This window comes from Gordonia cholesterolivorans (assembly GCF_039531975.1).
Classification (GTDB): Bacteria; Actinomycetota; Actinomycetes; order Mycobacteriales; family Mycobacteriaceae; genus Gordonia; species Gordonia sihwensis.
The window spans coordinates 1-57,671 of record NZ_BAAARB010000022.1 but is presented as its reverse complement, the minus strand read 5'-3'; the positions used below and the strand labels follow the sequence as shown (position 1 = coordinate 57,671).

General features: G+C 68.4%; 42 protein-coding genes and 1 pseudogene (1 of these 43 running past the window's edge). 17 read left to right on the top strand and 26 right to left on the bottom strand.

Translation table 11 applies throughout. The annotated features are described in order from the left end of the window. The 4 genes from dprE1 to ABFX36_RS16435 all read left to right on the top strand — a co-directional run. A protein-coding gene (dprE1, locus tag ABFX36_RS16450) for a decaprenylphosphoryl-beta-D-ribose oxidase (RefSeq protein ID WP_006897102.1) crosses the window boundary here: on the top strand, positions 1-551 show its 3' portion. Its footprint begins 868 nt before the window's first position; 551 of the gene's 1,419 nt are visible here — the last part of the coding sequence; its start codon lies off the left edge, out of view; the stop codon is at positions 549-551. Positions 552-620: 69 nt separating this feature from the next. Continuing rightward, positions 621-1,382 carry a decaprenylphospho-beta-D-erythro-pentofuranosid-2-ulose 2-reductase gene (gene dprE2, locus ABFX36_RS16445; RefSeq protein ID WP_006897103.1) on the top strand — a complete coding sequence of 254 codons (762 nt, stop codon included), beginning with the start codon at positions 621-623 and terminating at the stop codon, positions 1,380-1,382. A 6-nt stretch (positions 1,383-1,388) separates the two neighbouring features. Further along, a complete protein-coding gene (locus tag ABFX36_RS16440; protein WP_346077411.1) occupies positions 1,389-3,341 on the top strand; it encodes an arabinofuranosyltransferase in 1,953 nt (650 codons plus the stop codon). Positions 3,342-3,345: 4 nt separating this feature from the next. Next, on the top strand, positions 3,346-4,092 hold the full coding sequence (locus ABFX36_RS16435; RefSeq protein WP_346077409.1) for an MBL fold metallo-hydrolase: 747 nt from the start codon (positions 3,346-3,348) through the stop codon (positions 4,090-4,092). A 25-nt stretch (positions 4,093-4,117) separates the two neighbouring features. On the opposite strand, the gene ABFX36_RS16430 is transcribed toward ABFX36_RS16435, so the two are convergent. The 3 genes from ABFX36_RS16430 to ABFX36_RS16420 all read right to left on the bottom strand — a co-directional run bounded on the left by ABFX36_RS16430 (position 4,118) and on the right by ABFX36_RS16420 (position 6,828). Continuing rightward, positions 4,118-5,614, bottom strand: coding sequence for a DEAD/DEAH box helicase (locus tag ABFX36_RS16430; RefSeq protein ID WP_006897106.1), 1,497 nt, complete (start codon positions 5,612-5,614; stop codon positions 4,118-4,120). 259 nt (positions 5,615-5,873) lie between these two features. Then, on the bottom strand, positions 5,874-6,329 hold the full coding sequence (gene aroQ, locus ABFX36_RS16425; protein WP_346077407.1) for a type II 3-dehydroquinate dehydratase: 456 nt from the start codon (positions 6,327-6,329) through the stop codon (positions 5,874-5,876). Positions 6,330-6,339: 10 nt separating this feature from the next. Continuing rightward, positions 6,340-6,828, bottom strand: coding sequence for an acyl-CoA thioesterase (locus tag ABFX36_RS16420; RefSeq protein WP_346077405.1), 489 nt, complete (start codon positions 6,826-6,828; stop codon positions 6,340-6,342). Between the two features lie 82 nt (positions 6,829-6,910). On the opposite strand from ABFX36_RS16420, the gene thpD reads away from it, so the two are divergent. The 4 genes from thpD to ABFX36_RS16400 all read left to right on the top strand — a co-directional run bounded on the left by thpD (position 6,911) and on the right by ABFX36_RS16400 (position 18,156). Further along, complete coding sequence (thpD, locus tag ABFX36_RS16415; RefSeq protein ID WP_006897109.1) at positions 6,911-7,852, top strand: ectoine hydroxylase; 942 nt, start codon at positions 6,911-6,913, stop codon at positions 7,850-7,852. A gap of 88 nt (positions 7,853-7,940) precedes the next feature. Beyond that, complete coding sequence (locus tag ABFX36_RS16410; protein ID WP_346077403.1) at positions 7,941-11,261, top strand: arabinosyltransferase domain-containing protein; 3,321 nt, start codon at positions 7,941-7,943, stop codon at positions 11,259-11,261. Positions 11,262-11,443: 182 nt separating this feature from the next. Continuing rightward, positions 11,444-14,779, top strand: coding sequence for an arabinosyltransferase domain-containing protein (locus ABFX36_RS16405; RefSeq protein WP_346077401.1), 3,336 nt, complete (start codon positions 11,444-11,446; stop codon positions 14,777-14,779). Continuing rightward, a complete protein-coding gene (locus ABFX36_RS16400; RefSeq protein ID WP_346077399.1) occupies positions 14,776-18,156 on the top strand; it encodes an arabinosyltransferase domain-containing protein in 3,381 nt (1,126 codons plus the stop codon). Before ABFX36_RS16405 ends, ABFX36_RS16400 begins: the two co-directional genes overlap by 4 nt. A gap of 61 nt (positions 18,157-18,217) precedes the next feature. On the opposite strand, the gene ABFX36_RS16395 is transcribed toward ABFX36_RS16400, so the two are convergent. Together ABFX36_RS16395 and ABFX36_RS16390 are read right to left on the bottom strand one after the other, a co-directional pair. Beyond that, positions 18,218-18,538, bottom strand: coding sequence for a putative quinol monooxygenase (locus tag ABFX36_RS16395; protein ID WP_346077398.1), 321 nt, complete (start codon positions 18,536-18,538; stop codon positions 18,218-18,220). 148 nt (positions 18,539-18,686) lie between these two features. Next, on the bottom strand, positions 18,687-20,183 hold the full coding sequence (locus ABFX36_RS16390; RefSeq protein WP_346077396.1) for an MFS transporter: 1,497 nt from the start codon (positions 20,181-20,183) through the stop codon (positions 18,687-18,689). A 56-nt stretch (positions 20,184-20,239) separates the two neighbouring features. On the opposite strand from ABFX36_RS16390, the gene ABFX36_RS16385 reads away from it, so the two are divergent. Next, positions 20,240-20,920 carry a TetR/AcrR family transcriptional regulator gene (locus ABFX36_RS16385; RefSeq protein WP_062367966.1) on the top strand — a complete coding sequence of 227 codons (681 nt, stop codon included), beginning with the start codon at positions 20,240-20,242 and terminating at the stop codon, positions 20,918-20,920. A gap of 9 nt (positions 20,921-20,929) precedes the next feature. Here ABFX36_RS16385 and ABFX36_RS16380 read toward each other — a convergent pair whose 3' ends face one another. Next, on the bottom strand, positions 20,930-21,664 hold the full coding sequence (locus ABFX36_RS16380; RefSeq protein ID WP_346077394.1) for a VIT1/CCC1 transporter family protein: 735 nt from the start codon (positions 21,662-21,664) through the stop codon (positions 20,930-20,932). 144 nt (positions 21,665-21,808) lie between these two features. Between ABFX36_RS16380 and ABFX36_RS16375 the strand changes: the two genes are divergently transcribed. From ABFX36_RS16375 to ABFX36_RS16360, 4 genes are all read left to right on the top strand, one after another. Beyond that, positions 21,809-22,276: a DUF2231 domain-containing protein gene (locus ABFX36_RS16375; protein WP_006897117.1), complete on the top strand. Its 468-nt coding sequence runs from the start codon at positions 21,809-21,811 to the stop codon at positions 22,274-22,276. Positions 22,277-22,382: 106 nt separating this feature from the next. Then, on the top strand, positions 22,383-22,793 hold the full coding sequence (locus ABFX36_RS16370) for a helix-turn-helix domain-containing protein (RefSeq protein ID WP_006897118.1): 411 nt from the start codon (positions 22,383-22,385) through the stop codon (positions 22,791-22,793). 74 nt (positions 22,794-22,867) lie between these two features. Next, entirely contained in the window at positions 22,868-23,470 is a 603-nt protein-coding gene (locus ABFX36_RS16365) for a PIN domain-containing protein (protein ID WP_006897119.1), read from the top strand. A 165-nt stretch (positions 23,471-23,635) separates the two neighbouring features. Then, complete coding sequence (locus ABFX36_RS16360; protein ID WP_346077391.1) at positions 23,636-25,108, top strand: HNH endonuclease signature motif containing protein; 1,473 nt, start codon at positions 23,636-23,638, stop codon at positions 25,106-25,108. Between the two features lie 41 nt (positions 25,109-25,149). Here ABFX36_RS16360 and ABFX36_RS16355 read toward each other — a convergent pair whose 3' ends face one another. The 18 genes from ABFX36_RS16355 to ABFX36_RS16270 all read right to left on the bottom strand — a co-directional run bounded on the left by ABFX36_RS16355 (position 25,150) and on the right by ABFX36_RS16270 (position 52,177). Next, positions 25,150-26,700, bottom strand: a complete 1,551-nt coding sequence (locus ABFX36_RS16355) for an acyl-CoA carboxylase subunit beta (protein WP_006897121.1) — start codon at positions 26,698-26,700, stop codon at positions 25,150-25,152. Positions 26,701-26,717: 17 nt separating this feature from the next. Then, positions 26,718-32,087 (bottom strand): polyketide synthase Pks13, encoded by a 5,370-nt coding sequence (gene pks13, locus ABFX36_RS16350; protein ID WP_062367839.1) that lies wholly within the window; start codon positions 32,085-32,087, stop codon positions 26,718-26,720. A gap of 90 nt (positions 32,088-32,177) precedes the next feature. Beyond that, positions 32,178-34,076: a long-chain-fatty-acid--AMP ligase FadD32 gene (gene fadD32 / locus ABFX36_RS16345; RefSeq protein WP_006897123.1), complete on the bottom strand. Its 1,899-nt coding sequence runs from the start codon at positions 34,074-34,076 to the stop codon at positions 32,178-32,180. Positions 34,077-34,190: 114 nt separating this feature from the next. Next, entirely contained in the window at positions 34,191-35,201 is a 1,011-nt protein-coding gene (locus ABFX36_RS16340) for an LLM class F420-dependent oxidoreductase (RefSeq protein WP_006897124.1), read from the bottom strand. Between the two features lie 143 nt (positions 35,202-35,344). Further along, complete coding sequence (locus ABFX36_RS16335) at positions 35,345-36,328, bottom strand: cutinase family protein (RefSeq protein WP_045539322.1); 984 nt, start codon at positions 36,326-36,328, stop codon at positions 35,345-35,347. After that, positions 36,322-36,870 (bottom strand): DUF732 domain-containing protein, encoded by a 549-nt coding sequence (locus tag ABFX36_RS16330; RefSeq protein WP_039867708.1) that lies wholly within the window; start codon positions 36,868-36,870, stop codon positions 36,322-36,324. The genes ABFX36_RS16335 and ABFX36_RS16330 overlap by 7 nt, the downstream gene beginning before the upstream one ends. A gap of 106 nt (positions 36,871-36,976) precedes the next feature. Further along, positions 36,977-38,437, bottom strand: coding sequence for an alpha/beta hydrolase-fold protein (locus ABFX36_RS16325; protein WP_346077387.1), 1,461 nt, complete (start codon positions 38,435-38,437; stop codon positions 36,977-36,979). Between the two features lie 284 nt (positions 38,438-38,721). Next, positions 38,722-39,720 carry an alpha/beta hydrolase gene (locus ABFX36_RS16320; RefSeq protein WP_062367836.1) on the bottom strand — a complete coding sequence of 333 codons (999 nt, stop codon included), beginning with the start codon at positions 39,718-39,720 and terminating at the stop codon, positions 38,722-38,724. A 346-nt stretch (positions 39,721-40,066) separates the two neighbouring features. Continuing rightward, positions 40,067-42,160: an arabinofuranosyltransferase AftB family protein gene (locus ABFX36_RS16315; RefSeq protein ID WP_346077385.1), complete on the bottom strand. Its 2,094-nt coding sequence runs from the start codon at positions 42,158-42,160 to the stop codon at positions 40,067-40,069. Beyond that, positions 42,147-43,064 (bottom strand): decaprenyl-phosphate phosphoribosyltransferase, encoded by a 918-nt coding sequence (locus tag ABFX36_RS16310; protein ID WP_006897130.1) that lies wholly within the window; start codon positions 43,062-43,064, stop codon positions 42,147-42,149. The genes ABFX36_RS16315 and ABFX36_RS16310 overlap by 14 nt, the downstream gene beginning before the upstream one ends. A gap of 10 nt (positions 43,065-43,074) precedes the next feature. Next, positions 43,075-43,668 (bottom strand): phosphatase PAP2 family protein, encoded by a 594-nt coding sequence (locus ABFX36_RS16305; protein ID WP_006897131.1) that lies wholly within the window; start codon positions 43,666-43,668, stop codon positions 43,075-43,077. Further along, positions 43,649-45,550 carry a glycosyltransferase gene (locus tag ABFX36_RS16300; RefSeq protein ID WP_346077382.1) on the bottom strand — a complete coding sequence of 634 codons (1,902 nt, stop codon included), beginning with the start codon at positions 45,548-45,550 and terminating at the stop codon, positions 43,649-43,651. Before ABFX36_RS16300 ends, ABFX36_RS16305 begins: the two co-directional genes overlap by 20 nt. Then, positions 45,547-46,749 carry a UDP-galactopyranose mutase gene (glf, locus tag ABFX36_RS16295; protein ID WP_346077381.1) on the bottom strand — a complete coding sequence of 401 codons (1,203 nt, stop codon included), beginning with the start codon at positions 46,747-46,749 and terminating at the stop codon, positions 45,547-45,549. Before glf ends, ABFX36_RS16300 begins: the two co-directional genes overlap by 4 nt. Positions 46,750-46,854: 105 nt before the next feature. Continuing rightward, positions 46,855-48,474 carry a SpoIID/LytB domain-containing protein gene (locus tag ABFX36_RS16290; protein ID WP_006897134.1) on the bottom strand — a complete coding sequence of 540 codons (1,620 nt, stop codon included), beginning with the start codon at positions 48,472-48,474 and terminating at the stop codon, positions 46,855-46,857. A gap of 124 nt (positions 48,475-48,598) precedes the next feature. Next, positions 48,599-49,435, bottom strand: a complete 837-nt coding sequence (locus tag ABFX36_RS16285; protein WP_045538148.1) for an HAD family hydrolase — start codon at positions 49,433-49,435, stop codon at positions 48,599-48,601. Continuing rightward, positions 49,432-50,202: a lysophospholipid acyltransferase family protein gene (locus ABFX36_RS16280; RefSeq protein WP_045538147.1), complete on the bottom strand. Its 771-nt coding sequence runs from the start codon at positions 50,200-50,202 to the stop codon at positions 49,432-49,434. Before ABFX36_RS16280 ends, ABFX36_RS16285 begins: the two co-directional genes overlap by 4 nt. A 2-nt stretch (positions 50,203-50,204) precedes the next feature. Beyond that, positions 50,205-50,978: a lysophospholipid acyltransferase family protein gene (locus tag ABFX36_RS16275; RefSeq protein ID WP_006897137.1), complete on the bottom strand. Its 774-nt coding sequence runs from the start codon at positions 50,976-50,978 to the stop codon at positions 50,205-50,207. A 62-nt stretch (positions 50,979-51,040) separates the two neighbouring features. After that, entirely contained in the window at positions 51,041-52,177 is a 1,137-nt protein-coding gene (locus tag ABFX36_RS16270; RefSeq protein ID WP_006897138.1) for an acyl-CoA dehydrogenase family protein, read from the bottom strand. 114 nt (positions 52,178-52,291) lie between these two features. Here ABFX36_RS16270 and ABFX36_RS16265 point away from each other — a divergent pair, with 114 nt between their 5' ends. After that, a complete protein-coding gene (locus tag ABFX36_RS16265) occupies positions 52,292-52,876 on the top strand; it encodes a TetR/AcrR family transcriptional regulator (protein WP_006897139.1) in 585 nt (194 codons plus the stop codon). Positions 52,877-52,897: 21 nt separating this feature from the next. Here ABFX36_RS16265 and ABFX36_RS16260 read toward each other — a convergent pair whose 3' ends face one another. Beyond that, positions 52,898-53,758 (bottom strand): SDR family oxidoreductase, encoded by an 861-nt coding sequence (locus tag ABFX36_RS16260; RefSeq protein WP_346077377.1) that lies wholly within the window; start codon positions 53,756-53,758, stop codon positions 52,898-52,900. Positions 53,759-53,949: 191 nt separating this feature from the next. Between ABFX36_RS16260 and ABFX36_RS16255 the strand changes: the two genes are divergently transcribed. From ABFX36_RS16255 to ABFX36_RS16245, 3 genes are all read left to right on the top strand, one after another. Continuing rightward, complete coding sequence (locus ABFX36_RS16255; RefSeq protein ID WP_006897141.1) at positions 53,950-54,831, top strand: TetR-type transcription factor C-terminal domain-containing protein; 882 nt, start codon at positions 53,950-53,952, stop codon at positions 54,829-54,831. 98 nt (positions 54,832-54,929) lie between these two features. Next, the gene (locus ABFX36_RS16250) at positions 54,930-56,507 is read left to right on the top strand and encodes an MBL fold metallo-hydrolase (protein ID WP_006897142.1); all 1,578 of its coding nucleotides are present in this window, start codon (positions 54,930-54,932) and stop codon (positions 56,505-56,507) included. Next, on the top strand, positions 56,494-57,132 hold the full coding sequence (locus tag ABFX36_RS16245; RefSeq protein ID WP_346077374.1) for a TetR/AcrR family transcriptional regulator: 639 nt from the start codon (positions 56,494-56,496) through the stop codon (positions 57,130-57,132). The genes ABFX36_RS16250 and ABFX36_RS16245 overlap by 14 nt, the downstream gene beginning before the upstream one ends. Before the next feature lie 182 nt (positions 57,133-57,314). Here the strand turns inward: ABFX36_RS16245 and ABFX36_RS16240 are convergent. Then, positions 57,315-57,545 (bottom strand): annotated as a pseudogene (locus ABFX36_RS16240) (CPBP family intramembrane glutamic endopeptidase); the annotation flags it as partial. Between the last annotated feature and the right edge of the window lie 126 nt (positions 57,546-57,671).

Here is a 57,671-nt window from a genome sequence, read left to right as displayed (position 1 = left end):
TCCCGAACGGGCTGGCCAACAAGCTGAACTTCTCACTGGTCGGCGAGGCCTACTACCGGATGGGCGGCAACTACCAGGGCAAGATCCAGAATCTGACGCAGTTCTACCACCCGCTCGACCTGTTCGGGAACTGGAACCGCGCGTACGGATCGAAGGGTTTCCTGCAGTACCAGTTCATCGTTCCGCCCGAGGCCGTCGAGGAGTTCAAGGGCATCATCTACGACATCCAGGCGTCTGGCCATGTCAGCTTCCTCAACGTCTTCAAGCTGTTCGGCGAGGGCAACCAAGCGCCGCTGAGCTTCCCGATGCCGGGCTGGAACATCTGCGTCGACTTCCCGATCAAGCGCGGCCTGCACGAGTTCGTCACCGAACTCGACCGTCGCGTGATGTCCATCGGCGGACGCCTCTACACCGCGAAGGACTCGCGGACGAGCGCGGAGACCTTCCACGCCATGTACCCCGAGATCGACAAGTGGATCGCCACCCGGCGCCGCGTCGACCCGAACCACGTCTTCATGTCCGACATGGGCCGCAGACTGGAACTGGTCTGACCCGAGCCGGCTGAGTCCGAACCGGCTCGACGAGCCCTACACCGACCGCACGTGAGAAAGCAGACACCCATGTTCAACGCCGTCGGCGTTCCGCAGTCCATCCTGATCCTCGGCGGCAGCTCCGAGATCGGTCTGGCCATCGCTTCGGAGTTCCTCACCCGGGGTCCGATGCGCGTGGTGCTCGCCACCGTCCCGAACGACCCGGCGGCCGCCGCGGCGGCCGAGCAGATGACCGCCGCCGGCGCGTCGTCGGTGGAGCAGATCGACTTCGACGCGCTCGCCACCGACACCCACCGCGAGGTGATCGACAAGGCCTTCGAGGGCGGCGACATCGACGTCGCCATCGTCGCGTTCGGAATCCAGGGCGACGACGAGCAGGCCTGGCAGGACCAGAAGCTCGCGGTCCTCGAGGCCGAGATCAACTACACGGCCGCCGTCTCGGTGGGCGTCCTGCTGGGCGAGAAGATGCGCGAGCAGGGCCACGGTCAGATCATCGCGATGAGTTCGGTGGCCGGCGAGCGCGTCCGCCGCTCCAACTTCGTCTACGGCTCCACCAAGGCCGGCCTCGACGGCTTCTACCTCGGGCTGGGCGACGCGCTGCGTCCCGAGGGCATCCGGGTGCTGGTCATCCGCCCAGGCCAGGTCCGTACCCGCCTGTCCGCGCACGTCGCCGAGGCCCCGCTGACGGTGAACAAGGAAGACGTGGCACGGATGGCCGTCGCCGCGGTCGACAAGGGCAAGGACGTCATCTGGGTGCCCGGCCCGTTCCGCTTCATCATGATGGTGTTGCGGCACATCCCGCGCCCGGTGTTCCGCAAGCTCCCCATCTGACGGCCGGTGGAGACCTCCGCTGCCGACCGGCCCCGGCTCTCCGGTCGTACCCGTGACGTCGTCGAACTCGGCGGCGCGGTCCTCGGTGCGGCGGTCATCGCCTTCGCCGGGCTCAAGATCATCGGCGCAGTCGGCTGGCCTGCGTTCAACACCTCCAATGTCACGCGGGCGCTGACCACGCTCGGGCAGACGGCCTGTCTGCTGCTCGCCGTGGTCGCCGTGGTGTGGTCGCGCTACGGCTCGCGGATCCTGGCCTCGCTGTTGTCGGCGTTCGCGTCCGCCGGGCTGGTGACGGTGACGCTGGGCATGCCGCTCGGCGCCACCAAGCTGTATCTCTTCGGCCTGTCCGTCGATCAGCAGTTCCGCACCGAGTATCTGACGCGCCTGACGTCGAGCCCGCATCTGGCGGACATGACCTACGCGGATCTGCCGCCGTACTATCCGGCGACCTGGTTCTGGCTCGGCGGCCGGTACGCGAACACCCTGGGGTTGGCCGGCTGGGAGGCCTACAAGCCGTGGGCCATCCTGTCGGTCGCGGTGGCCGCCGCACTCGGCGCGGCCTTGTGGAACCGGATGGTCGGCGTGACGGCCGGAACCGCCGTCTCGATCGCCGTGACCCTGGTGACCCTGCAGTTCGCGTCGCCCGAACCCTATTCCGCCACCCTCATCCTGGTCGGCATCCCGATGCTCGTGGTCTGCGCGTACGCGCTTCGAGGCCGGTCGAGACTGGCCGGCGGTCCCACGCCGCTGTCGCAGACGAGTTGGCTCGCGGTGATCGCGGGCGGCGTCTTCATCGGCCTCTCCGCCACTGTGTACACCCTGTTCACCGCGCTCTTCGCCGGCACCGCGGTGCTGATGGCGCTGGTCTATCTGGTGCAGGCCTGGCTGCTGCCGCGCAACAAGACGGTGCCGCGCGAGACGATCTCCGCGGAGCGACGGCCCCGCATAGTCGCGGTTGTCATCCGGCTCGTCGTGATGGGGGTGCTCGCCGGCGCCATCGCGCTCATCGTGTGGGGGCCGTACCTCGTCGAGCGGTTCAGGACCGACGTCGCGGTGAGCGGCAGCGCCGAGCACTACCTGCCGGAGTCCGGTTCGATTCTCGCGCTGCCCATGTTCCATGTGAGCCTGCTCGGCCTGCTGTGCCTGATCGGCTTCGTCTGGATCCTGATGCAGTGCCGCCGGCGCACCATCGCGATGAGCATGGCGTGCACTCTCGTCGGCGTCGTCGGACTGACGCTGCTGTCGCTGGCCCTCACGGCCAAGGGAACCACCCTGCTGTCGTTCCGCCTCGAGCCGGTCAGCACGGCCGTCCTCGCCGCGGCCGGCGCGTTCGGCGTGGTGTGGCTCAGCCGGGCGGCGATCGCCCGATTCGGCGACATCCGGACCGTGATCGGAGTGGTGGCAGCGGCCGCCGCGCTGGCCGTCGCCCAGCAGATCCCGTCGGTGCTGTCGGTGGAGATCACCACCGCGTACACCGACACCGACGGCCGCGGCGTACGCGCCGATCAGCACGCTCCCGGCGCCGAGTCGTACTACCCGAAGATCGACGAGACCATCCGTGCCCAGACGGGCCGGCCGGCCACCGACAACGTGGTGCTGACGGCCGACTTCGGTTTCCTCTCGCTCTACCCGTACTGGGGATTCCAGGGGTTGACCTCGCATTACGCGAACCCGCTGGCGGAGTTCACCGAGCGTGCGGCGACGATCGAGAAGTGGTCACAGGCGTCGACGCCGCAGGAGATGAAGGACAACCTCCGCACCAGCCCGTGGCGGGCGCCGAACGTCTTCCTGTTCCGCTACAGACCGGACGGATACACGCTGCGACTCGCAGAGGACGTCTATCCCAACGATCCGAACGTCAAGCGGTATACCGTCACCTTCAACCCCGCGGCCTTCGACGATCCGGCGTTCACCGTGACGGAGATCGGGCCGTTCGTTCTCGTCGTGAAGAAGAGCTGATCGCATGGCAGACCTCGACATCACCACCATCGACCACGGTTCGGCCAAGACGCACCTGGTGCACACGAAGTACGTGAACTGGGTGATCCTCCAGTCCGATGAGGGCATCACGCTGGTGGACGGCGGGTATCCCGGTCACGCCGACGCGGTGGCCGAGTCGCTGCGCCGGGTGGGCAGCGACCTGTCGGAGGTTCACGCGGCCCTGCTGACCCACGCGCACATCGATCATCTGGGCGGGCTGGCGCGGATCGGCCGGACGCGGTCGTTCCCGGTCTACGCCGACCCTGCGGAGGTGCCGCATGCGCGTCGTGAGTTCCTCGAGCAGGCGGACGCGTCGACCATCGCTCCGATCGCCTATCGTCCGCGGGTCCTCGGCTGGCTGCAGGGCGTGGTGCGCCTGGGCGCCCTCGACAAGTCCGGCATCGGCGACGCTCAGCCGCTCGGCGACCTCTCGCTGCTGCCGGGCTCGCCGACCGCGGTGCCGACCCACGGGCACACCCGCGGGCACAGCGCCTTCCTCGCGGGCGACGGCGAGGTGCTGATCTCGGGCGACGCGCTGATCAGCGCTCACCCCACCACCAAACGCCGCGGACCGCAGTGCCTCGACCACGTCTTCACCCACGACGTCCCCGCGAACGAGGAATCCGTCGCGGCGCTGCGCGACCTCGACGCGGTGATCGTGATGCCCGGCCACGGCCCGATGCTGTGCGGCCGGGTCGCGACCTTCGTCGATCAGGCCCTGAGCCGATAGCCTCGGCCGGGCCCGAAGCGAACCGTCAGCCGCGCGGGGCACCCGCCGGGCGACTGGCGCGGCGACGACGGCGCGGGGCCGCCGAACCCGCATCGGACTTGGGCGTCGAGGACGTGTGGACCGCCTTGGCGGCCGGACGCGACGGCTGCGTCTCGCCGTGGCCCGCGCTGCCGGAACGCGGACGTCCCGAACCGCCGCGAGCCGAAGCACCCCGCCCCGAAGCACCCCGTCCCGAACCGCCGCGACGAGCACCGCCGCCGGATGCGGAACCGGAGCCCTGACCCGACCGGCGACGCCCCTGGCCGCCGCCCTGCCGCTGCGACTGCTGCGGCGCCACCGGCGGCGCCTCGCGGTACGGCGCACGCTCACCCACGAGTTCGTCGACGACATCCGACTTCGCCGTCACCTGCTGGCCGGGAACCTTGATCGCGGCCTTCTGCAGCAGCTTGCGGAGATCGCCCCACTGCTCGGGCAGGCAGATGGTGACCACGTCGCCCGCCGAGCCCGCACGCGCGGTGCGGCCCGAACGGTGCAGGTACGCCTTGTGCTCGGCCGGCGGATCCACGTGGACGACGAGTTCCACACCGTCGACGTGAACGCCGCGCGCCGCGACATCGGTCGCGACGAGGACCTTGGAGCCGTCCGGTGCGGCGAACGAGGCGAGGTTGCGGTCGCGCTGCGCCTGCGACAGGTTGCCGTGCAGATCGACGGCGGGCACGCCTTCGGCGGTCAGCTTCTTGGCCAGCTTCTTGGCCTGGTGCTTGGTGCGGGTGAACAGGATGCGCCGTCCGGTACCGGAGGCGAGCTCGCGAACCAACTCGGTCTTGTCGGCGGCCGAGCCGACGCGGAACACGTGATGGGTCATCTGCGCCACCGGCGAGGTCGCGTCCTCCAGCGAATGCGTCACCGGCGTGGAGAGGAATCGCTTCACCAGCTTGTCGACGCCGTTGTCGAGCGTCGCGGAGAACAGCATCCGCTGGCCGCCCGCGGGGGTGGCGGCCAGGATGCGGGTCACCACCGGAAGGAAGCCGAGGTCGGCCATGTGATCGGCCTCGTCGAGCACCGTGATCTGGACGTCGTCGAGACTGACGATGCGCTGTCGCATCAGGTCCTCGAGACGTCCGGGGCAGGCGACGACGATGTCGGCGCCCGCGCGCATCGCCGACTCCTGGCGGGTCTGCTTCACACCGCCGAACACGGTGGTGACGCGCAGGCCCACGGCCGAGGCCAGCGGCTCCATCGCGGTGGCGATCTGTGTGGCGAGTTCGCGGGTCGGCGACAGCACCAGTCCGGTCGGGCGGCCGGGCTTGCGGCGCACGCCGGCTCCGGCCAGGCGGGTCACCAGCGGCACGGAGAAGGCGAGAGTCTTACCGGAGCCGGTCTTGCCGCGGCCGAGGACGTCGCGGCCGGCGAGAGTGTCGGGGAGCGTGCGCTCCTGGATGGGGAACGCCTCGGCCTTGCCTTCGGCGGCGAGCGCGTCGGCGATGGGGGCGGGCACACCGAGATCGGCGAATGTGGTCATGGAGGTGGGAGCCTTTGCATGCGGGCATCCGCGTACGGCACATAGGCGCCGCAGAGCGGATTCAGGTGGCGAACACGCGCGGCGGGCGCGTGTCGGTTCGCCGTATGAAAGTTCGACGCACCCGCGTTGGATCCGGGGTCTGCGTGGAGGCGTTCTACGACGCACGGCGCATTTGCGCCGAATGAACGAGCGTGCGCAGTAGCACGCTCCGACTCGTCCATCCTACGGCATCGGAACCGATAAGCGGTGAACGAGCAGGTCAGCGCCCCATGAGGGCGGCGATTCGGCGCACCGCGAACTCGTATCCGGCGGTTCCGCAGCCGACGATCACCCCCGCGGCGATCGGCGAGATGTACGAGTGATGGCGGAACGGTTCGCGGGCGTGCACGTTGCTGATGTGCACTTCCACCACCGGCACCTCGGGCACCACGAGGGCGTCGGCCAGCGCGACTGAGGTGTGCGTCCATCCGCCCGGGTTGATGACGATGCCCCCGATCTCGCCGCGGGCGGCGTGGACGGCGTCGATCATCTCGCCCTCGTGGTTGGTCTGCAGCGCCCGGACCGTCAGGCCGAACTCGGCCGCGGTCCGGCGGGTCGACTCGACGACGTCTTCGAGGGTGTCCGCGCCGTAGACCTCTGGCTGACGCACCCCGAGCATGTTCAGGTTCGGGCCGTTGAGCAGCAGAATCGGCGGAGTCTCGGGGGCATCAGACATGGTTGGGACTCTACTCGGCACCGCCGTGCGCCGCCGTGGGCGACGGCTCCGCCAGACCGCGCAGCGTGTGCGCGACCGACTCCGGCAGCGGGCGGGACCGCTCCGTCGCGGTGTCGACGTTCACGTACACCAGCCGCACCTCGCTGACCGGCTCCCCGCCCCTGCTCATCGCGAACCGCAGGGAGAAACTCGACCGGCCCACTGACAGGCACGTCACGTCCACGTCGATCACGTCGTCGAACTTCGCGGGCCGGGAGAAGGTGATCTCGGCTTTCACCACGGATGGGTCGAGTCCGTCGTCCAGTAGTCCGGGATACGGGTGGCCGATCGCGCGGAACCACTCGGTCATCGCCACATCGGCGAGTTCCATGTACCGCGCATTGAAGAGAAAGGTCTGCGTATCGGTCTCGTGATACCGAACCCGGTGCTGGTAGGCGATCAATCGTCGGTCCTTTCGCATCTCGGCGATGTGATGCTCTCCCGATACTGCCTCACCCACCGGCCGCCCGACTCTGGTAACGGTGGAGGAGGTCCATCACACGCGGGCCGGTCCGGCCCGCCGCTATTGGAGGGAGGATTCCTTGACTACCGCGCGGAGCACCCACGAGGCCGTCGACGACCGCTACCCCTCGCGGCTCGACGCCAGTGCCACCCACGACATCAACACCATTCCCCGGCCCGATCCGACGGTCTGGGGCGCCACCCCCGGCCCCTTCCCGGCGACGGCGCTCGCCGAGTACGAGCGCAAGGGGTTCCACATCGAAGACGGTCTGTTGACCCCGGCTCAGGTGCAGGAGTGCTGGTCGGAGTTCGACCGGATGACCGACGACGCCGACCTCGCCGACAGCGGACTGCTGATCCGTGAACGGGAGTCCGGGGCCATCCGGTCGATCTTCCGCGTCCACCGGGTCAGCCCGGTCTTCGAGGCCCTGGCCCGCACACCCCGGATCCTCGACCGCGCCCGCCAGATCCTGGGTTCGGAGGTCTACATCCACCAGTCGCGGATCAACGCGATGCCGGGCATGGCAGGCACGGGGTTCTACTGGCACTCCGACTTCGAGACCTGGCACGCCGAGGACGGCCTGCCGGCGCCGCGCACCGTGAGCCTGTCGATCGCGCTCACCGACAACTTCCCGTTCAACGGCGGCCTGATGCTCATGCCCGGCGCCCACCGGACGTTCGTGCCCTGCATCGGCGAGACGCCCGACGGCCATTTCCACGAGTCCCTGCAGGACCAGCGCGTCGGCGTCCCCTCGCCGAGCGCCATCACCGAGCTCGGATACGAACACGGCATCGAGCAGTTCACCGGCGCCGCCGGCGCCGGCCTCTTCTTCGACTCGAACTCGATGCACGCCTCCGGTAACAACATCTCGCCCTACCCGCGGGCGAATGTGTTCCTCGTGTTCAACAGTGTCGAGAACGCGCCCCGCGAACCGTACGGGGGCACCGCACCGCGGCCGGACTATCTCGCCGAGCGCGACGTGACTCCGCTGACCCCGCTGGCGGATTCACCGTTCGCGTGAGGAACGGCCGCCGGCCCGGATCGGGCCGGCGGTGCGCGCGGCGGCGGGGCGGCGGGCACCGCGAACCGCCGGGCTAGGATGACGACCTGTGCCAGCTTTCACCGTCCGACGCGCCCAGATAACCGCGATCGTCACCGGCGCACTGGGCGTCCTCCTGGCTCTGGCCACCCCGCTGCTCCCGGTGAAGCAGACTGTCGCGGAAGTGAGCTGGCCGCAGCACGGCGTCGTGGAATCGGTCTCGGCACCGCTGTTCTCCTACGCACCGATCAACCTGAGCGTCGACATTCCGTGCTCCGCGGTCGGCTCCCTGCCCGCCGGAAAGACGGTGCTGTTCTCGACGACCTCGCCCTCTGCGCCGAAGGCCACCGACCGCGGACTGTTCGTGCGGGTCACCGGCTCGGAGAACCCCAGCGTGGAGGTCGTCACCCGGAACATTCCGATTCTGTCGGCACCGTTGTCGCAGGTGCGCTCCAGCGCATGCGAACAGATCCGGGTCCGCGCCACCTCCGACGAGGTCAGCGCGGCCTTCACCGGCCTGCGCACCGCATCCGGCGAGCCCCTCGAGGCCGCGACCGGATCCGGCAACATCCCCGGCGGCGACCAGCGTCCGCAGGTCACCGGGCTGTTCACCCAGCTCACCGGCCCGGCGTCGACGCTCGGCGGTCTCGATGCCCACATGGTGATCGATTCCCGCTACAGCACGGCGCCGACGATCACCAAGTGGATCGCCATCGTCGTCGGAGTGCTCTGCACGCTCATCTCGCTGGCCGCGCTGGCCCGGCTCGACGCCACCGACCGCCGCGGGCACCGCCGGATCTTCCCGGCACGCTGGTGGCGGCTGAACCCTCGCGACTACACCGTCATCGGGCTGCTGGCCGTCTGGCACATGATCGGGCCCAACACCTCCGACGACGGCTACCTCATGACGATGTCGAGGGTGGCCCAGAACAGCGACTACACCGCCAATTACTTCCGGTGGTTCGGCGCGCCCGAATCACCGTTCGGCTGGTACTACGAGGTCTTCGGTCTCCTCAGCCACGTGAGCGTCGCGAGCCCGTGGATGCGGCTGCCCGCCCTCGCCTGCGGGATCGTCAGCTGGCTCATCATCAGTCACGAGGTGATACCGCGGCTGGGACGCGCCGCACGCATCCGCCCCGCCGTGCCGTGGACCGCCGCCGCGGTCTTCCTGGTCGCCTGGTTCCCGTTCAACAACGGCCTGCGGCCCGAGCCCATCATCTGCCTCGGCGCCCTGCTGACCTGGTGTTCGGTGGAACGCGCCATCGCCACCGGCAGGCTGCTCCCCGCCGCGGTGGCCTGCGCGGCCGGCGCGTTCAGCATCGCGGCCGGGCCCACCGGCGTGCTCGCGATCGCGGCCCTCGTCGCAGGTGCGCGCCCGATGTTCCTGGCCCTGCGCCGCCGCGCGATCGAGGTCGCCGCGCTCACCGGCCGCGGCCGGTTCCAGGCCTACGCCGCACTGCTCGCGCCGATCGCCGCCGCGGGCACCTTCGTGATCTTCGTGGTCTTCTCCAATCTCACGCTGCGCGCGTTCAGCGAGGCGTCGAAGATGAAGACCGCGCTCGGACCGTCACTGAACTGGTACAACGAGATCGATCGCTACTCGTCGCTGTTCGCGTTCTCCGCCGACGGCGGCATCGCCCGGCGCTTCGCGGTTCTGGCGATGGTGCTCGGCATGACGGTCGCCGGAGCGGTCCTCATCCGCAAGTCACGCATTCCCGGAACCGCACTCGGACCCGCGCGGCGCATCGTCGGCATCACCTTCGGTTCACTGCTGTTCCTCATGTTCACGCCTACCAAGTGGACGCATCACTTCGGCGTGTTCGCCGGACTGGCTGCCGCACTGGCCGCCCTCGCCACCATCGCCGCGAGCAGTCAAGCCACCCATTCGCGCCGCAATCGGACGATCTTCGGTGCGCTGGTCCTGTTCGTCGCCGCGCTCGCGATGACTGCACCGAACTCGTACTACTACGCCTCGGCCTGGGGTATGCCGTGGGGCGTCTCGCAGGTCATGGTCGCCGGCGTCCCGCTCGGCGACATCCTGCTCTACGCGGCTCTGGCGCTGCTCTGCCTGGCGTTGTGGTTCCACTTCCGCGAACCGTTCACCGGCACCGATCCGCACCCGGCTTCGCCCGCTTATCCGTCACGGCTGCGCCGCTCGGCCGGCGCCGCGACCCACATGATCGCCGCCGCCCCGCTCGGGATCGTCGCGGGCGTCCTGGTGGTCTTCCTCATCGCGACCGCCGCGATGGCGGGAGTCCGTCAGAGCGACTCCTTCTCGGTGCCGCGATCGAATTTCGCCGCCCTCGCCGGCCGTCCGTGTGCGATGGCCGACAAAGTCCTGGTGGAGACCGATCCGAGTCGCTTCCAGCTCACACCGGTCGACGCCTCGCTGGCCGACCCGCTCGCCGGATCGCCGACGCACTCCGATTCCGACAACGGTCCGACCACCGGTTTCACGCCGGACGGCATCCCCGACGAGGTGGAGACGAAGGCCTCTTCGGGTTCGCTCGGAGTTCTGGCCCGGGACGCCGCCTACGACCCCGATCTGCTCATCGCGAACAGCGGGGGCACCGGCGGCGGCACCACCGAGACCGCGGGCGTCAACGGAAGCCACGCCCAGCTCCCGTTCGAGCTCGACCCCGCCCGCACGCCGGTGATGGGCAGCTACGACGCCGACGAGCAGACGCCGTCGTCGCTGACCTCGGGCTGGTACCGGCTGCCCGCCGACTACAAGAGCCGCCCGCTGATCACCCTGTCTGCCGCGGGCGTGTTCCCGTCGCGGAATCTGCGGCTGGAGTACACCGACGCCCGCCTGACGCCGGGGATCAAGGACGATGCGATCGAGTCGACGGGCTCGATCGGCCTCATCGACCCCGGACCGCGGCCCTCGTGGCGGAACGTGCGGATCGACACCGCGTCGCTGCCCGACGATCTGACCGCGGTCCGCATCGTCGCCACCGACAACGACCTCGCGAAGGACCATTTCATCGTGGTCACGCCGCCGCGACTGCCGGAGATGACGACGCTGCAGCAGACCGTCGGCAGCTCCGACCCCACACACGTCGACTGGACCTCGGGTCTGGTGGTGCCGTGCCAGCGCCCGTTCGACTTCCATGCGGGCGTCGCCGAGATCCCCAAGTGGCGGGTCCGTCCCGGCGCCGACCTGGCCGCAGTGAGCGCATGGCAGGGAGCCCTGGGCGGCGGACCGCTCGGCTGGCTGGAGGTGTCGCAGCGCGCCGACACCGTCGCGACCTACCTGAGCGACGACATCGGCCGCGACTGGGGAGCTCTCGAACGCTATACGCCGTACGACGCCGCGGTGCCCGCCCAGATCGACTACAGCGAGAAGGTACGGAGCGGACTGTGGAGTCCCGCGCCGATCCGCTACTGACACCCGGAGCCGGATACGCGGGATCCTGACGAGACCAGAGGCGCCGAGAACAGAGGCGCCGAGAAGAGAGGTGACGAGGAACAGGCCACCACCGCACGGGACAAAGGGCGGATAACGGGCGGATGTGACGCCCCGCGGCACGTTTGGGCCGTTCCGAGCCCGGTCGACTAACGTCATAGGGCGTGCCAGACCCGACTCCCACTCCGCCGGACGCCGAGCCCGACCGTCCTTCGAGCCCGCTGACGGCGTCGACCGCGCGATGGGTCGCCATCGTGGCGGGCCTCATCGCCGTGGTGGCTGCGATCGTGACTCCGCTTCTGCCCGTGGCGACCACGTCGGCCACCATCTCTTGGCCGCAGGGACAGTCACTGAATCCCGACAACCCGTCTGTCGTCGCGCCGCTCATCGCGCAGACCGCCCAGGACGTCGACATCACCCTCGACTGCCGCGTCCTCGCGCAGCTACCCGCAGGCAAGACCACCGTGCTGTCGACGATGCCGCCCGGCGCGCAGAAGGCCGCGAGCAAGGCCCTCACGGTCACCGCTACCGATTCCGCGGTGTCGGTTCTGTTCCGCAGCAATCTGGCCGCAGTCGCCGATCGGGGCGAGATCGCCTCGGGTCGGTGCGAGCGTCTGCACATCTTCTCCTCCGCGACCGCGACGGGGGCGCAGTTCGTCGGTCTCGGTCCGGCGAAGATCCTCGAACCCGATACGCGCCCGCAGATCGACGGCCTGTTCACCTCGCTCACCGCCGCGCAGGTGAAGGCCGCGGGTGACGGAATCCGCTCCCGAATCGTCATCGACGACCGTTACGAGAGCCACGCCTCGGCGGCCAAGATCGCCGCGATGGTGATCGCCGTGCTCGCGACTCTCGTCGCGCTGTTCGCACTCTGGTGCCTCGACCGCATCCACGGCCACACCGGCGCCCTCATCGCACGAAGCGGCTCCCGGCTGTCGCGACTGCGTCCCAAGGTCTCCGACCTGGTCGTCAGCGGCGTGCTGCTGCTGTGGACCTTCCTCGGCGCCGGCGCTCCCGACGACGGTTACATCCTCAACATGGGCCGCACCGCGGGCGAGGCCGGCTACATGTCGAACTACTACCGGTTCTACGGCATCGCCGAGGCACCGTTCGACTGGTACTACAGTTTCCTCGCCCTCTGGGCGAAGGTCTCTCCGACCATCCTGTGGATGCACATTCCGCAGCTCGTCGCCGGCGTCGCGTCGTGGCTGATCCTCTCGCGCGTGGTGCTCCCCCACTTCGGCAAGGCCGTCGCGAGGAACGCATGGGCCGAGTGGACGGCCGGCGCGGTCTTCCTCGCCTTCTGGCTGCCCTTCTGCTCGGGTCTGCGCGGCGAGGCGATCATCGTCCTCGGTTCGCTGCTCACCTGGTGGGCCACCGAGTCGGCCATCACCCGCAGGCGGATCCTGCCCGCCGCACTCGCCGCGACCGTTGCCGGACTCACCCTCGCACTCGCGCCCCAGGGCGTGGTCGGTGTGGCGATCCTCCTCGTCGCCGCACGCCCGATGCTGCACGTTCTGATCGACCGCCGGCGCGAATCGGGACTGCTCGCACTCTTGGCTCCCATCGCCGCCGCCGGGACCGTCGTCGCCGTCGTCGTGTTCCGCGACCAGACGCTGATGACCGTGCTGGAGGCGATGAAGATCCGTTACCAGACGGGCCCCATCGTGCCGTGGCACCAGGAGTTCCTGCGCTATTACTTCCTGTCCGTCGGCACCCCCGACGGCGCGCTCGCCCGCCGGATCCCGGTACTGCTGACATTCGTCGCCGCGTTCCTGGTCGCCGCAGTGCTCCTGCGCCGAGGCGGCGTCAAGGGCGTCGCCACCTCGCCCGCTTGGCGGATGATCGGCGCTTTCGGCGTCACCCTGCTGCTGCTGTTCGGCACGCCCACCAAGTGGACGATCCAGTTCGGCGTGCTCACCGGTCTCGGATCGGCCCTCGCCGCGCTCGCGGCGATCGCGATCGCACAGAGCGGCGCCCGTTCGCTGCGGAATCTGTCCGCGCTGACCGCGGGACTGCTGTTCGCACTCGCCGCGGCGGCCGCGGGCACCAATGCTTGGCCGTACGCGTACAACCTGGGCATCCCGTGGTTCAACATCGCACCGGTGGCCGCCGGTTTCGAGGTCTCCACCATCCTGCTCGCGCTGGCCGTGGTGGCCGTCGCCGTCACCCTCTGGCTGCATCTGCGCAACGACTACGTCGCCAACAAGGGGCTCGCCCATCACGCCGAGGGCGTCCCGGACAGCCCCGCCGACAAGCGCCGGATCGCCCTCGCGTCCACGCCGCTCCTGGTGATCGCCTCCCTGATGGTGGTGGCCACCATCCTGGCCTTCGGCCGCGCCGTGGTCATCCGTCACCCGGCGATGACCGTGGCCTCCAACAACGTCGACGCGCTGACCGGGAACACCTGCGGTATGGCCGATCAGGTTCTCGCCGAACCCGATCCCAACGCGAACATGCTGACCCCGGCCGGTGGCGCGTCGCCGACCGCCGCGCTCACCGGCGCCGATCCGGTCGGGTTCACCCCGGACGGCATCCCCGACGACCTCTCTCCGGACACCCGCAGTTCCCGCGCCGGTCAGATGCACGTGGGCGGTTCCACCTCCAAGCCCTTCGCCATCATCGGCGGTCTCGGCGCCGGCACCACCGGAGGCGTCGGCCCGAAGACGGTGAACGGCTCGACGGCGCTGCTGCCCTTCGGTCTCGATCCGAAGACCACCCCGGTGCTGGGCAGCTACGGGTACAACGCCAACGCACATCTGACGACCGGCTGGTACGAGCTCCCGGCGCGCGACGCGTCGCCGCTGATCGCCTTCGCCACCGCGGGCGCGGTCTCGACCATCGACGCCGACGGCGTGCCGACCTTCGGACAGAAGCTGGTGGTCCAGTTCGGCAAGAAGGGCCCGGGCGGCTCGTTCGTGCAAGTGGGCCCGGAGGTCGTTCCGATCGATCCCGGACCGGTGATTCCCAACCGGCCGTGGCGCAACCTACGCGTTCCGATGACGCAGGTGCCGCCGCAGGCCGAGGTGATGCGCCTGGTGCTGGCCGACACCAACCTGGGCCCGATGCAATTCATCGGCATCACGCCGCCGCGCGCCCCCAAGTTGCAGACCCTGCAGGAGCTGGTCGGCTCCACCGCACCGGTGCTGATCGATTTCCCGGTGGCCGCGCACTTCCCGTGCCAGCGACCGCTGGCGATCCGGCACGGTGTGGCCGAGGTCCCCGACTGGCGCATCCTGCCCGACTACGTGACGGCCAACTCCCAGTCGAAGACCTGGATGGCCGCCAATTCGGGCGGTCTGCTCGCCGTCACCGAGGGCACCACGTCGCAAGTCACCGTCCCGACGTATCTGCGCGACGACTGGCATCAGGACTGGGGCTCGCTGGAGAAGGAGTTCCCGCTCAGTCCGGGCGCGGTCCCCGCCGCCGTCGTCACCGATCCGGTGCGCAGCTGGGGCTGGACGCGAACCGGGTCGATCCGGGTGGAGCCGAGTAAATGACCGAGCGTGACGGGAATGAAGAAACGGTGACCGTGAACGATTCTCCGCAGACCGCCGAGGCCGGAGCGACCGGCCGCCTGCGTCGGCTGAAGACGCGCGACTACCGCAACGCCAAGCTGGTCGCCGCGGTGACCGGTCTGCTCGGCTTCGTGCTCGCGGCGCTGACGCCCATCCTGCCGATCGATCAGAAGACGTCGGAGCTGCACTGGCCGCAGAACGACGCGGTCACCAATGTCACCGCGCCGATGGTCTCGTACGTCCCGACCTCGATGGACGTCTCCGTGCCGTGTTCACTGGCCCGGAGTCTGCCCGCCGACGGCGGCGTCCTGATGTCGACCGTGCCCAGGCAGGGACGTCAGGCCACCGCGCGCGGGTTGTTCGTCCGCGCCACCGACAAGTCGATCAGCATGATCGTGCGCGACGTGGTGCTGCTCTCGACTGACCGCGCCGCGGCGCAGAGCGACCCCGGCTGCCGCTTCGTGATGACGGGCGACGGCGACGGCGTCACCGCATCGATCGAGGGTGTCGCGCCCGGCGACAGCACGGCTTACCGCACCGACGATCCGGACATGCGGCCGCAGATCCTCGGCGTGTTCTCCGATCTGCCCCGTGACGTCTCACGCGACGGTCTGTCGTTGAACGCGACCGTCGACACCCGCTTCATCAACTCCCCCACGCCGCTCAAGTTGGCGGCGATCATCGTCGGCATCATCGCGACGCTCTTGTCGTTGCTGGCGCTCGGGGTGCTCGACGCACGGGACGGCCGCGGGCACAAGCGGTTCCTCCCCGCCGGATGGTTCACCATCCGAGGCCCCGACGTCGCCGTCTTCCTCGTCCTGGCCGTGTGGTGGCTGATCGGCGGCAACACCTCCGACGACGGCTACAACATCACCGTCGCCCGGATCACGAGCGAGGCCGGCTACGCCGACAACTACTTCCGGTACTTCGGCGTCCCGCAGGACCCGTTCGGCTGGCACTTCCAAGTCCTGTCGTGGATGACGCACATCTCGGTCGCCACCCCCTGGCTGCGTCTGCCGAGCCTGCTGCTCGGTCTGCTCGGCTGGTGGCTCATCAGCCGGGAGGTGATCCCCCGGCTGGGTCGGTCGGTGCGCAACAGTTCGGCGGCCGTCTGGACCGGCGCGATGGTGTTCCTCACCATCTGGATGCCGTACAACAACGGCATCCGCCCGGAACCGGCCGAAGCCGTGGGCGCGCTGCTGACCTGGTGCTGCGTGGAGCGCGCGATCGCCACTCGGCGGCTGCTGCCCTACGCGATCGCCGCGATCGCCGCGGCCTTCACTCTGGCTCTCGCGCCGGGCGGACTGATGGCGGCGGCCGCCCTGGTGGCGGGCCTGCGCGGGATCGTCAAGACGATCGTCGACCGGCGCAGGCGCGACGGACTGCTCCCGATGATCGCGCCGCTGCTGGCGGCGGGCACGGCCGTGCTGTTCATGATCTTCTACGCGCAGGCGCTCGCACCGCTGCTGGAGGGCAACAAGGTGGCGGGCGAGGTCGGCCCCACCGAACAGTGGTGGCAGGAACCGGTCCGCTACTACTACCTGATCCTGCAGACCGGCGACGGCACCTTCCCACGCCGCTTCGGCATCCTGATGATGATCCTGGCGCTGGTGATCGCGATCTTCCGGCTCGCGTCGAGGCGATCGCCGCAGGGCATCGCGCGGGCTCCGATGTGGAGGCTGGTCGCCGTCATCATCGGCACGATGTTCTTCACCTCCTTCACCCCGACCAAGTGGACGCACCATTTCGGCATCTACGCGGGTATCGGCGCGGCGCTCTGTGCGGGCGTGGCGGCGATGATGGCCCCGGCCCTGCTCCGTTCGCGGCGCAACCGCGCATTCTTCGCGTCGGCCGTGTTGCTGGTGACGGCGGTGTCGGCGGCGGGCACCAACATGTGGTGGTACGTCGGAAGCTACGGCGTTCCCTGGTGGGACCGCCCGGTGGCCCTGGGCGGGATCAAGCTGAGTTGGATCGTGCTCTTCTTCGCCGTTCTCACCGCCGCGGTGGGTCTGTGGTACCACTTCCGTGACGACTACGTCGACGACGCGACCCGCACCGGCACCGCCCGTACCGGCTTGGCTCGGTTCAAGTTCTCGCCGTTGCCGGTGATCGCCGGACTGCTGGTCGTCTTCATGCTCGGCTCCTTCGTCAAGGGCGCCTGGGTGCAGCGCGACAGCTGGTCGTGGGCCAAGTCGAATGTGCGCGCGCTCACCGGTGACGAGTGCGGGTTGGCCAACGACGTCCTCGTCGAGGACGATCCGAATGCCGCGATTCTGCATCCGGCGGCCGTCGACGGACATCCCGCGCCGACGCCGCGCGCGGCCCTCTCAGGCCAGAACGTCGGCTTCACTCGAGACGGCATCCCGGCCGGAACGTTCATCGATCCGCTGGAGGAGAAGGACGGAACCGACGAGGACACCGATCCGGCGACCGCACCCCCGACCGCCGGGGGCGGCGCCGCGACCGCGGACACCGCCGACAACGGCACGGACGACACCGAGCAGAATCCGGTGGGCGCCGAGCCGACGGCACCCACCAGCGCCGTCCGGCTGCCCTACGGCCTCGATCCGGCCACCACCCCGGTGCTCGGCAGCTACGGCTCGCCGGGTGTCAACTCGGTGACCACCGACTGGTACGACCTCGGCTTCGAGGCGGGCCGCGCCCCGGCCGACAAACCCCTGCTGACCGTCGCCGCGGCGGGTTCGATCGAGGCGGTGAACGGCCTGGGCGCCCTCACCCCCGGACGGAAACTGACCGCACAGTTCGGCCGCCGGGAGGCGAACGGCCGGGTGACCCCGCTGGGCCGGGCGCTGACGCCGGTGGACGCGATGGAGCAGAAGTACTGGCGCAACATGCGGTTCGCGTTCGCCGACGCACCGCCGCGCGCCGATGTGGTCCGGCTCAGCGTGCTCGACGACGCCGCCGCGGTCAACGAATGGGTGGCGTTCACGCCGCCGCGCGTGCCCGCACTGCGCACCCTGAACGACGTCGTCGGGCGGACCGACCCGGTGTTCATCGACTGGATGCCGGGACTGGTGTTCCCGTGCCAGCGGCCGATGGCCGTCAGCTACGGAATCCTCGAGATCCCGGACTGGCGCATCATGCCCGACGCCGACGCCACCAAGCGCAACAGCCAGACCTGGTCGGCGGGCGTCAACGGCGGTCCGCTCGGCATCACCGACGGACTGCTCAAGGGCACGCTGGTGCCGACGTACCTGCGCAACAACTGGGGCCGCGACTGGGGCGGCCTGGAACGGTACGCGATGGTGGTCGACGCCGAGCCCGCCGAGATGGTTCACGGGTCGCATCAGGTGAGCGGACTGTACAACCCCGCGCCGATGCGCTCGAAGGGCTACTGAGGCTCCGCTCGGGAGAGGGGTGAGCAGCGGATCGGACCGGCTGCCGCGGGCCGCGGCGTTCTCAGTCGATCCGCAGCTCACCCATCTCGTCCCAGCCGTCGCCGTCGACCTGACGGGAGACGATCCTCGGGGTCGAGACGAGGTGCGGGCGCATCGCCTCCAATCCCGCGGCGAAGTGGTCGCTGGAGACGTGCGGGCCCGCTCCCTCGTCGGTGAAGGCCTCGACGAGCACGTACTCCGACGGATCGTCCAGGCTGCGCGACCACTCGAACCACAGGTTCCCCGGCTCGGCTCGCGTGGCCGCGGTGAATTCGGCCACCACGTCCGGGAACCGGTCGACGCTGTCGGGCTTGACCTGGAATTTGACGACGATGAAGTACATGCGGGTCCTGTCTGGAGTTGGGACGATTGCCGATCCCATTATCGGTCGTCCCGCCCGTACCGGCCACGGATCGCGGCGCCCGGCGGTCAACGGCAGTCGGTGCGCTTCTCGTGCCGGGCCGAGGTGAACAGGTCGATCGCGTCAATCGTCATGAGGGCGTTCCTTCCAGTCTCTTCTCGTTCGTATCGCCCTTCTCGTTCGCATCGCTGCGGTCACGCGCCGCGGCCTCCACGAGCGGCGTGACGGTGCGCGTCCGCCGAGGCGTGCGGCGCGGCAAGAGCACGATCGCCGCCACTGCCGCCAGGGCGAACAACCCGGCGGCCACCGCCAGCCCCAGGGCGTAGCCGCCACTCACCGCCACGGGGTCGACCGACGTCCCCGATCGGTGCGCTGCGATGGTGGCGAGGGCTGCCACTCCGACTGCACCGCCCAGTTGCCTGGAACTGTTCATGAGTCCGGAGGCCATGCCCGCCTCGTGCGGAGCGACGCCGGTGGTCGCGGCGGTCGCGACCGGCGCCAGGACCAGGCCGACACCGACGCTGGTGAGGATCGACGGGCCGAGCACATCGACCATGAAGCTGCCACCTGGATCGATCGTGGCGAACCAGCAGAGTCCGGCCGCCGCCACCACTGCCCCCGGCACCAGCGCGGTTCGCGGCGAGTGCGCCGCCGTGATGCGGACGGCGACGACGGTCCCGGCGATCAGTCCGGCCGTGAAGGGCAGGAACGCCACTCCTGTGGTCCCCGCGCTCAGGCCGAGGATGTTCTGCATGTACAGCGATACGAGATAGAACGCCGCGAACTGCCCGGCAGCTGCCAGGAAGACGATGATGTTCGCGCCCGAGACCCACCGGTCGGCGAGCAGACCCGGACGCAGCAGCGGTGCGGCAGACTTCGCCTCGATCACGATCAGACCCGCCAGGAGCAGCCCCGCGGTGGCCAGCGTCGCGATCGTGATCGCTGATCCCCAGCCGACGGTGTCGGCGCGCACGACGCCGAGCACCAGAAGTACGGCGCCCGCGGTCGCGGCGAGCGCGCCCGGCCAATCGAGCCGCTGACCCCGTGCGGACGATTCTCCGGCAGGCACTCCGAGCGGGATGAGCGCGAGCGCCGTCATCACGATCGGAATGTTGACGAGCATGACCCAGCGCCAGCCGGCGTACTCGGTCAAGAGTCCACCCGCGAGCACCCCCAGCGCGCCGCCGGCCGCATTGACCGCACTCCAGACCCCGAGGGCCCGCACCCGGGCCCCGCCCTCGGGAAACGTAGCGGTGAGCATCGCCAGTGCCGACGGTGCCACCGCCGCGGCACCGAGGCCCTGACCGGCCCGGGCCGCGATCAACTGCCACGGCGCGTGCGCCGCGCCGCCGGCAAGGGAGCAGACGCCGAACAGGATCAGTCCCGCGACGAAGACCCGGCGGCGGCCGTAGAGGTCGCAGGCGCGTCCGCCCAGCAGCAACAGTCCGCCGAAGACCAGGGCATACACGTGCACCACCCACGACAGATCGAGCGGAGCGAAACCCAGGTCGAGCCCGATGGTCGGGAGCGCGACGGTGACGACGGACATGTCCAGAGCGACGATGAACTGAGCGACGCAGGCCGCGGCGAGCACCACCGTCGGCTTCCCGATCCTATTTTTGTACATGTATAAAAACTAACGGCGCGTCCCTCGATTGTCGACCCCTGAGGAATGATGAGGGCATGGCGCAACCTTCAGTTCCCCGAAAGAGCACAGGCAGGCCACCACGGATATCGCTCTCGGAGATCCTGGACGCGGCGCGCCGCATCGTCGACGAAGACGGTGTGGACCGCCTGACGATGCGGCGGCTGGCGTCGGAGTTGGGAAGCGCGCCGATGGCGGTCTACCACCACGTCCGGAACAAGGACGAGTTGCTGGTGATGCTGTTGGACGACTACGCCGCGCAGAACCTGCGGCGATTCGAACCGCCGGAGCGGGCGCGCGATCGCGTCCTGTCCGGGGCCGACGCGATCCACGAGGCCCTCGTCGGCTGCCCGTGGATCGTGGAGGTGCTGACCGCCGACGATCTGCTTTCGACCTCGGCTCTCTGGTTCGTCGAACAGATCGTCGACGGTCTCGTGCAGGCCGGCCTGACGCTCGATCAAGCCGTCCGCGGGTATCGGTCGATCTGGTACTACACGGCGGGTGAGATCGTCGTGAAGACCACCGCGGCGCGCCGGCGGTCGGACGACCGCCGCACCACCTTCCGCGATCAGGTCTTCGCCGACCTCGATCGCAGCGAACTACCGAGACTCGCACAGGCCGCCGACCGCTGGGCGTCACTCACTTCGGCTGACACGTATCGCGAGGGCCTGGCCGCGCTGGTCGACGGGCTGCTTCAGTCGGTGCAGTCCCAGACGTAGGGCCCGACCTCACCCGACGGCGGTCCCGACCAGCGAACCGATGCAGTATGTCACCGCCATCGCAATGCCGCCACCGATCACCATCCGCAGTGTCGGCCGCCACGGCGACGACTTGCCGAGGTACGCACCGAGGACCCCGGTGGCCGCCAGTGCCACAAGCACCGCGACCACCGCCACAGGGATGCGCCACTGTGCGGGCGGTACCAGGATCGCGATCAGCGGAAGCAGTGCTCCCACGGTGAACGACACCGCCGATGAGAACGCGGCCTGCCACGGGTTGGTGAGTTCGTGCGGATCGATTCCGAGTTCGGCCTCAGCGTGGGCGGCGAAGGCGTCCCGGTCGCTCAGCTCGGCGGCGGCCCGCCGCGCCGTCTCCGGTGACATGCCCTTCTTCTCGTAGATGCCCGCCAGTTCCTCGAGTTCTTCTTCGGGCTGGTTCCGCAGCTCCCATTTCTCCTTCGCGAGCATCGCCGCCTCGGTGTCGCGCTGCGTGCTCACCGACACGTACTCCCCCAGCGCCATCGACACCGCGCCCGCCGCGAGGCCCGCGATCCCCGCGGTGAAGATCGGACCGCGGTCGGCGGTCGCCGCGGCCACGCCGACGACGATGCCCGCCGTCGAGACGATGCCGTCGTTGGCGCCCAGGACTCCGGCGCGCAACCAGTTGAGCCGGCTCGCCAGCGCGCCGGTGTGGGGCTCGTCGGCATGCCCGCCGTCGGGCGTCGGCCTCGTCTCCGTCGTCATGAATCCATGGTCGCAGCTGGTCAGCGTCCCGGCAAGCAAGGTTTGGCAGGGCTGAGAAGTGTGAGCCGAGGGTTACCCGTGAACTTCCGTAGAGTCCGGCCGCGCGTCCTGACCGGTTCCCGCCGACACCGTAGATTCACTCGCATGGACACCATCAACGGGCTGCCCGCGCACCCGCTTCTCGTACATTTCGTCGTGGTCGCGGTTCCAGTCACCGCACTGGTGGCGATCGCCATCGCCGTATGGCCCAGGGCCCGGATCGCCCTCGGCGTCTTCCCGTCGATCCTCGCACTCGTCACGTTGATCGCCGTGCCGATCACCACATCCGCTGGTGAGGCATTGGAAAAGAAGGTCGGCTCGACTCCTCAGCTGGAGCAGCACACCCAGCTCGGCGACGAGCTGATCCTCGCGGTCGGTCCGCTGTTCGGGCTGATCGCCCTGCTCCAACTGCTGCGGTATCCATTCGTCACCGAACGGATTCCGCTGTCGGACAAAACTATCGGAGTCGTCGACGCCGTCGTGCGAGTCGCGGTCGTCGCAGCGGCGATCGCCTCGCTGGTGATGGTGGTGCTCGTCGGCGACAGCGGTGCCCGCGCGGTGTGGGGCGGTTAGTCTCGCGGCGGCTCAGCTGCCCGACAGAGTCGGATTGCAGAAAACCAGTTTCACTTATAAGTGCAACTGGTTTAGTGTCGAGACAACGACTGGGAGGTGTGTAGCGATGAGTGCAGTGATCGATCGGGGCGTCGGAAAGACCACAGTGACCGTGACGTCAGACCAAGTGTCGCAAGCCAGTGCAGTCGATCTGGCGGCCCTGCGTGCGGCGGTGCCGGCAGAATTGGCTGGAGTCCTTATTGAGGTGCTCCGGATCGTCGCCGCCGGCGGGACGGTAACCGTGGGATCGATGCCGGATGAGCTGACGACCACCGCCGCGGCAGACCTACTCGGCATGTCACGACCGACATTGATGAAGCTGATTCGAGATGAACAGATAGTTGCGCACAAGGTCGGCACCCACACTCGACTGAACACGTCCGACGTTCTCGCCTACCGAGACCGGCTGCGTGAGCAACAGCGGGCAGCGTTGTGGGAGCTACGCGAGTTCGAGCAGGCGGAGGACCTAGACTACTGACACGGCACCTCCTGTCGGCGACTCTGTCCCGCACGGGATCTATTGTGACTTGAGTGACTTCAGGAGTGCCGAACGTGCTGCCGGATGCGAACGTGCTTTATTCGCGAACACTTCGGGACTGGATTTGTCTCCTCGCCGCGAGATCAGGTCCGCCGCTGTTCCACCTGCGCTGGACCGAGGATGTGCTCGCCGAATTGGTTTACCACCTGCGCAAGAATCACCCGCATTACTCCGATCACCAGGTCGGCGGCGTCCGACAACGGATCATCAAAGTCGCGGTGCACGGTCGGATCGAGGGATACGAGGTCGACTCGGCGTTTGAGTACACCGATGAGTACGACGCGCATCTGCACGCCGCGGCTGAGCACGGCCGCATACAATACGTCGTCACCAACGATCGAGGATTCCACCGGTTCGCCGAGGCGAACGACGAACGTCTCGGATACGAGGTATATACCCCCGACGACTTCCTGATGCTCGTCCATCGGGACGCAATCGCCACCGTCCGCGAGGCTCTACTCGACCAGATCACCTACCATTGCCGTCTCGGCAGACCGTTCAACCTCGCCGATCGCCTCGAGGCCGCTCAAGCCCCGACCTTTGCCGCCGCGATCCGCGCGATGATGCAAGCCCCGGCTGTCGCGGAAGCGCTATCCCGCGCGTCGTCCTCGACCTGACCCGCACTGATTGCCCGCTGGGCAGGCGAGTCTCTCATTCCCTCCTGGTCCCCTCTCGTCAGCCAATGAGTGCGCTCGTTGTCAGAGGGGATCGGTAAGATTCGAACATAGAAACACAGCAGGAGTGTTCTCGGACACTGTGCAGGTCGAAAGGGGGTGGGTTCGATGGTCACGTCAGAAGTGCTGCCGGACGATCCGGCCGCCCTCGCCCGCCTGTTGGAAGCTGCGGCGACCAAGTTCGCGTCCCTGCCGCTGTCCGCGGTCCCCGAAGACGCCCTGTTGGAAACCGTCGAGACCCTCGAGCGCACGCATCGTCGTCTCGACGGTGTCGACGCCGCGGTGCTGGTGGAGGTCTCCGACCGCGGCGCCTACCGCAAAGCCGGATACCTGTCGGTGCATCAGTACCTGGCGCAGGGGTTGCGGCTCGGTGACGGTGCCGCCCGATCCCGACGCGTCAGCGCCGCCGGCATCGGACGATTCACCGACCTGCAAGGCCAGACCCGCGAACCGGTACTGCCGGCGACCGCGGTCGCGGTGGGCGAGGGAGCGATCGGTGCCGACCACGTCCGGGAGATCGACGCCGTCATGGACAAGATCCCCACCGCGATCGACGCGCAGACCCGGGCACGGGCCGAGGTGCAGTTGGCGTGGGTCGCCCGTGAGTTGAGTCCGGCCGGTGTCCGCACCGCCGGCATCCGACTGCTGGCGCACCTGGATCCGGACGGGACCGTCACCGACGAACGCGACCGCAAACGCCTGCGCGGCTTCACGATCCTGCCCCAGGATCTGCGGCTGATGAGCAAAGTCCGCGGCTACCTCACCCCGGCGTTGCGCGCGGAAATGGAGGCGGCACTGCCGTCGTGGGCCGCGCCGGGGATGAACAACCCCGACGACCCGGACTCCCCGTCCGGGACCGTGGAATCGGCCGACCCGGCCGCTCTGGCGGCCGCGGTGGAGCGTGATACTCGCACGCCGGGGCAGCGCACCCACGACGGTCTGCAAGCCCTGCTGCGCACCTCCCGCGGTGCTGGGGGTGGTCGGCGGTCGGGTGATCTGGTCATCACTGTCACCGACCACGAGTTGGCCGAGCGGGCTGGGGTGGCGTTGACCGCGACCGGGACTCGGGTGCCGGTGGCGGAGTTGATCGAGGTCGCCGCCGCCGCGACCCCGCATCTGGCCGTCTTCTCCGCCCACACCGGACAAGCCCTCTACCTCGGACGGGGACGCCGGCTGGCGTCGCGGGCGCAGCGGTTGATGCTCTTCGCCCGCGACCGCGGCTGCACCGCCCCCGGCTGCGCAGCCCCGTTCTCCCGGACGCAGGCCCATCATTTCCCGGACTGGGCCGACGGCGGCCCCACCGACATCGACCACCTCGGCGCCGCATGCGGACGCCACAACCGCTCCGTCGGCCCCCGCCCCGGGCAATGGCAGACCACCATCCTGATCGACGGACCCCACGCCGGCCGCATCGCCTGGCGACCCAGCGGCAACACCAGCCGCGGCGGGACAAGACCACCCGGATGGCGGATCAACCAGATCCACCACGCCGAACTGTTACCGGACCACCAACCCCAGCCGCCGCCCGAACCCAGCGAATCTCGCATCGAGAACTACCTCGACACCCTCCTGGCCGCCTGACCACGAGCAGAGACCGGCCGCGGCCGGAAGGATACCGATCGCTAGATCGGCATCAAGTAGTGCTTGCGCGGGTTCCGCAGCACCTGCTTGTCGCGCAGCTGTGCCAGCGCCTTGCGGAGTTGGAGTCGAGTCTGCGCGGGTTCGATGACCGCGTCGACGTACCCCTTCTCCGCGGCGAGGTACGGGGTCGCCATCATCGCGTTGTAGAAGGCGATGAAGTCCTGCCGGACCTTGTCGGCGTCGTTGGCCGACAGACCCTCGGTCTGCTTGCGGGTCAGCACGGCCGCTGCCGACTCCGCACCCATGACGGCGATCTTGGCCGTCGGCCAAGCGAAGTTGATGTCGGCGCCCAGTTGCTTGGAGCCCATCACCGCATACGCGCCGCCGTAGGCCTTGCGCAAGACCACGGTGATCTTCGGAACGTCGGCCTCCACGTAGGCGTAGAGGAACTTGCCCGACCGCCGGATGGTCCCTTTCTGCTCCTCCACCAGGCCCGGCAGGATGCCGGGGGTGTCGACGAGGAAGATCAGCGGGATGTTGTAGGCATTGCAGATCCGGACGAAGCGCGTCGCCTTCTCCGCCGAGTCGGTGTCGAGGGTTCCCGCCATGACGCTCGGCTGATTGGCGACCACGCCGACGCTCCGACCGTCCACTCGCGCGTAGCCGGTGAGGATGTTCGGGGCGAACAGCTCCCCGACCTCGTGGAAGGCGCCGTCGTCGAACAGGCGGATGATGATGTCCCGCATGTCGTAGCCGGCATTGTCGTTGTCGGGCATGAACGTGTTGAGGCTGAGGTCCGACTCGGTGATCTCCGGCTCCAGACCCGGGTTGATGATCGGCGGCTCCTCGTGTGCGCTCGACGGCATGTACTGCAGGTACTCGCGGACCCACTCGAATGCCGCCGCCTCATCCGGTGCGATGTGGTGGATGTTGCCCCACCGCGCCTGGTTGTGGGCGCTGCCGAGGTCTTCGGCCGAGATCTCCTCACCCGTGGTCTGCTTGATGACGTCGGGCCCGGTGACGAACATGTAGCTCTTGTCCTCGACCGCCACCAGGATGTCGGTGTTGGCAGGCGTGTACACCGCGCCGCCCGCGCATTTGCCGAGGATCACCGAGACCTGCGGCGCCAGACCCGACAGCAGGTCGTTGCGGCGTCCCATCTCGGCGTACCAGGCCAGCGATGTGACGGCGTCCTGAATGCGGGCGCCGGCCGAGTCGTTGATACCGACCATCGGGCAGCCGAGCTTGCCCGCCCATTCCATCAGCGCTGACACCTTGCGGCCGAACATCTCACCGACGGTGCCGCCCATCACGGTCTGGTCGTGACTGAAGGCGGCCACCGGCCGTCCGTGGACCAGCCCGTGACCGGTCACCACGCCGTCGCCGTAACCGGTCTCCCCGGCTCCCGGCATCTTGGCGAGCGCACCGACCTCCACGAAGGTCCCCGGGTCGAACAGCAACTCCAGCCGTGCGCGCGGCGACAGGATGCCCTTCTTGGCGCGCTTGGCGATCGCCTTCTCGCCCCCGGGTTCCTTCGCCAGTTCGAGCTTCTCGCGCAGATCGGCGAGCTTGGCAGCAGTCGTGTCAGTCACTACGTGTGCCCTTTCCGTCACTTCTCGGTACTGATATCTGCCATGCGGCGGGCCAGGTCGGCTGCGACCTTCGCGACGTAGGGCTCATCCACGATGGCCAGGTGGTCGCCGCCGATGTGAATGATCTCCAGATCGTCCACCACCTCGCCCCAGCGCCCGTCCTCATCGATCTCGGCCCACTGCGGCTCGAGTTCGATGGCTCCGTCGTGCATCTTGTCCGCGCGGTAGAGCACCACCTTGCCGTCGTACGGAGTGGGATCGATCTCGGTGAGCGCACGGTTGTCGAGGAACGACGTCCGCTGATGCTCGATGATCCCGCCCGGAATCTTGGTCCCCGACATCGACATCATCTCGGTGATGATCGCGAACTGCTCGTTGTCGTCGGCGGCGACGAGCCGGTCCATCGGGATCGGCACGTCCTCGTCGAGCCCGTAGGTCTTGATCGCGAACGCCTTCCAACGCTCCAGCCGCGCTCGCTTGTTCTCCGGGGTGTCGGGCACGTCCCGGGTCGGGCGCACCACGTCGATCAGTCCGACGAAGGCGATCTCCTCGCCCTCCTCGCGGAGCAGCTGTGCGGCGCCGTAGGCCAGCGCCCCGCCCAGAGACCAGCCCACCAGCACATACGGACCGTGCGGCTGCACCTCGCGCAGGCGCGGCATGTACTGCCGTACCCGCTCTTCGATGGTGCCCTCGACTCGGTCGAAGCCGATCACCGGCTGGTCGTCCGGCAGCCGCTTGAGCAGTGCCTCGTAGGCCGAGGTGTTGCCGCCCGCGGGGTGGAACACCAGCATCGGCGTCGGGTCGCCCGCGGCGGTGTCGAACGTGTGCTTCGGCGTGCCGTCGGAATTCTTCGGGACACGCAGGAACCGCACGAAGCCGTCGATGTCGGCAGACGCCTCCATGTGCTGACGGACGTAGTTCGAGAGCTCCTCGATCGTCTCCGAATCGAGGACGTCCTCGACGTCGATCTCGCCTCCGGTGCGCTCGTTCAGCCGCTCGGTGAGCTTCTCCGCGGTCTCGTCGTCGAGCACCGGCAGCTTGTTGAAGACGCCACCGGCCGACTTGCCGGTCACCACCGCGTACGCACCGTAGGTCAGGCGTTCGGCAGCATCGCGCGGCGGCACATCGGTGCCCGAGGCCTCCGCCACCGACGCCTGGTCGGTGATGGTGGGAGCCTGTGCGGGCGGGGTGTCGGTGGCGGTCTCGGCCATCTTGGGCGCTTCGGCCACCTGGCTCCGACTCGACTCCTCGCTCGCGCTCGTCGTCGGCTCAACGGGCTCGACCTGCTCTGCAGGCTCCGGCGCATCGGGCGCCTGTCCCTTCAAAGCATCCTTGGCCAGTTCCGCATCGATGTAGGCGTTCAGCGCGGCGGTGTCGAGTTCTCCGCCGCCGGTGGCCTTCTCCAGGTCGTCGAGCTGATCGCGGTGGGTGACCGCGAAGGCGACGAACTTCTCGACGTCCGACAGATCAGCCTGTCGCATCGCCTGCAGCTGCAGCTGCGGGATCTCGAACTCGTACTCGACGCGGTTCTTGATGCGAACCGCCATCAGGGAGTCGAGGCCCAGTTCGATGAGGGGGATCTCCCGCGGCAGGTCCTCGGGGTCGTAGCCCATCGACTCGCCGACGATGACCGCGAGGCGGTCGCCCACGCTCTCTCCCGAGTCCGGGCTCCACCGGTCGCCGATCACGTCGACGACCTCGTCCTCGACGACCACCTTCTCGTCGACGAAGCCGGAGGCCTTCGCGGCCTCGGCAGGCGTCTGCGCGTCCGCGCCGGTCGCGGACGGCACCGGCTCGCGCACCGTGCCGCCGGTCACCGCGGCCTGGTAGAGCAGCGCGAATCCGCCCTGCGGACCGGCGTGCACACTGATCGCCGCGCCACCCGGGTGGCCGGTGAGCGTGGTCGTGACCGTGCCGTCGGTCGGGAAATCACCGAGAGACTCGACTGCCGCCACCGCGGCGCCGGAACCGAGCACCTGCTTCGCCGCGGCGAGCACCAGCTCCCGCGGATCGGTGACCGCCGCGGCGTTGACCTCCCAGGCGTGCCTGCCGTCGGGCAGCGCGACGTGCGCGCCCGGCACCGAACCGGCACCCGAGCCACCGGAGATCACTGCATCGATCCAATACGGCTTGCGCTCGAACCGCGTTCGCGGAATGTTCGCGAACCGCTGATCCGGTCCGGTGCCGAACAGAGCCGCCACATCCACCGGATGCCCGTGGACGTACAGCTTCATCAGCGCGTTGACGAGCCCGTAGCTCTCGTCCTCCTTGCGGCGCAGCGTCTCGATCAGCTCCGCGTCGTGCACCCCGGCGCCGAACGTGGTGGCGGCCACCGAGATCAGGACGGCGGGATTCGGCGAGAGTTCGACGAACGTGCGGTGCCCGGCCTCCACCGACTTCGCGATCGCCTGGGCGAACCACACACTGTGGCGCAGGCCCTTGAGGTAGTAGTCGATCGTGAACACGTCGGGGGTGCCCGGACGGTAGAAGGTCTCGCGGTCCACCGAGCTGTAGACGCCGTACTTCAACGGCTGCGGCTCGATGCCGGTGATCTCGTAGGAGAGTTCACCGAGCAGCGGGTCCATCTGCGAGGTGTGGCTCGCGCCCTTGGTCTGCAGCTTGCGGCCCAGCTTGCCCTCGGCCTCGGCACGCGCCACGATCGCGTCCACCTGCGGTCCCGGACCGCCGATCACCGTGTGCGTGGGAGCCGCGTAGACGCAGATCTCGAGGTCCGGGTAGTCCACGAGGACGTCGTTGATTTCTTCCGCGCTGTACTCGACCAACGCCATGAAGCGCACCGCGTCGCCGGTCAACATCGCCTCGCCCTCGCCCATCAAGCGCGAACGCTGGCAGATCACCCGCGTGGCGTCCTCCAGCGACAGTCCGCCGCTGATGTAGGCAGCCGACGCCTCGCCCATCGAGTGCGGAACAAGGACGCCGGGCTCGGCGCCGTAGTGGCGCATCGTGTCGGCCAGCGCCACCTGGATCGTGTAGATGCCGATCTGCGCGGTCTCGATCTCGTACGTCCGCGCATCGTCGAGGAAGATCTCGACCATCGAATACCCCAGCTCCCGCTGGATGTAGGCGTCGACGCGGTCGGCGTACTTCGCGAACACCGGGTTCTCGGTGTACAGCTGCTTGGCCATCTTGCGATGCTGCGAGCCGAAACCGGAAAGCAACCACACCGCGGACGCGGCGTCGGGAGAGTCGCAGGTGTAGACGAAGGGCAGCGACTTACCTTCGGCGACCGCGCGCATGCCCTTGACCGCGTCCTCGTACGTACGAGCCATCACCACCGAGCGCGTGCGGCCGTGGTTGCGGTGAGCCAGGGCACGGCCGATCTCCGCCAGCGGCGTCTGCCTGCCCTCGTCCGACTCCAGCCACTCGACCAGCTCCGCGGCGGCCTTGCGCCGGCGTGAGGCCAGAAAACCGGAGATCACCAGGGGCACTACAGCGCCGGGGACGGCGGCCGGCGCGAAGCCCTCCGCCGGATCGGCCTCGGGTGCCTCCGCGGCCACCGGCTCACGCTTGGCCTGAGCCGCGAGCACCGCCCGCTCGGCCTCGGTGAGGAAGTCGTCGTCGTCGAGATCGTCGGGCACCGGGACCCCGGCGGCGGCGTCGGCGTCGGCGGGCGAGGCCGCGCGGTCTTCGAAGTCGGACGGCAGCACCTCGCGGACCACGACGTGCGCGTTGGTTCCGCCGAAACCGAATCCGGAGACACCGGAGACGGCGTGCCCGGAGTACCGCGGCCACTCGGTCGGTTCGGTGATCACCCGGAGGTTGGTGGCCTCGAACTGGATGTACGGGTTGGGTCCCGCGTAGTTCAGCGAAGCGGGGAGTCTGTCGTTCTGAAGCGAGAGCACCACCTTGGCGAGCGCACCGGCGCCCGCCGCCGACTCCATGTGACCGAAGTTGGTCTTGGCCGAGCCGAGCAGCATCGGCGCGTCGCCGCTGCGGCCGCGACCGACCACGCGGCCGAGCGCATCGGCCTCGATCGGGTCGCCGAGCACGGTTCCGGTGCCGTGCGCCTCGACGTAGTCGACGGTGCGCGGGTCGATGGCGGCGTCGGCGTACGCCGAGCGCAGCACCTCCACCTGGGCTTCGGGATTCGGCGCGAAGATGCCGTTCGAGCGTCCGTCGGAGTTGACCGCGGAACCGGCGATCACCGCGAGAACGGTGTCGCCGTCGCGGCGGGCGTCGGCCATCCGCTTGAGGACGAAGACGCCGCCGCCCTCGGCGCGGATCATGCCGTTGGCGTCCGAGGAGAAGGCCTTGATCCGACCGTCCGGCGCCTGTGCGCCGATCTGGTCGAAGCCGAGCGTCGCGGCCGGGGTGATGAGCATGTTGACGCCGCCGGCGATGACGACATCCGAATCACCGTTCCGCAGGCTGCGCACGCCCTCGTGAACGGCGACCAGCGACGACGAGCACGCCGTGTCGATGGCGAGCGACGGGCCGTGGAAGTCGAAGAAGTACGACACTCGGTTCGCGATGATCGACGTCGCCGTACCGGTCAGCGCGTACGCGGCCGTCTCCGATGCGCCTTCGCCGAGCCCGAGGGTCGCCAGCAACTGGTAGTCGTTGGTCGAGGTGCCCATGAAGACGCCCACCTGGCCACCGCGCAGGTCACTCGGCGGGATGTGCGCGTGCTCCAGCGCCTCCCACGTCAGCTCCAGTGCGAGCCGCTGCTGCGGGTCGACGTTCTCCACCTCGCGCGGGCTCATCTGGAAGAAGTCGGCGTCGAAGCCCGTCACGTCGTCCAGGTAGCCGCCGCGGACGTTGCCCTTCTCGATGGCCTCGGCCAGTCGCGGGTCGGCCTTGAACTCGAGCCACCGGTCGTCCGGCAGATCGGTGATGCCGTCGACGCCGCTGATCAGCGCCTCCCAGGTCGACTCCGGGGTGGTGCCCGCCTTGGGGAACCGGGTGGCCAGGCCGACGATGGCGATATCGTCGTCGGCCGATCGCTCACGCTCCCAGAACCGGTCGGCCTCGACGTCGAGTCCCTCGTCGGGATCGCCTTCGATGATCCGCTTGGCCAGCGACGCGATCGTCGGGTGGTTGTACGCGGCGGTCGCGGTGAGGATGACCCCGGTGAAGTCCTCGACGTCGGCCGCGAGCGCGACGGCGTCCCGCGAGGCCAGTCCGAACTCCTCCATCGGGCGGTCGTCGGAGATCTGCTCGACGGCCACACCCGTGGCCCGCGACACCCAGTTGCGGAGCCAGTCGCGCAGTTCGTCGACGGTCAGGTCGCCGACGGTCTCGCCGTTCGAGACGGCGCGGCCGGCCGGGGACTCAGTGCTCTCGGAGGGCCCGGTGCGCTCGGTGGGCCCAGTGGTGTCGGAGGGCGCAGTGCTGTCAGACGGCGCGGTGTTCTCAGTTTCAGACATCGTATTCAGCCTACCGGTGGCGTTAATCATTTCGTTACTCAGCAAAAGGCCCGGTATGTCACGGCGTGACATACCGGGCCGGTCGCCGTCTCATGCGTCGGCGTCGGGGAACGCGGTCTGCTGGTACCCGCCGCGCAGGGTTCCGTCGATGTACGCGGCCTTGGTGGCGCGGCGTGCGATCTTGCCGCTGGACGTGCGCGGAATGGAACCGTTCGGGACCAGCAGCACGTCGCGGGCCATCACGCCGTGCCTGCCGGCGATGGTCGCGCGTACGGCGTCGGCCACTTCCTGCGGGTCGGCTTTGCGTCCGGGACGCTCGGCGACGATCACCAACTGCTCGGACGAGTCGTCGGGATCGCGGGTGAGTCCGCTGAAACCGCCCTCGAAGACCTCGTCGGGCAACTGGTTGGCCGGCACCGCGAATGCGGCGACGAAGCCCGGACGGATCGCGACGCTCGCCTCCTGGGCGCTCGCCTCGAGATCCTGCGGGTAGTGGTTGCGGCCGTCGACGATCACCAGGTCCTTGACCCGCCCGGTGATGTACAGGTCGCCCTCGTACCAGACGCCGAAGTCGCCGGTCCGCATCCAGCGGTCGTTGTCGGGTGCGCCCTCGGCATGGCTGCCGCTCTCGAGCCGCTTGGCCAGCCGGTTGTGGAAGGTCTCGACGGTCTCCTCGTCCTTGTTCCAGTAGCCCTCGCCGATGTTCAGTCCGTTCAGCCAGATCTCACCGACCCGCCCGTCGGCCTGCTCCTCGCCCGTCTCCGGGTCGACGATGGCGGCCCACTGGCTCAGCGCCACCTGACCGCACGAGACCTGCGCCACGGCGCCCTCGGCCTCCGGGTCGACCGGCACGAATTCGCCCTGATTGAGCTTCTCGCGGTCGACGTACCGGACGAGCGCCTCGTTGTCGCGCTGGGTGGCGGAGACGAACAGCGTGGCCTCGGCCATGCCGTAGCAGGGTTTGATCGCCTTGGGCGAGAGCCCGTACGGCGCGAAGGCCTCGTTGAACTTGCGCATCGAACTGACGGTGACCGGTTCGGAACCGTTGATCAGGCCGATCACGTTCGACAGGTCGAGCGTCTCGCCCTCGTGGGGCAGACCGCGCAGCGCCGCGTGCTCGTAGGCGAAGTTGGGGGCCGCGGCGTAGGTCGGGGCGTGGTCGTCGACCGCCGCCAGCTCGCGGATCCAGCGGCCCGGGCGGCGCACGAAAGCCATCGGGCTCATGATCGTGACGTAGCGGCCGCCCAGCGCGGGCAGGATCACGGTGAGCAGACCCATGTCGTGGAACAGCGGCAACCAGGTGACGCCGCGGGCGTTGCGGTCGATCTCGATGGTGTCGTAGATCTGCAGACAGTTCGCTGCCACCGCCCGGTAGGTGATCTCCACGCCGGCGGGCACGCGGGTCGAGCCGGAGGTGTACTGCAGGTAAGCGACCGAGTCGAGGCTGTTCCGGTCGGCCACCGGCGGCACCCAGGAGGCGCCCACCGAGTCGGGAACCGCGTCCACCGCGATCACGCGGGGGCGCTCCTTGGCCGGACGGTCGGCGAAGAAGTCGCGCACCGCCTCGGCCGATTTCGTCGAGGTGAGGATCGCCGAGGGCTTGCAGTCCTCGAGGACACCGATCAGCCGGTCGGTGTGGCCGGGCTCGTCGGGACTGAACAACGGCACGGCGATATTGCTCGCGTACAGCGAGGCGAAGAAGCCGATCACGTACTCCAGCGACTGCGGCGCGAGGATCGCGACCCGGTCACCCGGCTGCGTCACCTGCTGCAGCCGCGCGGCGACGGCGCGCAGACGCTTGCCGAACTGCGCCCAGGTGAGGTCGATGCGCTCACCGTCCCGCTCCCGGCTGAAATCGAGGAAGCGGTAGGCCAGGGTGTCGGCCTGTTCCCGAACGTTGCGCTCGACATAGTCGACCAGCGTCACGTCGTCCTCGAAATGGAGGTTGCCGGTCTCGTCGAGGAACTGCTCGAACTCGGTATTCAGCATCCGTTAACTCCTGTTACCCGCACTCTTGCACGGCCTTGGGTCAATTGATCCGCACGCGTCCCCCCGTGGCACCACGGTGCCCAGCCCCCCGAACGTACGAAAACCTCGGTCAGTTTACTCTCCCCGCAGAAGCGGGATGACAGGCGCGAACGCGTCCATCTGCGTCGGGAATACTCCCACGTAGCTCATCGTGGTCCGGCGGCGGACTTCACGGATCTGCTCGGCGATCTCCTCGAAGGAGCCGAAGGCCAGGTACGGCGACGAGAGGATGTCGTCGACGGTCAGCTCCACATCGCGCGCGATGTTCGGCGGATACCCCTGCTCCAGAGCCTTGAGCGCCATCTCCGCGGTGGCCACGCGATCGTCGGTGACGACGATGGTGGCGATGGTCCAGTTCAGTTCGATCTGATCGAACCGGTCGCCGGCGGCCTCGCGGATCCGGTCGACGCGCTCGATGGTCTTCTCGATCGTCATGTCCGACAGCCGGAGCTTGCCCTCGCGGGTGGTGCCGGTCGCCACCGAGATGATGTCGGCGTGCTTGGCGGCGAGCGCGAGCATCTTGGGACCTCCGCCGCCGACCGCGATCGGCGGTCGCGGCCCCTGGCGCGGTCGAGGCGACCCCTCGAGGCCCTTGATCTGGTAGAACTCGCCGTCGAAGTCGACGGTCTCGCCTCGCATCAGCTTGTCCAGGATCGTCAACGACTCGTCGAGCCTGCGGATCCGCTCGCCGGGCGTGCCGAATTCGATGCCCGCCTTGTCGAACTCCTCTTTCATCCAGCCCGAGCCGATGCCCAGCTCCAGCCGGCCCTTCGACAGGACGTCGATGGTGGTGGCCTCCTTGGCCAGCACGGCCGGATGCCGGAAACCGTTGGCCAGCACGGACGTCGCGAGACGGATGGTGCTGGTGGCCTGCGAGAGCGCACCGAGGGCCGCGAGCGGCCCCACCTGGTTGCCCATGTGATCCGGTATCGCGAAGGTGTCGTACCCGTACTCTTCAGCGGTCTGGGCGAGCTTGACGAATTTCCGGGCGCCGCCCTCGTCCTTGTTGCCCTCGCCGCCCGCGCCGAAGCGGAACTTCCGAAGTCCGTCGGCGGTGTGCGTCGACGAGTCTTTGGCAGTCGTCACGAAGCGTTCTCCTCATAGGTCTGCGGCCCGCTGCGCGGGCCCCAACCCGAGAAGGCTATCGCAGGCAGTCGCATCGCCCAAGCTGACCGGCACTGATACCGCCCCTGTCGGGCGGCGCGGGTCTCGGGGAGCCGGTCTCCGGTTCAGGTGTGCTCGGGATGCGGCGCACCGGAGATCAGCTTCGAGGCCCACGCGGTCATCCACTGCGTGGCGCTCTGTCCGCTGTTCGACTTCCAGTACCGGGTGGTCGCGTACAGGGCGTGCACCGGGTTGCCCGCCGCGTTCGCCAGCTTGCCGATCGCACTCAGCGGATCGTTGACGGTCGGCGAATCGCAGATGAGGTCGCCGGGCGCGCAGATCGAGTAGACGCGATCGGAGAGGTCGCCGAAACCGCCGCTGCGAGCGCCGGACAGCGTGGTTCCGGGAACCATGCTGCCGAAACCGCCGAGTGCGATCTCGGCGCCGACACCGGCCGGGCTCGGCGCCACGTCGTGCTGACCGCCCGGCTGACGACGGCCGTCGGCGATCATCCCCACGCCCAGGACCAGGTCCTGGTCGGCCGCCGGGATAGGACCGCGGCCGTTGGCGATATCGCTCGCGACATCGCCGGTGATGACCGCGCCCTGGGAGAAGCCCATCAGCACGTACCGCGTCAGCGGGCAGTGCGCATGCGTCTTGCGGAGCTTCTCCTCTGCACGCCGGGTGCCCTGAGCACGCGAATCGTCGTAGCTCGCCTGACGGTCCGCCAGGTTGGTCGGATTTCGGAACTGCGCCTTGTACGGCACGGTGTACACCTCGGTCCGCGACCGATCGAACTTCTCCTCCAGCGGCGAGGAGACCTTCAGCATCAGCGACTTCGGGTTCGCGGTGGGATGGTACGGATCGTCGCCCGCCTTCGACTCCCATGTTCCCGGGATCACCAGGGTCAACACGTCGGGACAGTCGGCCGGTTGCGCCTGCGGACGGTTCGACGGCGCCGTGGTGGTGGTGCCCGGCTGCCCGGGCCCCGGCGGAGGAGGCGGCGGCTTGAGCCACTGATAGATCAGGAATCCGATCAGCAGCGCAGCGACGATCGCGAGGACGAGCACGATCAGCAGCAGCCGCCCGATTCGGCGGCGCTTCAGCACAGGTTCTTCTCTGCCGCGGTGATCACCTTGTCGGACTTCGTGTTCGCCTCGGCGTCACTCTTGGTCATCGGGCCGATCGCGGCACGCACGTACGCCTTCACCAGCATGGGATCTGCCTTCTGCGACTTCGCGTCGCACACGTAGTGACCCATGGTCAGCGCCACGTTGTTGTCGTCGTCGCCCATGAACGAGACGTTCTGCTTCTTCAGATCCGTCAGATACGCCTTGTCCTTGTCGCTCAGCTTGATGCCGCTCGGCGGCGGCGATCCGCCCGGGAAGTTGCCCGGCGGCGTGGTGGACGAGTTCGGCTTGGTCTCGGGCGGCGACACGGCGGCCTTCGACGCCCCGCTCTCGGCCTGCTTGGACGCCTCAGCCGATGCGGACGCCTTGCTCGAATCCGATCCGGGCATCGTGGTGGTGGTGACTGGCGCGGTGCCGATGGGGGCGCTCGCGGTCGACGAATCGCTGCACGCGGTGAGCGCGCCGACCGCGACGGCGAGCGCTCCCGCCGCGACGGCGAGCCGGAGGTACTTGGCAGTCATGACGGCCAGCCTACCGCCGTCGAGCGGCCCGACCCGCCGCGCAAAGGGGTTCACCTGCGAAGACATGGCAATTCCTCAGACGAAACTCAGGCAGTGGTGGTGCGGGTCACTCGACCCGGGCACCGCCCTGCGGAGTCCAGGTGATCTTGCCGCGTTCGAAGGTGTTGAACTTGACGCCGTCGCGGCCGGTCTGCTCGTCGCTGGTCGGCAGTCCCAACCGGTCCGCGGCGGGCACGTACGCGCCGCCGATCGCGCCGCCGACCACCTTCGGCCCCTTGGGTCCGGTGAAGATGCGTCCGTTGCGGAAGTCCTGGGCACTGCCACCGGGCACCGGGTACTGCGGGGTGAGGCAGCCGCCGAGATCCTTGACCTGCGGCGCCTTCTTGAAGGCGTCGCCCACCTGGCACGCCACCTTGTCGCCGCTGAGTCCCAGCGCGCTCGCGGCCTGCGGCCACGCCTGTGCCATTTCGAACTCCCAGTAGGGCCAGGTGTGCGTACCCGACGGCCGGTAGACGGCCTGCCCCGGGATGCCCAGCTTGTTGAGGCGGGAGGCGAACTGCTGGCTGGTGACCCGAGAGAGGACCTCCAGGCCCACGCCGGAGTAGTTGGTCGCCAACAGCGGGATGTCGGAGGGCTTGTCGTGGGGGCCCACCACGCCGTTGCCCGACGAGATGTACAGGCTGGTGCCCCGCAGCTTGGATGCGAGCACGTACGGGTCGTGCTCCTTCCAAGCCGGGTCGCTCGGCGGTCCGAACATCTTCATCGAGTCGTAGCCGCCGCCGTCGCGCAGGGCGAACTGGACGGCCTGCGGCATCCCGTACGACGACAGCTGGAGAATGCCCGAGAAGGACGCCGCGAACCGGTAGAAGCCGGGGTTGCGGGCAGCGAGCATCATCGCCGCCGACCCGCCCATCGACAGACCTTCGATGCCGCGCACGTCGGTGGATCGCCACTGTCCCTCGAGGATCGGCGGCAGCTCGTGGATCAGGAAGCTCTCCCACTGGTAGTTCTTACCGCGGTCGGGTTCCTTCCAGTCGGTGTAGAAGCTCGACTCACCGCCGACCGGCATGATCACGTTGACGTTCTTGTCCTGATAGAACTGCTCGGCGTTGGTGTTGATGAGCCAACCGCTCTGGTCGTCCTGCGCCCGCAGTCCGTCCAGCATGGTCAGCTGGGGGAACTTGGCGCCCGGGTTCGAGAACCAGTCGCGGGCCAGGAGGATCTGAACCTGGATGTCGGTGTTCATCGCGGGCGAGTGCACCCACAGCGCCACGCGGTGCGAGCTGTACCAGTACGTCTTGGTGACCACGGCCGGCGGTGCCGGCTTGGCCGGAGCGGGCTTGGCTCCCGGCTTGTCGCCGGGCTTGGCGTCCGGCTTGGCGGGGGCGGGCTTGGCGGCGCCCGGCTTGGGCGCGGGCTTGGGAGCCGGCTTGGCGGGCGCCTGCTGCGGCGGCTGGGGCGCCGGATCGGCGAACGCGGGCCCCGCACCGGCGGCGACCATCGATACGGCCACGGCGAGACTCGCCGCGCCTCGTCTCGCGGTCGTCGTCTTGGTCCAGATCTTCACTGCGTACTCCTCACAAGTCCCCGGCCGTGCCTTCTCGCGCCCACGCGACACCGGGCGTCTCCCGTGTTTTTACACGGGAAATCCTCAGTTCGGTGCGCGCCACGCTGTGACTCGTGTGAATTATGTGACTGAAGTGTCTAAGACGTCCCGGAATGACGCGACCGAACCAGCCCCGCCCGGCCCCCCGCCCGGCCACAGTCGGCCCGACAACGGACTGAGCCGCGACATCGCGGATGCGATGTCGCGGCTCAGGCGAGATGTGCTCTAGCGCGCGGCCAGCGGGATCAGTTGAAGAATCCCCGGGCCTTGGCGTTCCACAGCATGTCGCTCCAGTAGCCCCAGGCGTGGGTGCCGTTGGCGGAGTACGACATCACCGGGACTCCCTGGACGAAGGCCGCAGCCTCGAAGGCCTTGGCCTGCGCGAACGCCAGGAGCTCGAGCGGCGTGCCCTTGAACAGGTCGTCGAAGGTGTTCTGCGGGTAGTTGTAGCGGCCGAACAGACCGTTACCCGAGCCGACGAAGATCTTGAGGCCGTGCATGCGGTTGATGAGCATGAACGGATCGTTCTGCGTCCAACGCGGGCTCCACGGCGGACCCCACATCGCGTCGATGTTCCACGGCTGCGGCTCCACGTCCAGCATGGCCAGACGGAGCGCGGTGCGCATGCCCGGCGCCGACAGCGTCAGGTAGCCCGACAGCGAGCCGGCCGCGTAGTAGAGGTCACGACGCTGCGCGGCGTGCGTCAGCGCGGCACCGCCGCCCATCGACAGACCCATGATGGCGTACTTGCCGCCCTTGCTCGCGAAGCCCTTGCTGCGCAGAGCCGGGACGAGGCGCTTGTCGAGCACGCAGCCCCACTTGTACGCCTTGCGCTGGCCGTTGAAGTTCGACGGCGCATCCCAGTCGGTGTAGAAGCTGGCGGGACCGCCCACCGGCATGACGACGTTGACGCCGCGATCGGCCATCGCGCGGGCGTTGGTCTCGATGTCCCAGCCGCTGCGGTCGTAGCGCGCACGCATTCCGTCCAGCAGGATCACCGTGCGGGTGTTGCCGGGCTTGCGCCAGGCCTGCACCTTCACCTGACCGGGGGCCATCGACTTGTTGCCGAAGGCGCCGTTGGTCGGCATGCCACAGGCGTCGATCCAGAACCCCGCGTACGACGCGGCGCTCGCCTGACCCGCTCCGATGGCGGTACCCATCAGCCCCATGGCAGTGAGCACTGCGACGAGGACCGCGGTGAACCGGCGATGGCCGGCCTGCGGTTTGCTCTTAGCTACGCGCATTGACTGCATTCTCCCTAACTCTGCTTTGCACTCACCGGCGGTCCTGAGACCACCTGTGAACCTCTTCGGCACGCGTGGGCACCGTCGTTGACGTCACAAAAGTCACATCTGCAACTGGATAGAGCGAGCCTATTCGACTCTCCCACCCTCACCAAACCCTGTGATCGCAATCACATCGCCTGGTCAGTCGACTTGTGCACAGCCGCTCCGGGGGCCTTCACCCTCGTTGCGGCCACGCCGTTTCTATCGTGCAACCGAGCAAGGACGTTACCGTTTCGATATCTGGCCCGCCAATCGGTGAGAGCTATCTGACACATGTCCGTCTCAGCTTCACCTGAGGCGGCTCTCAGTTATCCGAGGTCAGCCCCTTGGGCATCGCCAAGCCGCACCGCTCGATCTCGTATTTCGGTTCGCGGGCGATCCGGTAGGAATTGAACTCTGCGGCCTGCCGCAGATTGTGCCGGAATCGAGCGAATGTCCAGGTGCCCTTGTACGAGGCGAATCGCGCTTCGGTCATCGGGCAGGTCAGTGCCACGCGGGCCATCTTCACCTCGTCCCGGTCGATGAACGCCGGGAAACCCGAGACGCTTCCGCTCTCGGCGACCACCCACTCGGTCGGCAGATGCTTGTCGTGCCCGATGCGCCCGTCGGTCAGCCGCGGCGTGTGCGCCGCCAACGGATACGCCAGGCCCATCTGGTCCACCACCCGGACGTCGAGCGGAGCGTTCATACTCGTCATGCCGAGGTTGAGGAAGTACACCGTGGTCTGTCTCGGGATCCCGGGCTTCAAGTGCTCGGGCAGCGGAGCCACGTACCACTCGTCGAAGTTCGCCGACGGGAGGATCACCCCGCCTCCGGCGGCCTCGGTCTGCCGGATCTTCTCGACCATCGCGCGCATCCGCGGATACTCGAGGTAGTCCTCTGCGGTGACCGGGTTCTCGTTGCCCATGTTCGTCACATAGAAGCGACGCTCGTCGACGATGCCGTCGCGGCCGATGTCCATACCGGCGTTGGGCAGCACGGTCTGATTGACCGCCACCCCCCACCACACGGTGGTGACGACGCCGCCGAGCAGCAGCAGCCCGGCGCCGAGCTGGTACCGCGACCGCGCGCTGGAGAGCGAGGCGGGAATCGTCACCGGGATCACCATCACCGGCAGCAGCAGAATGAACAGCGGCGCCAGCAGGACGCGGCCGTGCATGAAGTCCCCGCCCTGCCGAATCCAGTACAGGCCGAGGATCAGCCCGGCCACCAGCGTCGTGACGACGACGGCGTTCTGGGACTGCACGTGGTCGACGGCCGACGACCACGTGCGACGGAGCCGCTGCATCGGCGGGACCGGCGGCGCCCCGAGGATCTCCGGCGCATCGGCATCGTCGGCGGGGGCCGCCGAGACGGCAGACGCCGCCCGAGGAGCCTCGCGGCGAGCCAGGTACGCGCCGACGGCGAGCAGTACGCCCGCCACGATCGCGACGATCACCGGCAGCAACAGGGTGTACGGGGTGAACAGGTTGTCCAGGTAGGCGAAGCCCTGCTTCCACTTGGAACCGCTCGCATCCTTCGCGATCGCCGGATTCGGCACCAGGACGGCGTAGTAGCCCATGCGGAAGATCTGATAGCCGATCGGGACGGCTCCCGCGACCACCACCATCGCCACACGCATGCGCCAGCCGATCCGCGAGACGAACAGCACCAGCAGGACCAGTCCGCCGAAGACCGTGATCTCCGGACGGATCAGCGGCGCCATGCCCGCGGTGAAAGCCAGGAGCAGGAAGGCGATCCGCGACCGCCGGCTCCCGTCGTCCGGGTCACGCCGGCCCCAGGCGAGGAACTGGCACCACAGCGCGGCGATCCAGAAGATCACCAGACCGTTCTCGAGGCCGGACGTGGCGAAGTCGCGCGCGGGCGGAATCACGATGTACACGATCGCGCCCAACGGCAGCAGCAGTGTGAGCCCCGGCCCGAGCACCCGGCGACCGTACAGGCGCGCCGTGCCGTACATGGCGAGCGGCAGCGCGGCCACCGACAGCACCAGCGCCACCCAGAGTGCGACGTACTCGGTGTGCTCGGCGCCGGTCACCCAGCTCCAGAACCAGATCAGGTAGGTCCACGCGGTGGAGGTGTTGGCCTCCACCCGTTCACCGGCGTTGAAGACCGGTCCGTTGCCCGCGAGGAGGTTGCGCACGGTGCGCAGGACGATGAGGCCGTCGTCGGCGATCCAGCGGCGCTGCCACGCACCGATCGCGAACAGCACGGTGACGGCGAGGGCTCCGATCGAGAAGCTGGCGATCGGTGCGATCAGCCTGCGCCGGTCGCCGCGGTTCGCGGGCCGTCCGCCGTCGCGGGGCTCGTCGAGGGCCTCCGGGCCATCGGGCTCGTCGGAGACGACCGGGATCACCGTCGTCGGATCATCGGACCGGGACTCATCAGAGCGGGACATAGACCGCAACACCCACCAGCACGACCCACGCCACCGCAAGGAACTGCAGCACCCGATCGCCGAGCGCGATGTCCTCCGGCTCGCCGGCCTGACCGCCGTCGACGTCGACGGCGTAGCGGAGGATCGCGACGGTGAACGGCACCATCGAGATGGCGTAATAGACGTTCTGCGAGTGGATGCCGTCGAAGGCCCACAGTCCGTAGCAGAGGACGACGGCGGTGGCCGAGAGCGTCCACACGAACCGCAGGTACGTGGTGGTGTAGTACTCGAGCGACTTGCGGATCTTGGCCCCGGTGCGCTCGGCCAGCTGCAACTCGGCGTAGCGCTTGCCCGCGGCCATGAACAGCGAACCGAAGGCCATCACCAGCAGGAACCACTTGGACAGGTCGATCTCGGCGGCCACGCCACCGGCGATGGCGCGCAGCAGGAAGCCCGACGACACGATGCAGATGTCGACGACGGCCTGGTGCTTGAGCCCGAAGCAGTAACCGAGTTGCACGCCCAGGTACACCGCGATCGTCACGGCCGTCTGCCAGTTGGCGATGAACGCGATGCCGATCGATCCGGCGGCCAGCACCACGGCGAGCACGAAGGCGAGGTTACGCGGTACCACGCCCGCCGCGATGGGCCGGAAGCGCTTGGTGGGATGGTTGCGGTCGGCTTCCACGTCGAGAGCGTCGTTGATGAGGTAGATCGACGACGCGACCAGGCAGAACGAGATGAACGCGATGCCGACGTTCAGCATCCGGTCCGAATCCTTGAGGACCTCGGTTCCGGCCGCCAGCGGCGCCGCCAAGACCAGGACGTTCTTCACCCACTGGCGCGGGCGGAGTGCCTTGATCAGACCCGTCGCCAGATTCTTCGGCGGACCGGGGACGCCGTGCTCGATCGGCTCCTCGCTCATCGGTGCTTCCTCACTTGCTCGAGTCTCGGTTGCGGGATTGTGCATCGGCGGCGATCACCGCTCCCGCGGTCACTGCACCGACAAGAGCGCCGGCGGCCACATCGGAAGGGTAATGGACACCCAGAACCAGACGCGAAAGCAGCATCGGCGGAACCACCGCGGCGGGCACCAGCACCTGCGCGACGGGACTGCCCGCGGCCCGCCCCAGCAGAATCGCCGCAGCGGTGGTGGACGTGGCGTGACTGGACGGGAAACTCAGCCTGCTGGGGGTCCCGACGCCGACGCGGATGTCGGGGTGGCTCGGGCGCCTGCGGCGCACCACGCGCTTGATCACCACGGACGCGGCATGCGCCACGAATGCGCCGGCACCGGCTTCCAGGTAGCGGCGGCGCGCGACCTCGTCGCCACGTCGGTGCGCGGCGTAGGCGCCGGCCCCGGCGAGCGCCAGCCAGCCCAGCGAGTGCTCTCCGAAATGCGAGAGTCCGCGTGCGCCGGAGAGCACGCCGGGCCGGTCGGCGATCGCCGACTGAACGGCCACCAGCATCGCCGCCTCGCCGGTCGCGGGTTCCGGCGCGGCGATCTGATCAATCGATTCCGAAGACACGGGCCCAGCTCTCCTTGCTCACCAGATCGTCATGTGCGGCGCGGTACTCGTCCCGCTTCGCGTCGAACTCATCGCGCAAACGCTTCACGAGCGCCGCCGACTCCCTTGCCAACGACAGCATCTTGTCGCGATCACGCTGGCGGTAGACCACCCCGCGACCGTCGGCGGTGGTGACGGTGACGCCGTCGACCCGGCCGAGCGAGAACCAGCGCGCCTCGATGGGCGGATAGTTGGCCTGCGGGACGCTGTGATGCCGGGGATCGGCCGGGCGCACATTGTTCACGACCGCCGCGGCGAATGCCTTCACCTTCGCGACCGGGCCGGTGGGGACGTCTGCGCCCAGCGCCGTGGCCTCCCCAGTGGCGGTCGGCAGGTCGGTGGCCGAGGGAAGCACCACCGCGTCGGGGTAGCCCTTGCGGATCTGCGCCACCTTGCCCAGGGCGGTGGGCAGCAGCGACCGGATGTGCTCCGGCCCGGCGAGGAAGTCGCGGATCGCCTCGTTCTGGATGGCGACCGTGGAGTACTCCAGGCACAGGAGGTGCTTCGCGGTGGCCTTGGCCATCGACTTGAGGATGCCGTCGATGGAGCCGTCGGTGTAGATCGACGCGACCACCAGGCGGTTGCGCAGATGGAAGTACGCCTGCCAGTCGATGGCGTCGTCCTTGTCGCTCCACGCCATATGCCAGATGGCGATGCCCGGGATGGTCGCGGTCGGATAGCCCGCCCGCTCGGCACGGAGCGCGAACTCCCAGTCGTCCCACTTGATGAACAGGGGCATCGGCAGGCCGATGGTCTCCGCGACCTCGCGGGGGATCATGCACATCCACCAGCCGTTGCCCTCGACGTCGATGCGCCGGTGCAGGTTCTTGGAGTTCTCGCGATCGCTGAGCGGATACTCGGCGAAATTGTGGTCGTACTCGACGAACGGAGCGGCGGTCCACATGAACCGGTTGCGGTCGATCACCTCCCCCATGCAGTGCAGATGGCTGCGATCCTGCAGGTTCAGCATCTGACCGCCGACCAGCATCGGCGACTTGGCGAAGCGCGACATCGCGAGCGCACGCAGGATCGAGTCCGGCTCGATCATGATGTCGTCGTCCATGTACAGGATGTACGGGCTGTCGGTGAGCCGCAGCGCCTCGTACATGATGCGCGCGTAGCCACCCGACCCACCGAGATTGCCCTGGTCGAAGATGTGCAGACGATCACCGAGGCGCTCGGCGGCGGCCGAATAGCCGTCCTCGTCGACCACCTTGCGGGTGCCCTGGTCGGGCATCAGGACGGCGTCGATCACGGCGTCGACCATCGGGTCCGAGGTCAGCGCGCTCAATGCCGCGACCGCGTCGGCCGGGCGGTTGAAGGTCGGAATGCCCACGGTGACGCGGTCGGTGCCGGCCTGTGCGGGCTCGATCGGTGCATACCACCCGGCCGAGAGGATCTCGGTGTCCGTGTCGGTGGTGATGTCGAACCAGATCCAGCCGCCGTCCTCGAACGGGCCGAGGTCGGTCTGGAACTCGAACACGCCGGTCCCGTCGTCCCCGAGCGGAACCAGATCGCCGCCGATCGCGATACGGGAGCCGTCGATCTTGGATCGGTAGAGGTCCACGCGCGCATTTCCGCGCACCTCGACGCGCAGGACCACCGAGTCCAGGACGCTCCAGCGGCGCCAGTACGAGGCGGCGAAGGCGTTGAAGTAGGTCGCGAAGCTGATCTCCGAATCGGCGCCGAGCCGCACGCTGGTGCGGTCGGGCGCGTGGGCGCGCGAGGCGTTGCTCGGCGACTCCACGAGGTACAGCGACCGAACGTCCAGCGGTTCACCCGGACGAGGGAAGATCACGCGCTGAAGCAGGCTGACCGCTCCGGATTGCTGTGCCTGAGTCATCGGGCCGCTCCCTCGGCCAGCGGCGCACCGTCGCGCAGGTGCGGCGCCAGCGCGTTGTCGAACATGGTCAGCGCGCTGGCGATGGCCATGTGCATGTCCAGGTACTGGTAGGTGCCGAGGCGACCGCCGAAGAGCACCTTGGACGAGGCCGCCTCGGCTTTCGCCAATTCGCGGTAGGCGTTCACCATGGCGCGATCGTCCGGGGTGTTGATCGGGTAATAGGGCTCGTCGTCGTCCTTGGCGAAGCGGCCGTACTCCCGCATGATGACGGTCTTGTCGGTCGGATAGCTCTTCCGCTCCGGGTGGAAGTGGCGGAACTCGTGGATCCGCGTGAACGGCACGTCGGCATCGTTGTAGTTCATCACCGGGGTGCCCTGGAAATCGCCGGTCGGCACCACCTCGAGCTCGAAATCGAGCGTGCGCCAGCCGAGCCGGCCCGCCGAGTAGTCGAAGTAGCGGTCCAGCGGGCCGGTGTAGACGACGGGTGCGTCGGGACTCGCGGCGCGCAGCTCGTCGCGGACGTCGAACCAGTCGGTCGACAACCGCACCTCGATGCGCTCATCGGCCGCCATGTTCTCCAGCCACGCGGTGTAGCCGTCCACCGGCAGACCCTCGTAGGTGTCGTTGAAGTAGCGGTTGTCGAAGTTGTAACGGACCGGCAGACGGGTGATGTTGCCCGCCGGGAGGTTCTTCGGATCGGTCTCCCACTGCTTGGCGGTGTAGTGCTTGATGAATGCCTCGTAGAGGGGACGGCCGATCAGGCTGATCGCCTTCTCCTCGAAGTTCGCCGCCGCATCGGTGTCGACCTCGGACGCCTGTTCGGCGATCAGCGCACGCGCCTCGTCGGGGGTGAAGTAGCGGCCGAAGAACTGGGACACCAGGCCCAAGCCCATCGGGAACTGGTAGGCCTGGCCGTTGTGCATCGCGAAGACTCGATGCTGGTAGCCGGTGAAGTCGGTGAACTGGTTGACGTACTCCCACACACGCTCGTTGGACGTGTGGAACAGGTGCGCGCCGTACTTGTGGATCTCGATGCCGGTCTCCGGCTCCGCCTCCGAGTACGCATTGCCACCGATGTGGTCACGCCGTTCGACGACGAGCACTCGCTTCCCCAGTTGCGTCGCTGCGCGTTCGGCGACGGTCAAGCCGTAGAAACCCGAGCCGACCACGATCAAGTCGTAGGTGCTGTTGTTCGTCACGACTGTTCAGCCTATCGGACCGATCCTGAGTATTCCCGCAGCGAGCACGCGCGACGGCCCGCCCGGCGGTGTGAGATTCGTCCGTGAAAGAGGCCGTGAGAACCGTCAGCCCAGGCCGTCCCGCGTGGGGAAACCGAGCGCGGCGAGGCCGCCCGCGTTCAGGAAGTCGGTCAGCGACTGGCCCATCAGCGCGTGCACGCCGGTGAGCGGGCTGAAGTAGATGACGCCGTTCTCCAGCACCTGCACCAGACCCGGCAGTCCCTTGCCGTCGGTGAGCAGTTCCGGTTTGGCGACGGTGCCCGTGGAGCCCTGCGAGTTGTCGCTGCGCTCCAGATTCACCTGCTTCAGATCCACCTGCTTCGCGGTGAGCTGCTTGAGTCCCTCGGTGACCAGTTTCTCCAGCATCGGGGTGACCTCGCCCACGATGCCGGTCACGTCGGGCAGTCCCACCGCCGACAGCCCGGGCACGATCTGGTTGAGGACGGCGCCCAGCGGGCTGAGGTCGAGCAGTCCCCCTCCCGGCGAGTCCGGTCCCACCTGCGGCTTGACGATCTTCGGCATCGATTTCTGGCCCCGCACGGAGAACCAGTCCGATTTCAGTTGCAGCTTGACCCGCGCGTCGTTGCCCGAGGCCTCCACCGTTCCGCCGGTGCCGGTCACCCGGACCTTGACGACGCGGCCGCCGCCTTCGCCGAGACCGTTGGCCTCGATCACCTCGAAGCTCTTGAGCGACCCGACGCCGAACGCGGAGCCGATGCTCGACGCGCTGACGGTCGCGGACCACGAGTGGTCGGGTGCGATGGAGTCGCCCGCATCGCGGACGGCCGGGAAGAGTCCGCCCGCGGTGTACCCGCCGGTGGAGGCCGAGAACTCGGTGAGAGCGGGTTTGCCGTTCAGCAACCGGATCTGCCCGGCGGTGGCGTCGGCGGCCCGGCTGGTCCGGGGATCCTCGCCGGAGGCGCCGTGATACATCTGGGACGCCTGGGTGTTGTCGATCTTGCGACCCGCGGCCAGTCCGGCCAACACATAGGAGCGCGCCGCGACCGCCTGCGCCTTGAGGGCCTCGAATCCGCCGGTGTCACCCCAGGACGGCATCGACTCCTTGGGGATCACACCCTTGACGTAGTCGTCCACGTGCAGCTTGTTGTAGACGCCGCCCGGACCGATGCCGATGGAGCCGCGGTACTTGTCGCCCCCGTTGCAGAAGGTCAGCAGTTCCTGGTCCGGCCGGTTGGTCCCCGGGTTGATCGGGTCCACCTGCGTGGCCGGAACAGTGCTGACGACGGCGCCGCCGCAGCCGTCGGTGATCGTGGCCGTACCCCCGGACAGGCTGACCGCCTGCCCGGGAGCGACCGTCTGCGTGCCTACGCGCATTCCGGCAGCCGCATGAACACCGACCGACGCCTTCTCGCTCAGCGAGACCGTGACGTCGGGGGTGCTCACCTTCCCCGCGACTGTGTTTCCGTAGTAGTGCCGGAGGATCTGATCCGCCGACCACCCCTGCTTCGCGTAGCCGTACGCACCCCACTGGCCCAGACCGCGTCCGTGCCCGTGCCCGTGCCCGTCGAGGACGATCGGCGTGTTCGCCGCCAGGGCGACCCCGTCGGAGGAGAACACGTCGGTGCCGCCGACGACCAGACCACCCGCGAGCAACGCGGGCGCCAGGCCCAGGGCAGCGAAGGTCAGAGTTCGCTTCTTGGCTCGGCTCGGTCGAACATTCGGCACTGCACAACCCCTTATGGCGGGACCACTGCATGCGTGTGGCCCGTGTGACTAGTGGGACTCCTGTGACAGTAGTGACCAGACTGCGGACACGACAAGTTCAGACGGTCACAACCGAGTCACGCTTTTAGAACCAGCGTTCGAGGACCTGGGCGACACCGTCGTCGAGGTTCGACGAAGTCACTTCGTCGGCCGCCTCCGCCGCTGCCGGATCGCCGTGCCCCATCGCCACGCCGTGCGCCGCCCACCGCAGCATCTCGGCGTCGTTGGGCATGTCGCCGAACGCTATCGGTGCCCGTCCGTCGACGTCCGAATGCTCCACGAGCCACGCGAGCCCTGCGGCCTTGTGCGTTCCGGCCAGTGAGAACTCGATCAGGCCGGTGTCGATCGAGAAGGTGATCTCCGCCAGGTCGCCGACGCGCGGCGCCACCGCCTCCGCCATCGCGCGCGAGGACATGCTCGGCATTCGTGCCAGCAGCTTGACCGCAGGCGACGCGGCGACCTCGTCCTGGCTCACATAGACGTGATCGGGATTGAGCCAGGCGTGTTCGTAGCCCGGCGTCGCGACGAACGGCGGCGTCGCGGTGTCGTAGGCGGAGCCTCCGGCCCGCTCCGCGGCGAGCCCGCATCCCGGCAGTACGTCCGCGCAGATCTCGGCGATCCGAGCGAGTGCGCCCGGTTCGAGGGTCGCGGCGTGCAGCACCGTGTCGGTGGCGACGTCATACACGATGGCGCCGTTGGCACAGACCGCGTAGCGCACGGCGGCGGGGGTGTCCGCGAGTTGATCGGTGATCTCGGGAATCCAGCGTGGCGGGCGACCGGTAGCCAGAACCAGTTCGACGCCGCGCTCACGGGCGCGGCGCAGCACCGAGACCGTGCGGCCGGAGATCCGGTTGTCGTCGTCGATCAGGGTGCCGTCGACGTCCGAGGCGATCATCGTCGGAGTCGGCGAGTCGGTGGTCATTCGGATCGGCTCCCCCGTTTGGCTGCGCGACGTCGCGCCTTCTCCGCTGCTTCCGCGTCCTCGATCACCAGTGCCTCCGCGGGTGTCGGCGCACTGCCGCCGAGTCTCTCCGGCAACCAATCGGCACCGGCGGGCGCCTCCGGGTACCGGTCCTGCACCCGGTGCAGAAGGACGGTCATCGTCTCGCGCAGTCGGGCCGTGCCCACGGCGGGATCCTCGTCGGCGGAGAAGGTCATCGGCGCACCGAACTCGACGTCGATCGGGATGCGATGGAATCCGATCCGGCGCTTGGCGCCCTTGGTCCATTGCCGCTGTGCGCCCCAGACGATCGTCGGGATCACGGGTACGCCGGCCTCGGCCGCCATCCGCACAGCTCCCGACTTGAACTCCTTGAGTTCGAAGCTGCGGCTGACCGTCGACTCGGGGTACACGACGATGAGTTCACCGCCGCGAAGCGCGTCGACGGCGGATCGATATGCGTCCCCGCCCGCTGAACGGTCCACCGGCACCGCCCTGGCGTGTTTGACGAGAAATCTCATGATGCCCAGGTCCATCACTTCGGACTTGATGAGGTACCGCCCGCGTCGACCGCGCCGGTGGAGCCCCAGACCGGCCGGAATGAAGTCCACGTAGCTGGTGTGGTTGATCACCACGACACCCCCGCCCGCGGCGGGAACGTTCTCGAGGCCGAAGTAGCGACGCCGAACCCCCTGCGCCAGCATGATCGATCCGGCGATCCCCTCGAGGGTTCGATAGACCGGCTCCATCGTCAGTCCGCATCTCCGGACGCCTCGCGCCGAGCCCTCTTCGCCGCCTTGGCCTCGGCATCCGCGCGGTCCATCGCGTTGGCCTCCTCGAGCGTGGGGGCACCGCCGCCGCGCGCCGCGGGCACCCAGAACTCACCCGCCGGGTACTCGCCGTAGCCATCCTGCAGTTCGGTGAGCTTGGCCCGCATGGAGTCGAACAACCGCTGAGTCAGTTCCTCCGGCGTGCCCTCCGGCCTCAGGGGCTCGCCGACCCCGACCATGATCTTGAATCCGGTCCGGCCCAGCTGCCGCGGATGTCCCTTGGTCCAGATCCGCTGCGCTCCCCAGATGATGGTCGGGATGATGGGCGCGCCCGACTCCAGCGACATCCGCGCCGCTCCGGACTTGAACTCCTTGAGTTCGAAGCTCCGGCTGATCGTCGCCTCCGGGTAGACGCCGACCAACTCACCGCGCTTGAGGTAGTCGACGGCGTCGCGATAACTCTGCGCACCGTTGGCGCGATCGACCGGGATGTGCTTCAGGGACCGCATGATCGGTCCGCCGACGGCGTTGTCGAAGACCTCTTTCTTGGCCATGAAGCGGACGTACCGCCGCGGCTTCTGCAGGAATGCGGGAATGCCCGCGAAGGTGAAGTCGAGGTAGCCGGTGTGGTTGATGGCCACCACCCCGGGACCGTGGGCCGGCATGTTCTCCACACCGGAGATATCGAACTTCAAGCCCTGGGCGAGCCAGAGCAGACGGGCGGTGGACACGACTCCGGCGTACACGGGTTCCATGTCAACAGAGCTTAGTCACCGGCTCCGACACCGCAGGACTCCGTCGTCGCCGGCTCCCGCGCTCATGCGAGCGATCGACTGATCACCAGCCGCTGGATCTGGTTGGTGCCCTCGAAGATCTGGGTGATCTTCGCTTCGCGCATGAATCGCTCCACCCGGAAGTCGCGCGTGTAGCCGTTGCCTCCGAACACCTGGACCGCGTCGGTGGTCACCTTCATCGCCGCATCCGTCGCCACCAACTTGGCCACCGACGCATTGCGCGAATACGGCAGTCCGGCGTCTCGGCGCCGTGCCGCGTCCAAGTACGTCGCCCTCGCCGAGTCGACGGCCGCGGCCATGTCCGCGAGCAGGAAGCCGAGCCCCTGGTGGTCGATGATCTTGCGGCCGAAGGTCTCGCGCTCCTTGGCGTAGGCCACCGCTTCGTCGAGGGCCGCCTGTGCGATGCCGGTCGCGACCGCCGCGATGCCGAGGCGTCCCGAGTCCAACGCACTGAAGGCGATCTGGAGTCCCTGGCCCTCCGCACCGATCCGGCGCTCGGCCGGCACCAGCGCACCGTCGTACCGGGCGGAGGTGGTCGGCACGGCGGCCAGGCCCATCTTCTCCTCGGGGCGCCCGAAGCTGAGGCCCTCCGTGCCGTCCGCCACGAGGAAGCAGGAGATTCCCTTGGACCCCTCGCCGGTCCGGGCGAACAGGTTGTAGAAGTCCGCGACGCCGCCGTGGGTGATCCACGCCTTCTCGCCGGTGATCCGGTAGTCGTCGCCGACCGCCTCCGCGCGGCATGCCAGGGCCGCGGCATCGGATCCGGCCTGCGGTTCGGACAGACTGTACGCACCGATGCTCGCCCCGCCGAGCATCTCCGGAAGCCAGCGTTCCTGCTGTTCCCGGGTGCCGAAGGCGAACAGCGGATGACATGCCAGGCTGTGCACGCTCACTGCGACGCCGACCGCCGCCCAGCGCGCCGCGATCTCCTCGAGTACCTGCAGGTACACCTCGTACGGTTGGCCTCCGCCGCCCCACTCCTCGGGATAAGGGAGGCTGAGCAGCCCCGCCTCGCCGAGCTTCGCGAACACGCCCTCCGGATACTTCTCCGCCTTCTCGTGCTCGTCGACGATCGGAGCGAGCACCTTGTCCGCGATGTCGCGCGTCAGGTCGATCAGATCGCGGGCTTCTTCGGTCGGCAGCAGGCGGTCGACGGGCACGTCGGACTCCTCGGGATTCGAAAGCGAACAGTACTGGGAACGGTTTCAGAGTACTGCCGGGCCGGCAGTACTACAAGACAAGGAGCAGTACCCCTGGTCAGTACTATCGAACCCATGTCCGCGCCGACCGATCCCGACTTCGCCACGCGACGCCGCTCGCAGTTGTTCGACGAGTTGCTCGCGATGTTCCTCGAGGAGGGCTTCGCCCACTTCACCCTCGACGCCATCGCCGGGCGCCTGCGGTGCTCCAAGTCGACGCTCTACACGCTCGCCGCCAGCAAGGGCGAACTGGTCCGCGCGACCACCATCCACTTCTTCCGCCGGGCCACCGACGACGTCGAGGCCGCCGTAGCGGAGGCCGCGTCGCCGCGCGAGAAGATCACCGCCTATCTGGAGGCGGTGGGCGACGCACTCGGCGGGGCCTCGCCTGCGTTCATGACCGATCTCGCCGCCTTCGCTCCGGCGAGAGAGGCGTACGAGCAGAACACCCGGATCGCGGCGGCGCGCGTGCGGGAGCTGATCGACGAGGGCGTCGCCACCGGCCAGTTCCGGGACGTGCACGCGGCTTTCGCCGCCGACCTGGCCGCGACCGCGATGGTCCGGATCCAGCAGGGCGACGTGCGCGCGGCCACGGGCCTCGACGACGCCGGCGCCTACCGCGAATTGGCGGCGCTCCTCACAGCGGGGATCAGCGCCTGACCCGGATCATCCGCGGCCAGGTCAGCGCCCAGGCGACCGGTCCGGCCATCGCATCCAGAAGTCCAACTCGAGCGGTCCGGTGCCGGGTTCGGCCCGGTACGGCTCGAAGTCGGTGATCCCCTCCGCGGCGAGCACGTCGTCGTCGATCAGGCACCGGCCGGTGAACTCCGCCGCGGGCTTGGTCAGGACCGCGTACGCGGCGTCGCTCATGATGTCGGCACTGCGCGCACCCCGGAGCATCTCCTCGCTGAGGAGATTGCGGACCGCCGCGGTCGCGATCGAGGTCCGGGGCCACAACGTGTTCGCGGCGATGCCGTCCGCGGCGAGCTCCCGCGCGAAGCCGAGCGTCAAGATGGTCATGCCGAACTTCGACACGGTGTACGCCGCCCCGACCTGATCGAACCATTCGGGCGCGAGGTCCACCGGGGGCGAGAAGGTCAGGATGTGCGGGTTCTCCGACTTCCGCAGGTGCTCGATCGCCACCTTCGATAGTGCGAACGTGCCGCGCGCGTTGATGTCCTGCATGAGGTCGTACTTCTTCATAGGGATGTCGTCGGTGGCGGTGAGATCGATCGCCGATGCGTTGTTGACCACGATGTCTATGCCGCCGAACCGCTCCACCGTCTGCGCCACGGCGCCGGCGACGGACTCGTCGTCGCGGACGTCGCCCACGATCGGCAACGCCCGCCCGCCGGCCTCCTCGATCGCCGCGGCCGCGGTGTAGATGGTCCCGGGGAGCTTCGGGTGCGGCTCGGCCGTCTTGGCGAGCAGCGCGATGTTCGCGCCGTCGCGCGCCGCGCGAATCGCGACAGCCTCGCCGATGCCGCGGCTGCCGCCGGAGATGATGAGCGTCTTGCCGCGCAGTGAACCCGTTTCGGTCATGGTCGCCTTCCTGTCCACCGATCCGAGCCGTGACGGCCCAGATCGATCGTTCGTATTCGATCCGAACGTAGAAGGCTCGGACGCGTTCCGTCAATAGCCCGATCCACGCACTTCAAGCCCGTTAAAACAGACCGTCAGTCCTTTCGCGAACCGCTCCGATCGCACACGGCAGATTTAGTATCCTTAAACCCATGAACGATGATTCGCCGTCGGCCGCCACTATCGAAGCCGAGCTGGGATCGCGGATCCGAGCGGCACGCCTAGCTCAGCGGCGGACTCTCCGCGATCTCGCCGCGGCGGTCGGCGTCAGCACGGCCACGCTCAGCCTGATCGAGAACGGGCGATCCGGGCTTCGCGTGGCTCGGCTCGCCCGGATCGCCGACGCACTCGGACTTCCGCCGGCGGCGCTCCTGTGCCCCGAAGTCCCCGAACCGCCGGCTCCGGGGCCGCCCACAGCCGGCGGCATCCTGCCCGACGACGGCGACTGGCGACGGTACCGCCCACTCGTCCTCGATCCCGTTCTCGCCGCAGCGCTCGACGAGATCGTCGAAGTGGGATACCACGGCGCGACCATCCGCAGCATCGCGAACCGGTGCGGAAGCACGGTCTCGGCTCTCTACACCAGGTATGAGAACAAGCAGCACATCCTGATGACGCTGCAGGAGCTCGCCGTCAGCGCGGCGACCGACCGCGGCGCCATCGCCCGCGCGGACGGCCGGAACCCCGTCGAACGCTTCTGCTTCCTGGTGGAGCATCTGGCATTGCTGCACACCTACCGGCGCGAGCTCGCGTTCATCGGCACCAGCGAACTGCGCAGTCTCGATCCGGAGAATCGGCGCCGGATCGCCGGACGCCGCACCGATCTGCAGCACATGGTGGACGAGGAGGTCGACGCCGCCGTGCGCGCGGGGCGGTTCCACCCGGACCATCCGCACGAGGCCTCGCGCGCGGTCGTGACCATGTGCACGGCGATCTCCGGCTGGTGGCGACCGGGCGGCCCGTTGTCGCCGGAGCGGGTGGCACAGTTGTACGTCGGCTTCGCACTTGACCTGATGCGCGCCGATCCGCGATAGCGACGCCGGTCACGGCGCGACGATCTGCCCCCACCGCCGACCGTGCTCGGCGATACCCTGGAACAACAGCCCCTGCGCCACCCGAAAGGCAGCACCCCGTGCAGATCACCAGCATCGGCCACGCCGGATTCCACATCCAGACCGCAGCCGGATCGATTCTCTGCGATCCCTGGGTCAACCCCGCGTACTTCGCCTCCTGGGTGCCCTTCCCCGACAACTCCGATCTGGACTGGAAGGCGCTCGGCGACTGCGACTACCTGTACGTCTCGCACCTGCACCGCGACCACTACGACGAGCAGAACCTGCTCGAGAACGTGAACAAGGACGCGACCGTGCTGCTGCCGGACTACCCGGTGCCGGATCTGCGCCGCGAGCTCGAACGCCTCGGCTTCACGAAGTTCGTCGAGACGCAGGACTCCACGAAGCACACCGTCTCGGGACCCAAGGGCGATCTGGACATCATGATCATCGCGCTCCGCGCGCCCGCCGACGGCCCCATCGGCGACTCCGGTCTGGTGGTCGACGACGGCGAGACCGTCTGTTTCAACATGAACGACGCCCGCCCGATCGATCTCGACGTGATCGCCGACGAGTTCGGCCGCGTCGATGTGCACCTGCTGCAGTACTCCGGCGCCATCTGGTACCCGATGGTCTACGACATCCCCCGCAAGTCGAAGGCCAACTTCGCGATGCAGAAGCGCCAGCGCGGCATGGACCGCGCACGCTCGTACATCGAGCAGGTCGGTGCCACGTGGGTGGTCCCGTCGGCCGGGCCGCCGATGTTCCTGGACGACGACCTGTTCGGTCTCAACGATTTCAACACCGGCAGCGATGCCGACAAGGCCAGCATCTTCCCCGATCAGGCGGAGTTCCTGGAACAGATGCGCACGCACGGCACCGACGACGGGGTCAAACACCGCGGACTGATGATGGTCTCCGGGTCGGCGGCCGACTTCGCGGGAGACGAACTTCGCGAGATCGTGCACCCGTATCCCCCGGAGACGGTTTTCGGCGAGAACAAGAAGGCCTACCTGGAGGCGATGAAGGAGAAGTTCGCTCCGGTCATCGCCGCGCAGAAGGCCACCTGGGCCTCGCCCGACGGACCGTCGCTCCTGGAACCGCTGCGCGAGAAGTTCGAGCCGATCATGAAGCAGTCGGACCTGATCTGCGACGGCATCGGCTACCCCGTCGGTCTGGTGGTGGGAGAAGAGACGTACGTGCTCGACTTCCCCAAGCGGACGGTGCGGATGCGCGAGGACGGCGACGGCAAGTACCGGTACGGATTCCGGATCGCCCCCGAGTTGGTGCGCACGGTGCTGCGCGACGACGAACCCGACTGGGTGAACACCATCTTCCTCTCGACCCGGTTCTCCACCTGGCGGATCGGCGGATACAACGAGTACCTGTACACCTTCTTCAAGTGCCTCACCGATGAGCGCATCGCCTACGCCGACGGCTGGTTCTCCGAGGCGCACGACGACTCGGCGTCCATCGAGCTCGACGGGTGGGAGATCCAGCGCCGCTGCCCGCACCTGAAGGCCGATCTGAGCAAGTTCGGCGTGATCGAGGGCGAGAAGCTCACGTGCAACCTGCACGGCTGGCAGTGGGATCTGGCGAGCGGGCGCTGCCTGACGTCGAAGGGACACGAGCTGCGAGCACAGCGTGCCGAGCCCTAGTCCGGACGCCCCCAGCCGGTGCTATGCCGGCCGTTCACTGGCCGAGCGGAGGGCTGAGCGGCGGGAACGGTTCCAGGAGGCCGGCCTCGAGCTGTTCGGCACCCTCGGCTTCTCCTCCGTCACGGTCTCGGCGCTGTGCGCCGAGGCCGGATTGTCGCGCAGACAGTTCTACGAGGAGTACTCGAGCCGGGAGGCGTTGCTCGCCGAGGTCTACGACAAGATCCAGGAGCACGCACGCAAGACTGTCGTCGACGCGGTGCGGGCGCTCGGGGAGACGAATCCCCGCGAGGCGGCGCGCGCGGCGATGAGCGCCTACATCGACACGATCGCGACCGATTCGCGAGCTATCCGATGCTCCTTCATCGAGGTCGTCGGGGTCTCCTCCGAAGTGGAACGGCGTCGTCTCGCCGGTCGTGTGACATGGGCGCGGTTCATCGCCGACACGATTTCAACGATCCCGGGAACCACGCGCAAAGACTTCGACTACGCCGCGACTGCCTTCATCGGCGCGCTGACCTCGGTCGTTCACCGCTGGGGGACGGCACAGGAGCGTCCGGACCGGTCGGAGATCGTAGATCTGCTGTCGGACATACTCGTTCACATCGCAATCGACCGCACTGACTAGTGCACACAGCCGGTTAACCGTGATAGCTTTGGCACAGGTTCTGAGACGCTAGAGTCTCACACCGCGTGCTCGGTCCGGGTGGAATCGGGGCTCTTGGGAGGGAGCTGCTCGGATCGCCGGAGGGCGCGGCGCCGGTTTGGGGGAGAATCCGCAAACTGCGCCGCGCTTTCTCTTGCCACAGGTCAGGACGGATTCAGCACACCGGTCGCGACCAGGACCGCATAACCGATGAAGGCCACGGTGTCGATCAGCGCGTGCGCCAGGACGAGCGGCCAGAGCCGCCCCGTCGCCTGATACCAGCGTCCGTACACCAGACCCATCACGAGGTTGCCCGCGCCGGCACCGACGCCCTGGTACAGGTGGTAGCCGCCGCGCAGAAGCGCGGACGACGCCAGCGCACCCCGCTCTCCGACTGAAGCGCCCTGGGTTTGTTGGAGGCTCCTGACCTTGGAAACGAGGATGGAGTTATGCCGAAGGAACTGGCGAATGGGAAGCCGACGACTCGTCGCTACTCGGTCGAGGAGAAGGCCGCCGCGGTG

What these genes read in the sequence shown, in the direction of transcription:
- dprE2 (WP_006897103.1), top strand. Translation starts at nt 621, where the DNA reads ATGTTCAACGCCGTCGGCGTTCCGCAGTCCATCCTGATCCTCGGCGGC.
- ABFX36_RS16435 (WP_346077409.1), top strand. Translation starts at nt 3,346, where the DNA reads ATGGCAGACCTCGACATCACCACCATCGACCACGGTTCGGCCAAGACG.
- ABFX36_RS16430 (WP_006897106.1), bottom strand. Translation starts at nt 5,614, where the DNA reads ATGACCACATTCGCCGATCTCGGTGTGCCCGCCCCCATCGCCGACGCG.
- aroQ (WP_346077407.1), bottom strand. Translation starts at nt 6,329, where the DNA reads ATGTCTGATGCCCCCGAGACTCCGCCGATTCTGCTGCTCAACGGCCCG.
- ABFX36_RS16400 (WP_346077399.1), top strand. Translation starts at nt 14,776, where the DNA reads ATGACCGAGCGTGACGGGAATGAAGAAACGGTGACCGTGAACGATTCT.
- ABFX36_RS16395 (WP_346077398.1), bottom strand. Translation starts at nt 18,538, where the DNA reads ATGTACTTCATCGTCGTCAAATTCCAGGTCAAGCCCGACAGCGTCGAC.
- ABFX36_RS16390 (WP_346077396.1), bottom strand. Translation starts at nt 20,183, where the DNA reads ATGTACAAAAATAGGATCGGGAAGCCGACGGTGGTGCTCGCCGCGGCC.
- ABFX36_RS16385 (WP_062367966.1), top strand. Translation starts at nt 20,240, where the DNA reads ATGGCGCAACCTTCAGTTCCCCGAAAGAGCACAGGCAGGCCACCACGG.
- ABFX36_RS16380 (WP_346077394.1), bottom strand. Translation starts at nt 21,664, where the DNA reads ATGACGACGGAGACGAGGCCGACGCCCGACGGCGGGCATGCCGACGAG.
- ABFX36_RS16375 (WP_006897117.1), top strand. Translation starts at nt 21,809, where the DNA reads ATGGACACCATCAACGGGCTGCCCGCGCACCCGCTTCTCGTACATTTC.
- ABFX36_RS16370 (WP_006897118.1), top strand. Translation starts at nt 22,383, where the DNA reads ATGAGTGCAGTGATCGATCGGGGCGTCGGAAAGACCACAGTGACCGTG.
- ABFX36_RS16360 (WP_346077391.1), top strand. Translation starts at nt 23,636, where the DNA reads ATGGTCACGTCAGAAGTGCTGCCGGACGATCCGGCCGCCCTCGCCCGC.
- pks13 (WP_062367839.1), bottom strand. Translation starts at nt 32,087, where the DNA reads ATGTCTGAAACTGAGAACACCGCGCCGTCTGACAGCACTGCGCCCTCC.
- fadD32 (WP_006897123.1), bottom strand. Translation starts at nt 34,076, where the DNA reads ATGCTGAATACCGAGTTCGAGCAGTTCCTCGACGAGACCGGCAACCTC.
- ABFX36_RS16330 (WP_039867708.1), bottom strand. Translation starts at nt 36,870, where the DNA reads ATGACTGCCAAGTACCTCCGGCTCGCCGTCGCGGCGGGAGCGCTCGCC.
- ABFX36_RS16320 (WP_062367836.1), bottom strand. Translation starts at nt 39,720, where the DNA reads ATGCGCGTAGCTAAGAGCAAACCGCAGGCCGGCCATCGCCGGTTCACC.
- ABFX36_RS16315 (WP_346077385.1), bottom strand. Translation starts at nt 42,160, where the DNA reads ATGTCCCGCTCTGATGAGTCCCGGTCCGATGATCCGACGACGGTGATC.
- ABFX36_RS16310 (WP_006897130.1), bottom strand. Translation starts at nt 43,064, where the DNA reads ATGAGCGAGGAGCCGATCGAGCACGGCGTCCCCGGTCCGCCGAAGAAT.
- ABFX36_RS16300 (WP_346077382.1), bottom strand. Translation starts at nt 45,550, where the DNA reads ATGACTCAGGCACAGCAATCCGGAGCGGTCAGCCTGCTTCAGCGCGTG.
- ABFX36_RS16285 (WP_045538148.1), bottom strand. Translation starts at nt 49,435, where the DNA reads ATGACCACCGACTCGCCGACTCCGACGATGATCGCCTCGGACGTCGAC.
- ABFX36_RS16280 (WP_045538147.1), bottom strand. Translation starts at nt 50,202, where the DNA reads ATGGAGCCGGTCTATCGAACCCTCGAGGGGATCGCCGGATCGATCATG.
- ABFX36_RS16275 (WP_006897137.1), bottom strand. Translation starts at nt 50,978, where the DNA reads ATGGAACCCGTGTACGCCGGAGTCGTGTCCACCGCCCGTCTGCTCTGG.
- ABFX36_RS16265 (WP_006897139.1), top strand. Translation starts at nt 52,292, where the DNA reads ATGTCCGCGCCGACCGATCCCGACTTCGCCACGCGACGCCGCTCGCAG.
- ABFX36_RS16260 (WP_346077377.1), bottom strand. Translation starts at nt 53,758, where the DNA reads ATGACCGAAACGGGTTCACTGCGCGGCAAGACGCTCATCATCTCCGGC.
- ABFX36_RS16255 (WP_006897141.1), top strand. Translation starts at nt 53,950, where the DNA reads ATGAACGATGATTCGCCGTCGGCCGCCACTATCGAAGCCGAGCTGGGA.